The organism is Jannaschia rubra (assembly GCF_001403735.1).
GTDB lineage: Bacteria > Pseudomonadota > Alphaproteobacteria > Rhodobacterales > Rhodobacteraceae > Jannaschia > Jannaschia rubra.
This window is the reverse complement of sequence record NZ_CXPG01000009.1, coordinates 166806-220641: the sequence shown is the minus strand read 5'-3', so window position 1 is coordinate 220641 and position 53836 is coordinate 166806. Positions and strand designations below refer to the sequence as shown.

General features: G+C 68.1%; 61 protein-coding genes (2 of these 61 only partly in view). 28 read left to right on the top strand and 33 right to left on the bottom strand.

The window, feature by feature from the left end:
* The 3 genes in view from JAN5088_RS01355 to JAN5088_RS01345 are tightly spaced (at most 8 nt apart) and all read left to right on the top strand, a layout consistent with a single transcriptional unit that may run on beyond the window.
* Positions 1-65 carry the 3' portion of an S-methyl-5'-thioadenosine phosphorylase gene (locus JAN5088_RS01355; RefSeq protein WP_055680992.1) on the top strand. Its footprint begins 793 nt before the window's first position, so 65 of the gene's 858 nt are visible here — the last part of the coding sequence; its start codon lies off the left edge, out of view; its stop codon occupies positions 63-65.
* Between the two features lie 8 nt (positions 66-73).
* Entirely contained in the window at positions 74-730 is a 657-nt protein-coding gene (locus JAN5088_RS01350) for a DUF2927 domain-containing protein (protein WP_143114542.1), read from the top strand.
* A 3-nt stretch (positions 731-733) separates the two neighbouring features.
* Positions 734-1270 (top strand): adenine phosphoribosyltransferase, encoded by a 537-nt coding sequence (locus JAN5088_RS01345; RefSeq protein WP_055680990.1) that lies wholly within the window; start codon positions 734-736, stop codon positions 1268-1270.
* A 150-nt stretch (positions 1271-1420) separates the two neighbouring features.
* On the opposite strand, the gene JAN5088_RS01340 is transcribed toward JAN5088_RS01345, so the two are convergent.
* The 10 genes from JAN5088_RS01340 to coxB form a co-directional block, all read right to left on the bottom strand.
* Positions 1421-2827, bottom strand: coding sequence for an FAD-binding oxidoreductase (locus tag JAN5088_RS01340; RefSeq protein ID WP_055680989.1), 1407 nt, complete (start codon positions 2825-2827; stop codon positions 1421-1423).
* Between the two features lie 41 nt (positions 2828-2868).
* A complete protein-coding gene (locus JAN5088_RS01335) occupies positions 2869-3450 on the bottom strand; it encodes a GNAT family N-acetyltransferase (protein WP_055681144.1) in 582 nt (193 codons plus the stop codon).
* Positions 3450-4709 (bottom strand): M16 family metallopeptidase, encoded by a 1260-nt coding sequence (locus tag JAN5088_RS01330; protein WP_055680988.1) that lies wholly within the window; start codon positions 4707-4709, stop codon positions 3450-3452. The genes JAN5088_RS01335 and JAN5088_RS01330 overlap by 1 nt, the downstream gene beginning before the upstream one ends.
* Positions 4706-6088, bottom strand: a complete 1383-nt coding sequence (thrC, locus tag JAN5088_RS01325; protein ID WP_055680987.1) for a threonine synthase — start codon at positions 6086-6088, stop codon at positions 4706-4708. Before thrC ends, JAN5088_RS01330 begins: the two co-directional genes overlap by 4 nt.
* 12 nt (positions 6089-6100) lie before the next feature.
* Positions 6101-6772, bottom strand: coding sequence for an SURF1 family protein (locus JAN5088_RS01320; protein WP_055680986.1), 672 nt, complete (start codon positions 6770-6772; stop codon positions 6101-6103).
* A gap of 82 nt (positions 6773-6854) precedes the next feature.
* Positions 6855-7655 (bottom strand): cytochrome c oxidase subunit 3, encoded by an 801-nt coding sequence (locus JAN5088_RS01315; RefSeq protein WP_055680985.1) that lies wholly within the window; start codon positions 7653-7655, stop codon positions 6855-6857.
* An 11-nt stretch (positions 7656-7666) separates the two neighbouring features.
* Positions 7667-8254, bottom strand: a complete 588-nt coding sequence (locus JAN5088_RS01310) for a cytochrome c oxidase assembly protein (RefSeq protein WP_055680984.1) — start codon at positions 8252-8254, stop codon at positions 7667-7669.
* On the bottom strand, positions 8251-8448 hold the full coding sequence (locus tag JAN5088_RS01305) for a cytochrome c oxidase system small membrane protein (protein WP_306455434.1): 198 nt from the start codon (positions 8446-8448) through the stop codon (positions 8251-8253). Before JAN5088_RS01305 ends, JAN5088_RS01310 begins: the two co-directional genes overlap by 4 nt.
* Positions 8448-9389 (bottom strand): heme o synthase, encoded by a 942-nt coding sequence (gene cyoE / locus JAN5088_RS01300; protein ID WP_055680982.1) that lies wholly within the window; start codon positions 9387-9389, stop codon positions 8448-8450. The genes JAN5088_RS01305 and cyoE overlap by 1 nt, the downstream gene beginning before the upstream one ends.
* Positions 9390-9393: 4 nt before the next feature.
* Complete coding sequence (gene coxB, locus JAN5088_RS01295; RefSeq protein ID WP_055680981.1) at positions 9394-10260, bottom strand: cytochrome c oxidase subunit II; 867 nt, start codon at positions 10258-10260, stop codon at positions 9394-9396.
* A gap of 106 nt (positions 10261-10366) precedes the next feature.
* On the opposite strand from coxB, the gene JAN5088_RS01290 reads away from it, so the two are divergent.
* From JAN5088_RS01290 to JAN5088_RS01265, 7 genes are all read left to right on the top strand, one after another.
* Positions 10367-10999 carry a hypothetical protein gene (locus tag JAN5088_RS01290; protein WP_233489686.1) on the top strand — a complete coding sequence of 211 codons (633 nt, stop codon included), beginning with the start codon at positions 10367-10369 and terminating at the stop codon, positions 10997-10999.
* Entirely contained in the window at positions 10999-11190 is a 192-nt protein-coding gene (locus JAN5088_RS19135) for a hypothetical protein (protein WP_233489685.1), read from the top strand. Before JAN5088_RS01290 ends, JAN5088_RS19135 begins: the two co-directional genes overlap by 1 nt.
* Before the next feature lie 44 nt (positions 11191-11234).
* Positions 11235-12680, top strand: a complete 1446-nt coding sequence (gene tldD / locus JAN5088_RS01285) for a metalloprotease TldD (RefSeq protein ID WP_233489684.1) — start codon at positions 11235-11237, stop codon at positions 12678-12680.
* Between the two features lie 54 nt (positions 12681-12734).
* Positions 12735-13913: a DNA-processing protein DprA gene (gene dprA / locus JAN5088_RS01280; RefSeq protein ID WP_082429748.1), complete on the top strand. Its 1179-nt coding sequence runs from the start codon at positions 12735-12737 to the stop codon at positions 13911-13913.
* Positions 13914-14099: 186 nt separating this feature from the next.
* Positions 14100-16775, top strand: coding sequence for a type I DNA topoisomerase (topA, locus tag JAN5088_RS01275; protein WP_055680980.1), 2676 nt, complete (start codon positions 14100-14102; stop codon positions 16773-16775).
* 78 nt (positions 16776-16853) lie between these two features.
* The gene (locus JAN5088_RS01270) at positions 16854-17438 is read left to right on the top strand and encodes a nitroreductase family protein (RefSeq protein WP_055680979.1); all 585 of its coding nucleotides are present in this window, start codon (positions 16854-16856) and stop codon (positions 17436-17438) included.
* Entirely contained in the window at positions 17435-18121 is a 687-nt protein-coding gene (locus tag JAN5088_RS01265) for an EI24 domain-containing protein (RefSeq protein WP_055680978.1), read from the top strand. The genes JAN5088_RS01270 and JAN5088_RS01265 overlap by 4 nt, the downstream gene beginning before the upstream one ends.
* On the opposite strand, the gene JAN5088_RS01260 is transcribed toward JAN5088_RS01265, so the two are convergent.
* Positions 18118-18396, bottom strand: a complete 279-nt coding sequence (locus JAN5088_RS01260) for a DUF1467 family protein (protein WP_055680977.1) — start codon at positions 18394-18396, stop codon at positions 18118-18120. The genes JAN5088_RS01265 and JAN5088_RS01260 overlap by 4 nt on opposite strands.
* Complete coding sequence (gene mce / locus JAN5088_RS01255) at positions 18396-18800, bottom strand: methylmalonyl-CoA epimerase (protein ID WP_055680976.1); 405 nt, start codon at positions 18798-18800, stop codon at positions 18396-18398. The genes JAN5088_RS01260 and mce overlap by 1 nt, the downstream gene beginning before the upstream one ends.
* A 136-nt stretch (positions 18801-18936) precedes the next feature.
* On the opposite strand from mce, the gene JAN5088_RS01250 reads away from it, so the two are divergent.
* Entirely contained in the window at positions 18937-19665 is a 729-nt protein-coding gene (locus tag JAN5088_RS01250; RefSeq protein WP_055680975.1) for a response regulator, read from the top strand.
* Here the strand turns inward: JAN5088_RS01250 and JAN5088_RS01245 are convergent.
* A complete protein-coding gene (locus tag JAN5088_RS01245; RefSeq protein WP_055680974.1) occupies positions 19662-20315 on the bottom strand; it encodes a GNAT family N-acetyltransferase in 654 nt (217 codons plus the stop codon). The genes JAN5088_RS01250 and JAN5088_RS01245 overlap by 4 nt on opposite strands.
* Positions 20312-21070 carry an SDR family NAD(P)-dependent oxidoreductase gene (locus JAN5088_RS01240; protein WP_055680973.1) on the bottom strand — a complete coding sequence of 253 codons (759 nt, stop codon included), beginning with the start codon at positions 21068-21070 and terminating at the stop codon, positions 20312-20314. The genes JAN5088_RS01245 and JAN5088_RS01240 overlap by 4 nt, the downstream gene beginning before the upstream one ends.
* A 207-nt stretch (positions 21071-21277) precedes the next feature.
* Between JAN5088_RS01240 and JAN5088_RS01235 the strand changes: the two genes are divergently transcribed.
* From JAN5088_RS01235 to JAN5088_RS01220, 4 genes are read left to right on the top strand one after another with little or no spacing between them, the layout of a single operon-like run.
* Positions 21278-21784 (top strand): type III secretion system chaperone family protein, encoded by a 507-nt coding sequence (locus tag JAN5088_RS01235; protein ID WP_055680972.1) that lies wholly within the window; start codon positions 21278-21280, stop codon positions 21782-21784.
* A gap of 53 nt (positions 21785-21837) precedes the next feature.
* Positions 21838-22632: a pyrroline-5-carboxylate reductase gene (proC, locus tag JAN5088_RS01230; RefSeq protein WP_055680971.1), complete on the top strand. Its 795-nt coding sequence runs from the start codon at positions 21838-21840 to the stop codon at positions 22630-22632.
* On the top strand, positions 22629-22967 hold the full coding sequence (locus JAN5088_RS01225; RefSeq protein ID WP_055680970.1) for a tRNA-binding protein: 339 nt from the start codon (positions 22629-22631) through the stop codon (positions 22965-22967). Before proC ends, JAN5088_RS01225 begins: the two co-directional genes overlap by 4 nt.
* Positions 22967-23911, top strand: a complete 945-nt coding sequence (locus JAN5088_RS01220; protein ID WP_055680969.1) for a 2-hydroxyacid dehydrogenase — start codon at positions 22967-22969, stop codon at positions 23909-23911. The genes JAN5088_RS01225 and JAN5088_RS01220 overlap by 1 nt, the downstream gene beginning before the upstream one ends.
* Positions 23912-23924: 13 nt before the next feature.
* Here JAN5088_RS01220 and JAN5088_RS01215 read toward each other — a convergent pair whose 3' ends face one another.
* From JAN5088_RS01215 to JAN5088_RS01195, 5 genes are all read right to left on the bottom strand, one after another.
* Positions 23925-25370, bottom strand: coding sequence for an NAD-dependent succinate-semialdehyde dehydrogenase (locus JAN5088_RS01215; RefSeq protein ID WP_055680968.1), 1446 nt, complete (start codon positions 25368-25370; stop codon positions 23925-23927).
* A gap of 3 nt (positions 25371-25373) precedes the next feature.
* Positions 25374-26327, bottom strand: a complete 954-nt coding sequence (locus JAN5088_RS01210) for an aldose epimerase family protein (protein WP_055680967.1) — start codon at positions 26325-26327, stop codon at positions 25374-25376.
* A 64-nt stretch (positions 26328-26391) separates the two neighbouring features.
* Positions 26392-27447, bottom strand: coding sequence for a TRAP transporter substrate-binding protein (locus JAN5088_RS01205; protein ID WP_055680966.1), 1056 nt, complete (start codon positions 27445-27447; stop codon positions 26392-26394).
* Positions 27448-27472: 25 nt separating this feature from the next.
* A complete protein-coding gene (locus JAN5088_RS01200; protein WP_055680965.1) occupies positions 27473-28765 on the bottom strand; it encodes a TRAP transporter large permease in 1293 nt (430 codons plus the stop codon).
* A gap of 1 nt (position 28766) precedes the next feature.
* Positions 28767-29345, bottom strand: a complete 579-nt coding sequence (locus JAN5088_RS01195) for a TRAP transporter small permease (RefSeq protein WP_055680964.1) — start codon at positions 29343-29345, stop codon at positions 28767-28769.
* Positions 29346-29675: 330 nt separating this feature from the next.
* Here JAN5088_RS01195 and JAN5088_RS18805 point away from each other — a divergent pair, with 330 nt between their 5' ends.
* The 3 genes from JAN5088_RS18805 (at position 29676) to JAN5088_RS01185 (ending at position 31408) form a co-directional block, all read left to right on the top strand.
* Positions 29676-29825 carry a hypothetical protein gene (locus JAN5088_RS18805; RefSeq protein ID WP_158448456.1) on the top strand — a complete coding sequence of 50 codons (150 nt, stop codon included), beginning with the start codon at positions 29676-29678 and terminating at the stop codon, positions 29823-29825.
* 102 nt (positions 29826-29927) lie between these two features.
* On the top strand, positions 29928-30548 hold the full coding sequence (locus JAN5088_RS01190) for a 2-dehydro-3-deoxy-6-phosphogalactonate aldolase (RefSeq protein WP_055680963.1): 621 nt from the start codon (positions 29928-29930) through the stop codon (positions 30546-30548).
* Positions 30545-31408, top strand: coding sequence for an SMP-30/gluconolactonase/LRE family protein (locus tag JAN5088_RS01185; protein WP_055680962.1), 864 nt, complete (start codon positions 30545-30547; stop codon positions 31406-31408). Before JAN5088_RS01190 ends, JAN5088_RS01185 begins: the two co-directional genes overlap by 4 nt.
* Here JAN5088_RS01185 and JAN5088_RS01180 read toward each other — a convergent pair.
* The 9 genes from JAN5088_RS01180 to JAN5088_RS01140 all read right to left on the bottom strand — a co-directional run bounded on the left by JAN5088_RS01180 (position 31398) and on the right by JAN5088_RS01140 (position 40141).
* On the bottom strand, positions 31398-32384 hold the full coding sequence (locus tag JAN5088_RS01180) for a type I glyceraldehyde-3-phosphate dehydrogenase (RefSeq protein ID WP_055680961.1): 987 nt from the start codon (positions 32382-32384) through the stop codon (positions 31398-31400). The two genes, JAN5088_RS01185 and JAN5088_RS01180, sit on opposite strands and share 11 nt — an antisense overlap.
* Positions 32381-33721: an aminotransferase class III-fold pyridoxal phosphate-dependent enzyme gene (locus JAN5088_RS01175; RefSeq protein WP_055680960.1), complete on the bottom strand. Its 1341-nt coding sequence runs from the start codon at positions 33719-33721 to the stop codon at positions 32381-32383. The genes JAN5088_RS01180 and JAN5088_RS01175 overlap by 4 nt, the downstream gene beginning before the upstream one ends.
* Before the next feature lie 52 nt (positions 33722-33773).
* Positions 33774-34124: an H-type lectin domain-containing protein gene (locus JAN5088_RS01170; RefSeq protein WP_055681141.1), complete on the bottom strand. Its 351-nt coding sequence runs from the start codon at positions 34122-34124 to the stop codon at positions 33774-33776.
* 129 nt (positions 34125-34253) lie between these two features.
* Positions 34254-34658, bottom strand: a complete 405-nt coding sequence (locus JAN5088_RS01165; RefSeq protein WP_055680959.1) for a F0F1 ATP synthase subunit epsilon — start codon at positions 34656-34658, stop codon at positions 34254-34256.
* A gap of 3 nt (positions 34659-34661) precedes the next feature.
* Positions 34662-36086 carry a F0F1 ATP synthase subunit beta gene (gene atpD, locus JAN5088_RS01160; protein ID WP_055680958.1) on the bottom strand — a complete coding sequence of 475 codons (1425 nt, stop codon included), beginning with the start codon at positions 36084-36086 and terminating at the stop codon, positions 34662-34664.
* Positions 36087-36190: 104 nt separating this feature from the next.
* Positions 36191-37057, bottom strand: coding sequence for a F0F1 ATP synthase subunit gamma (locus JAN5088_RS01155; protein ID WP_055680957.1), 867 nt, complete (start codon positions 37055-37057; stop codon positions 36191-36193).
* A gap of 12 nt (positions 37058-37069) precedes the next feature.
* On the bottom strand, positions 37070-38605 hold the full coding sequence (atpA, locus tag JAN5088_RS01150; RefSeq protein ID WP_055680956.1) for a F0F1 ATP synthase subunit alpha: 1536 nt from the start codon (positions 38603-38605) through the stop codon (positions 37070-37072).
* The gene (locus JAN5088_RS01145) at positions 38605-39165 is read right to left on the bottom strand and encodes a F0F1 ATP synthase subunit delta (RefSeq protein ID WP_055681140.1); all 561 of its coding nucleotides are present in this window, start codon (positions 39163-39165) and stop codon (positions 38605-38607) included. Before JAN5088_RS01145 ends, atpA begins: the two co-directional genes overlap by 1 nt.
* A gap of 211 nt (positions 39166-39376) precedes the next feature.
* Entirely contained in the window at positions 39377-40141 is a 765-nt protein-coding gene (locus JAN5088_RS01140; protein WP_055680955.1) for a class I SAM-dependent methyltransferase, read from the bottom strand.
* Positions 40142-40197: 56 nt separating this feature from the next.
* Between JAN5088_RS01140 and gloB the strand changes: the two genes are divergently transcribed.
* The 3 genes from gloB (at position 40198) to JAN5088_RS01125 (ending at position 44418) form a co-directional block, all read left to right on the top strand.
* Positions 40198-40959 (top strand): hydroxyacylglutathione hydrolase, encoded by a 762-nt coding sequence (gloB, locus tag JAN5088_RS01135; protein ID WP_055680954.1) that lies wholly within the window; start codon positions 40198-40200, stop codon positions 40957-40959.
* 148 nt (positions 40960-41107) lie between these two features.
* Positions 41108-43447, top strand: coding sequence for an ATP-dependent Clp protease ATP-binding subunit ClpA (clpA, locus tag JAN5088_RS01130; RefSeq protein WP_055680953.1), 2340 nt, complete (start codon positions 41108-41110; stop codon positions 43445-43447).
* 56 nt (positions 43448-43503) lie between these two features.
* Positions 43504-44418, top strand: coding sequence for a M23 family metallopeptidase (locus JAN5088_RS01125; RefSeq protein WP_055680952.1), 915 nt, complete (start codon positions 43504-43506; stop codon positions 44416-44418).
* Here JAN5088_RS01125 and JAN5088_RS01120 read toward each other — a convergent pair.
* Complete coding sequence (locus tag JAN5088_RS01120; protein ID WP_370736401.1) at positions 44415-44792, bottom strand: rhodanese-like domain-containing protein; 378 nt, start codon at positions 44790-44792, stop codon at positions 44415-44417. The two genes, JAN5088_RS01125 and JAN5088_RS01120, sit on opposite strands and share 4 nt — an antisense overlap.
* Before the next feature lie 70 nt (positions 44793-44862).
* Between JAN5088_RS01120 and JAN5088_RS01115 the strand changes: the two genes are divergently transcribed.
* The 4 genes from JAN5088_RS01115 (at position 44863) to JAN5088_RS01100 (ending at position 48509) form a co-directional block, all read left to right on the top strand.
* On the top strand, positions 44863-45600 hold the full coding sequence (locus tag JAN5088_RS01115; protein WP_055680951.1) for an SDR family NAD(P)-dependent oxidoreductase: 738 nt from the start codon (positions 44863-44865) through the stop codon (positions 45598-45600).
* Between the two features lie 3 nt (positions 45601-45603).
* Positions 45604-45951 carry a RidA family protein gene (locus JAN5088_RS01110; RefSeq protein ID WP_055680950.1) on the top strand — a complete coding sequence of 116 codons (348 nt, stop codon included), beginning with the start codon at positions 45604-45606 and terminating at the stop codon, positions 45949-45951.
* A gap of 93 nt (positions 45952-46044) precedes the next feature.
* The gene (locus JAN5088_RS01105; RefSeq protein WP_055680949.1) at positions 46045-46896 is read left to right on the top strand and encodes an SDR family oxidoreductase; all 852 of its coding nucleotides are present in this window, start codon (positions 46045-46047) and stop codon (positions 46894-46896) included.
* An 80-nt stretch (positions 46897-46976) separates the two neighbouring features.
* On the top strand, positions 46977-48509 hold the full coding sequence (locus tag JAN5088_RS01100) for an alpha-amylase family glycosyl hydrolase (RefSeq protein WP_055680948.1): 1533 nt from the start codon (positions 46977-46979) through the stop codon (positions 48507-48509).
* A 12-nt stretch (positions 48510-48521) separates the two neighbouring features.
* Here JAN5088_RS01100 and JAN5088_RS01095 read toward each other — a convergent pair whose 3' ends face one another.
* The 4 genes from JAN5088_RS01095 to JAN5088_RS01080 form a co-directional block, all read right to left on the bottom strand.
* Positions 48522-49571 (bottom strand): SDR family oxidoreductase, encoded by a 1050-nt coding sequence (locus JAN5088_RS01095; RefSeq protein ID WP_074962373.1) that lies wholly within the window; start codon positions 49569-49571, stop codon positions 48522-48524.
* 144 nt (positions 49572-49715) lie between these two features.
* Positions 49716-50771 carry a DUF3618 domain-containing protein gene (locus JAN5088_RS01090; protein WP_055680947.1) on the bottom strand — a complete coding sequence of 352 codons (1056 nt, stop codon included), beginning with the start codon at positions 50769-50771 and terminating at the stop codon, positions 49716-49718.
* Complete coding sequence (locus JAN5088_RS01085; protein WP_055680946.1) at positions 50771-51166, bottom strand: phage holin family protein; 396 nt, start codon at positions 51164-51166, stop codon at positions 50771-50773. Before JAN5088_RS01085 ends, JAN5088_RS01090 begins: the two co-directional genes overlap by 1 nt.
* Complete coding sequence (locus JAN5088_RS01080; protein WP_055680945.1) at positions 51163-51822, bottom strand: hypothetical protein; 660 nt, start codon at positions 51820-51822, stop codon at positions 51163-51165. The genes JAN5088_RS01085 and JAN5088_RS01080 overlap by 4 nt, the downstream gene beginning before the upstream one ends.
* A 14-nt stretch (positions 51823-51836) precedes the next feature.
* On the opposite strand from JAN5088_RS01080, the gene JAN5088_RS18800 reads away from it, so the two are divergent.
* The 3 genes in view from JAN5088_RS18800 to JAN5088_RS01070 are tightly spaced (at most 59 nt apart) and all read left to right on the top strand, a layout consistent with a single transcriptional unit that may run on beyond the window.
* Positions 51837-51998 carry a hypothetical protein gene (locus JAN5088_RS18800; RefSeq protein ID WP_158448455.1) on the top strand — a complete coding sequence of 54 codons (162 nt, stop codon included), beginning with the start codon at positions 51837-51839 and terminating at the stop codon, positions 51996-51998.
* A 59-nt stretch (positions 51999-52057) separates the two neighbouring features.
* Positions 52058-53287, top strand: a complete 1230-nt coding sequence (locus JAN5088_RS01075; protein WP_055680944.1) for a putative DNA modification/repair radical SAM protein — start codon at positions 52058-52060, stop codon at positions 53285-53287.
* Position 53288: 1 nt separating this feature from the next.
* On the top strand, positions 53289-53836 hold the 5' portion of the coding sequence (locus JAN5088_RS01070; protein ID WP_055680943.1) for a UdgX family uracil-DNA binding protein. 901 nt of this gene lie beyond the right edge of the window; only the first 548 of its 1449 coding nucleotides appear in the window; it begins with the start codon at positions 53289-53291; its stop codon lies beyond the right edge, outside the window.

The following is a 53836-nucleotide window of genomic DNA, read 5'->3' as shown; positions in this document are numbered from 1 at the left end:
CGCCCGAAGCGCGCGCCCCCGGCATGGTCGACCGCCTGCGACCCATCGCGGGGCGTGTCCTTTGAAGGCGGCGGTGCTGGCCCTTCTGGCCTTTCCCGCCGCCGCGCAGGAGTTCGTGGAGGCGCCGGATCGCCTGTCCGACCACGATTTCTATCGCGCGGTGGCCTGTGCCGCCCCGCCGGGCGGAGACTGCCGCAAGCCCTATCTGCGGTGGTCGGAGGAACGGCGGGGCGGGCTGACCGTTTCGCTCGCCTCGGTGGCGGAGGGGCTGCGGGGGTACCGGCGGGCGATCTACGAGGACGCGCTGGATTCTGCGTTGTCGCAGGTCAACGCGCTGGAGGCGGGGGTGCGGCTGTCGCGCACCGACGGGCCCGCCGACATCGAGGTGCATGTCGTGTCCACCCGGCCGGGCCATGTCATGCGCGACACCGGCGTGCCCGATCTGGACGGCGCGGTGTTGCCGCTGGGGCGGGTCGCGCTCCGCGCGCGCGACGGCGAGATAGGGGAGGCGCTGGTGGCGATATCGTCCTTCGCGCGGCGGCGCGAGATCGCGTCGATCCTGCTGGAGGAGGTCGTGCAGGGGCTGGGCCTGATGACCGACATCCGAGGCCCCGCCTATCGCCGGTCGCTGTTTTCGGAGGACGGCAATTCCGTCGTCCGGATCGAGGGTCAGGACGCCATGGCCCTGCGCCGCCATTATTCGCCCGGTGACACTGGCGAGGGGAGTTGATCCATGCAGGCGAGGACCGTCCGCGACTATATCCGCACCATCCCCGATTTCCCCCACGAGGGCATCCTGTTTCGCGACGTGACCACCCTGTTCGCGGATGCGCGGGGGATGAGGCTCTGTGTCGATCAGCTTCTGGCGCCCTTCGCGGGCGACCGGATCGACGCCGTCGCGGGGCTGGAGGCGCGGGGCTTCATCCTGGGGGGTGCGGTGGCGCATCAGCTGGGATGCGGCTTCGTGCCCATCCGCAAGAAGGGAAAGCTGCCGGGGCGCACCTTCGCGCAGGACTACGACCTGGAATACGGCAAGGCCACGGTCGAGGTGCATGCGGATGCGCTGGAGCCTGGCGCGCGTGTCCTGCTGGTCGACGACCTGCTCGCGACCGGGGGGACGGCGCGGGCGGGGATCGCCCTGCTGGAGCGTCTGGGCACGGAGGTCGTCGGCTGCGCCTTCGTGGTGGACCTGCCGGATCTGGGCGGACGGGCGGCGCTGGAGGCGATGGGGATGCCGGTCCATGCGCTCTGTTCGTTCGAGGGGGGATGACGGACGCGAAAAATCGCAACTGTCCGCGTTTTGTAAACCTCTTGTTAACCTTTTGCGGCCAACGTGGGTTCATGGGCGTTTGGCAGAAACCACCCATTTCCCCGCGCCCTGTCTTCCCCCGGACAGGGCGCACCCTTTTCCACCCCTCCGCTATCCGCGCAGCACGGCGCCCGGGTTCATGATGCCCGCGGGGTCGAGTGCCGCCTTGATCGCCCGCATCGCCGCCAGCTTGGCCGGGTCGCCGTAGCGTTCGAGGTCGCCCACCTTGAGCCGCCCGATGCCGTGTTCGGCGCTGACCGACCCGCCGAAGGCGTGGACGAGATCGTGCACCGCCGTCTTGATGGCGTCGCGCTGGTGCTCGTGATCGTCCCGGCTGCGGCCCGGCGCGGGGAAGACGTTGTAGTGCAGGTTGCCGTCGCCCACATGGCCGAAGCAGTTGATGCGAAAGTCGCCGATGGCGGCGATGACCGCCGGTGCCTTGGCGATGAAGCGGGGGATGGCGGCGATGGGCACGCTGATGTCGTGGCTGCTGACCGATCCGATCTTGCGGTTCGCCGCCGGGATCGATTCGCGCAGGTGCCAGAAGTCCTGCCGCTGGGCGTCCGACTGTGCCACGGTCCCGTCGCACACGAGGTCGCGGTCGAGCGCCGCGGCGAACAGATCCTCCAGCGCCTGCGCCGGGTCGCCGGAGGCGCCGAGCCCCAGGTCGATGAGCACCGACCATACGGGCCGCCCCAGCGGCAGTCGCACGTCGGGCATCGTCTCGGCCAGGAAGTCGAGCCCGGTCCGGCCGATCAGCTCGAAGGCCGAGACCCCTTCCCCGATGCGGTCGCGCGCGAGGTTCAGAAGGTCGATGGCGGCCGCGGGGTCGCGCACCGCCATGATCGCCGCCCCCGTCCGCACCGGGCGGGGCAGCAGCTTGAGCGTCGCGGCGGTGATGATGCCCAGTGTCCCCTCCGCCCCGATCAGCAGGTGCCGCAGGTCGTAGCCCGTGTTGTTCTTTCGCAGCGGCGAGAGACCGTGCAGCACCGATCCGTCGGGCAGCACGGCCTCGACCCCGAGGCACAGTTCGCGCGCGTTGCCGTAGCGCAGGACGTTCACGCCGCCCGCGTTGGTGGACAGGACGCCGCCGATGCGCGCGGAGCCCTGGGCGGCGATGGTCAGGGGAAACAGGCGGCCCGCCGCGGTGGCGGCCTCCTGCACCGTCTGGAGGATCGCGCCGGCCTCGACCGTCATCGCGTTCTCGGTCGGATCGACGTCGCGGATGCGCGCCATCCGCTCCAGCGACAGGATGACCGGCCGGGGCAGGTCGGCGCTGACCTGTCCGCCCACGAGGCCGGTCCCCCCGCCATAGGGGATGACGGGCACGCGCGCGCCGGCCGCCGCGCGGACGATGGTGGCGACCTCATCGGTGGTGGCGGGGGCGAGCAGCAATCCGTCCGCGCCGGCCCAACGGCCGCGCGGCTCCTCCAGGTAGCGGGCGTCGAGGTCGCGAAAGGTGGCGTCGGGCAGGTTCGCGCGCAGGGCGTCGGCGAAGGCACCGGAGGCAGGTTGCATCGAAAACTCCGTCGGACAGGAAGGCGGCCGTGGGGTCGGACCTAGCCCTCGACCCGGCCCCGTCGATCCGACCGGAGCATCGCATAGAGGACGTGGTTGCGCCAACGCCCGGCGATCTGAAGGTAGGATTGCGCCACGCCCTCATACTTGAAGCCCGAACGTTCGAGCAGACCGCGCGAGGCCACGTTCTCCTCGAGGCAGGCGGCTTCCAGGCGGCTGAGGTCGAGACGGGCGAAGGCGTGGTGGCCCAGGGCCACGATGGCTTCGCGCATGTAGCCCTGGCGGGCGTGGGCCTGCCCGATCCAGTAGCCCAGCGTCGCCGACTGCGCGGGGCCGCGGCGGATGTTGTCCATGGTGATCGCGCCCAGAACCTCGCCGTCGGTCTTGCGCGTGAGGAACAGGGCGAGCGCGGTGCCCTGCCCGTGGCTGCGGTTGGCCCAGTAGACGCGGTTGGTGAAGGACTTGCGCGACAGATGGTCGGGCGCCCATTCCGGCTCCCAAGGCTGGAGGAAGCGCGCGGAGCCTTCGCGCAGGTTCACCCAGGGACGATAGTCGGCGTGTTGCGGCAGGCGCAGGATCAGACGCTCCGTCTCGATCCGGGGCTTGCGGAGCGCGCCGAAGATCACGCGGCGAGCCTTGCCTTGAGCGCCGCGGCCTCGGGCGCATCCGACACCGGGCCGTAGAGCGCGAGCGCGGGCGTCGCCGTCCGCAGGCGCGCCGCGTGGTCGCGCACGCGCGCGGCATTCACCGCGTCGATATGGGCGATGGCCTCCGACAGGGGCGGCACACGGTCCCAGATGGCGACGACGCGGGCCAGGCGTTCGGCCCGGCTGGAGGGGCTTTCGAGGCCCATCAGCATCCCCGACTTCATCTGTGCGCGGGCACGGGCGACCTCGGCCTCGGTCATGTCGTCGGCGGCGCGCTTGATCTCGTCCATGGTCAGGTTGGCAAGACCGGCCACATCATCACCACCGGTGCCCGCATAGATCGTCAGCATGCCGGTGTCGGAACAGGCGCCCACGCTGGCGAAGATGGTGTAGCAGAGGCCGCGCTTTTCGCGCGCTTCCTGGAACAGGCGGGACGACATGCCGCCGCCGAGGACGCCCGCGAAGACCTGCGCGGTATAGATCTCGTCGTCGCGGTAGCCGGGCTGATCGAAGCCCAGGGCGAAATGCGCCTGCTCCAGATCGCGGATCTGGCGGAATTCGCCGCCGCGAAACAGGCCGGGGGCGGCATCGGCCTGCGGACGGGCGGGCAGATGGCCGAACAGGTCCTCGGCCATCCGCACGATGGCATCGTGATCCACGGCACCTGCGGCGGCGAGGATCATCTGGCCGGGGCCGTAGTTCTGGCGCGTGAAGTGGCGCAGGTCGTCGGCGGTGAAGGCCGACACCCGTTCGGTCGGCCCGAGGATGGTGCGGCCGATGGGCTGTTCGGGATAGGCCGCTTCCTGCAGCCAGTCGAAGATGATGTCGTCGGGCGTATCGAGCGCCTGGCCGATTTCCTGCAGGATGACGCCGCGCTCGATCTCGATCTCGCGCGGGTCGAAGACGGGGTTGAGCACGATGTCCGCGATGAGGTCGGTCGCCAGCGGCACGTCGCCCGCCAGCACGCGGGCGTAATAGGCCGTCACCTCGCGCGAGGTATAGGCGTTGATGTAGCCGCCGACGTCCTCGATCTGTTCGGCGATCTGGAGGGCGGACCGGCGGCTGGTGCCCTTGAACGCCATGTGTTCGAGGAAATGCGCGATGCCGTTCTGTTCCATGGCCTCGTGCCGTCCGCCGGCGCCGACCCAGACGCCGACGGCGGCCGATTGCAGGCCGGGCATGTGCTCGGTGACGATGCGGAAGCCGTTGGGCAGGCGGTGGAGTCGGGTGGTCATGCGCGGCGCTCTTCGATGATCGTCTCGATGGCGTGGAGATCGTTCTCCACGCGGGTGATGCGTTCGTCCCGATCGAACAGGTCGGCCATCCGGGGCGGCAGGGACGGGCGGATGCCGGTCGCCGCCTCGACCGCGTCGGGAAACTTGGCCGGATGCGCCGTGGCCAGCGTGACCATGGGCGCGTCGTCCAGATGTTGCCGGGCGACGTGGACGCCCACGGCGGTGTGGGGGCACAGAAGCTCTCCGGTCCGGCGGAGCGTGTCGGCGATGGTGCGCGAGGTCTCCTCCTCCGACGCGCGGCCGGACGCATAGATGTGCTGCAGCGTCTCGAGGGCGCCCTGGGACACGGTGAAGCCGCCGGATCCCTGCTCCTCCATCAGCTGCGCGATGGCGCGCCCGTCGCCGCCGTAGGCCAGGTGCAGCGCGCGCTCGAAGTTGCTGCTGACCTGGATGTCCATGGAGGGCGAGATCGACGGCTCGACCGTGCCGATGCGGTAGTCGCCCGTCGTCAGGCAGCGGTGCAGGATGTCGTTCTGGTTGGTCGCCACGACAAGCTGGCGGATCGGCAGACCCATGCGCTTGGCGATATGGCCCGCGAAGACGTCGCCGAAGTTGCCGGTGGGGACGGTGAAGCCGACCTCACGGTGCGGGGCTCCCAGCGTCGTGGCGGCGGTGAAGTAATAGACCACCTGCGCCAGCACGCGGGCGAAGTTGATCGAATTGACCCCGGCCAGCCCGACCCGGTCGCGGAACGCGAAGTCGTTGAACATGTCCTTCACGCGGGCCTGCGCGTCGTCGAAATGGCCGTCGATGGCGAGGGCGTGGACGTTCGATTCGTCCGGCGTGGTCATCTGGCGGCGCTGCACCTCGCTCACGCGGCCATGGGGGTAGAGGACGAAGACGTCCACGGCGTCGAGCCCCCGGAACGCCTCGATCGCCGCCGATCCGGTGTCGCCCGAGGTGGCGCCGACGATGGCGACCCGTTCGCCCCGGCGCGCCAGCGTGTGCTGGAACATCTGGCCGATGAGCTGCATGGCGAAGTCCTTGAAGGCCAGCGTCGGCCCGTGGAACAGCTCCAGCAGGTGATGGTTCGGCCCAAGCTGCACCAGCGGCGCGCGGGCGTCATGGCCGAAGCCCGCATAGGCGCGGGACACCAGATCGCCCAGCGTCGTCTCGTCGAAGGCATCGGCGACGAAGGGCGCCATGACGCGGACGGCCACCTCCTCGTAGGGCAGACCGGCCAGGGCCGCGATCTCGTCGCGCGTCATCCGCGGCAGCGTCTCGGGCACGTAGAGGCCGCCATCACGGGCCAGCCCGGTCAGCATCGTATCCTCGAACCCCAGGGCGGGGGCCTGACCACGGGTGGAGATGTAGCGCATGGAGTTTCGCCTTCAGAGGGTGCGGCGCCTGATACGCCACAGCAGGAACACTGTCATCCCCAGCCAGACCGCCGCCAGCCCGAACCACTGGATCGCGTAACCCAGGTGGCTGTTGCGGATGCCCTCTGTTCCGACCGGCGCGGGGGTCGGGGCGAGGGCCGGTTCGACTGTGCGGGCGACCACCAGAAGCGGCTCGGTCTGCAGAACGGCCGCCATGGCGGGCACGTCGCGGGCGAACCAGGTGTCGCCATCGGGCGGTGGCGTCCCGTCGTCGCGGTCGTCGGGCCAGTTGAGGTTGCCGGTCAGCGTCACGGGCTGGCCCGGCAGCGGAAGCGCCGCCGCCCGGGCGGCATCGAGCGGCACGACGCCGAGATCGACCAGTACCCGGCGCCCGCCATCGGTCAGCACCGGCACCACGATGCGATAGCCGCTGCCCGCCCCGCGCCAGGCGCCCAACACCCGCAGCGGATCGCCCGCCACCTGTCCCGTCAGCGCCACGGGGACGAAGTTGTCCTTCGCGGGGTCCGGGTCCGCCGGCAGGGGCACCGGCTCCGCGTCGATCCGCGCCTCGATCCGGGCAATGACGCCCGTCTTCCAGTCCAGCCGCTGAAGCTGCCAAAAGCCGAGGGAGATCAGCACCGCGGCACCGGCCAGCCCGAAGAGGAGGGGAAGGATCAGGCGCATCGAAACCTCGGAAACGAAAGGCAGCGCGGATCGCCTCGCGCCGCCCCGGCCGTTCGGCAGCGGATCGCCCCGCCGGGCAGGCTCAGCTGCCCCAGATGTAGATCGACGCGAAGAGGAACAGCCAGACCACGTCGACGAAGTGCCAGTACCAGGACGCCGCCTCGAAGCCGACGTGTTCGGTCGGCGTGAAATGGCCCATCTGGAGACGGATCAGGCAGACGGCGAGGAAGATCGTCCCGATGACGACGTGGGCGCCATGGAAGCCCGTCGCCATGAAGAAGTTGGCGCCATAGACGTTGCCCGCGAAGCCGAAGGCCGCGTGGCTGTATTCGTAGATCTGGAACACGGTGAACAGGACGCCGAGGCCGATGGCGAGGATCAGGCCCCACTTCATGTCCTCGCGGTTGTTCTCATGCACCAGCGCGTGGTGCGCCCAGGTCGCCGCGGCCCCCGAACACAGCAGGATCAGCGTGTTGATCAGCGGCAGGTGCCAGGGGTCGAAGGTCTCGATCCCCACGGGCGGCCAGACGCCGTCGACGAGGGGGCTGTCGGGGCCCATCGGATAGATCGCGTTCTTGAAGAACGACCAGAACCAGGCCGCGAAGAACATCACCTCGGACATGATGAACAGGATGAAGCCGTAGCGCAGGCCGATGCGGACGACGGGGGTGTGATCGCCGGCCGAGGATTCGCGCACGACGTCCGACCACCAGGCGAACATGACGCCCAGAACGCCGACGACACCGGCGGCGAACAGCCACGGACCCATGCCCTTCATCCAGAAGACGGCGCCCAGCAGCATGAAGAAGCCCGAGACCGCACCGATGAACGGCCAGATCGAGGGCGGCAGGATGTGATAGTCGTGATTCTTGGCCTGGGCCATCTTCGTCCCTCTCAGTTGGTCGTCACGGCGGCGTCGTTGTAGAGCGCCGCGTGGTCTTGGGGCAAGTCCGACACGTAGAAGGTGTAGGACAGGGTGATCTCGGGGATGCCGCTGGCCTCCGGGTCGTCCACGATCGCGGGATCGACGTAGAAGGTCACGGGCATGGACACGGTCTCGCCGGGGGCGAGGACCTGCTCCTCGAAGCAGAAGCAGGCGATCTTGGTGAAATGGGGCCCCGCGGCATAGGGCGCGACGTTGTAGGCGGCGGTTCCGGCCACGGGGCGGTCGGTGGGGTTCGTCGCCTCGTAGAAGGCGAGGTTCGTCTCGCCGATGCGGACGCGCATGGTCTTCTGGACGGGCTTGAACGTCCAGGGCATGTCCTTTTCCTTGGACGCGTCGAAGCGAACGAGGACGGTGCGGTCCAGCACCTCGGTCGCATCGGCCTCGGCCCGGGTCGTGGTGCCGCCGTATCCCGTCACCGCGCAGAAGATGTCATAGAGCGGCACCGCCGCCCAGCCGAGCGACCCCATGGCCAGCACGGTGCCGACGGTGCCCGCGACGACGCGCCCGTTGGGCGACAGATTGCGCCAGACCTTCATTCCGATACCTCCGGCACGGCGTCCTGCGGGACGATCGCGGGGCGGGAGACATGGTCGAAGGCCTCGGCGAAGCCGCCGGTCTGGATCTTGACGACCGTCAGCCCGAAGATGAGCACGATGAAGGCCAGAAGGACGGCCAGCAGACCGAAGTTGCGGCCCTTGCGCCGGGTGTGGAGTTCATGATCACGGTGCATCACCAACCTCCGTAGGGGTGCAATGCGGCCTCGACCACGAAGACCGCGAAATGGACGAACAGATAGACGAGCGACCACTTGAACAGCGCCTTTTCGGCGGCGTGGCCGTCGGCATCCGCCTCCGCGTCGGTACGGCGCCACATGTCCCACGCCCCCTTGAGGAACACGCCGTTCAGGACGACCGCCACCGCCAGCGTCAACGGGCCCCCGATGCCCGACAGCGCCGTGGCGAGCGACACGACGGCCAGGCCCACCGCATAGAGGAACGCCTGACGGCGCGTCGCGTCGCGGCCGTGCGTCACGGTCAGCATCGGGATGCGCGCCACATGGTAGTCCATCCTGACGAACAGGGCCAGCGCCCAGAAATGCGGCGGCGTCCACATGAAGATCAGCGCCACCAGAAGCCAGGCGTCCAGCGGTGTCGACCCGGTCGCGGCGGCCCATCCGATCATCGGGGGAAAGGCACCCGCCAGCCCGCCGATCACCGTGTTCCAGGACGTCGTCCGCTTGAGCCACATAGAATAGATGACGGTGTAGAAGAAGATCGTGAAGGCGAGCCAGAAGGCCGCGACCCAATTTGCCGTCAGCCCCAACATCACAACCGACAGGACCGACAGGAACAGACCCAGCGCCAGCGCGTCCGAAGGCTCCACCCGCCCGGAGGGAATGGGACGGCTGCGGGTGCGCTTCATCACCCGGTCGATGTCGGCATCGAACCACATGTTGAGCGCGCCCGAGGCCCCCGCCCCAAGCGCGATCCAGAGAATCGAGGTCGCCCCGAGGAACGGGTGGACCCCGCCGGGCGCGATCACGAGGCCGACCAGCGCCGTGAACACCGACAGCGACATCAGCCGCGGCTTCAGCAGCTGCCAATAGTCGCGCAGACCCGCCTCGTCCGAGGCGGGTCCGGTGTCGGGGATATGGAGCGACAGGTCGGTCAATGGATCACCAGGTCTCGATCTCGCCGGCCTTCACGGCAGCCAGCCACTGCGCGTATTTCTCCTCGGACACGACCTTGACCGTGATCGGCATGTAGGCGTGCGCGATGCCGCAGAGCTCCGAACACTGGCCGAAGTACACGCCTTCCGCGTCGGCGCGGAACCACAGCTGCGCAAGGCGACCGGGAATGCCGTCCTGCTTCACGCCAAAGGCCGGGATGGTCCAGGAATGGATCACGTCGCCGCCCGTCACCTGCATCACGACGGTCTTGCCCACGGGCACGACGACGGCAGTGTCGGTCGCCAGCCGGAACTGATCCTCGGTGTAACCGGCTGTCTGAAGCTGCTCCAGCACCTCCGGCGTCATCATGTTGCCCGCGTCGGCACCGATCATGTAGCTGGAGAACTCGACACCCTCCTCCTCGGGATATTCGTAGCCCCAGTACCACTGGTAGCCCGTCACCTTCACCACGACCTCCCCCTCGGGGATGCGCTGCTGGTCGAACAGCACCGGCAGCGAGAACGCCCCGATCCCCACCAGGATCAGGATCGGCACCACCGTCCAGGCCACTTCCAGCGGCGAGTTGTGGGTGAATTCGGCCGCCTTGGGGTTCGACCGCTTGTTGTAGCGGAGGATCACCCAGATCAGCAGGGCCGTGACAAGCAGCGTGATGGCCGAGATGATCACCAGCACGAAGTTGTCGAGCCAGTGAAGCTCCACCGCGAGCGACGTGGCGGCCGGCTGCATCGCGATCCCGCCGGGCTGCGGCTGGCCGATGATCGGAAGTTCGCCCAGGATCGACTGGGCCTGCGCCGGCAGGGCGGTCAGCGTTGCGGCGGCAAGACCCAGGGCCTTGAGCGTGGGCATCTTCATGATGTCTGTCCTGTCTGTCGTGGCAGGGAGGGCGAGCGGCCCCGTGCGGAATGTCCTCCGCGCGTAAGATCATATTCGGCGCCGACTCTGCAAGGCCCCGGAGGTCATGTGTCGCACCTGTTTCCCGGCCTGGTTCCAGCAATCGCGGGCCGGTGACGCGGGCGGGCGCGGCCCTCACCACTGGGTCATGCGTCCGGGCCTTCATGCCATCGTCGTCATCGTCCTGACCCTGCTCACGCAACTCGGCGGGCTGGCGTGGCTCGTGTCGCTGGCGTTCCGATGGCGCCTGCCCGAGTTCCTCGGCGCCTATGTCGCCCTGTCGCTCGGGGCGGCCCGGGTCGCGCCCGCCTTCGGCCGGGTGCATCCGGGCCGCGGCGCCGGTGACGGGCCACTCGTCTCCCTGCCCGCCTTCTGTGCCCTCAACCGCAGCTATGCGACGCACGACATGGCAGGCGTTCTGCGCGATCTTGCGCAGGGTCTCGACCGTGCCATCCCGGCACGCGGACCGTCCTCCTCGACGCGAATTTCCCGTTCATCGGTGGCTTTCCCCTGCTGCCGCACCTGTCGCATGACGATGGGCGAAAAGCCGACACCGCGCTGTTCTACCAAGGAGACGATGGCCATGTCGCGGGCGCGCTGCGGTCGCCTGTGGGATATTTTGCATTCGAGGATGGGTCGACCGACTGCCCCGACCGCTTTCCCACGCTGCGCTGGAACCTGCGGGCCCCGCAACCGCTGATGCGCGACCTGCGCCTGGACGTCCCGCGAACGCGCGCGGCGCTCGATCTGCTCGCGGCCGTCGCGCGTATCGGCAAGGTCTTCCGGGAGCCGCACCTGCGCGACCGCCTGGGCGTGTCCGACCCAAAGCTGCGGTTCCAGGGATGCCGGGCCGCGCGCCACGACGACCATATCCACCTGCAATTGCGATGAGGGGTCGGAACCGCGCCGCCCCTGCCCTATCTAGGAAGAAACCCATGAGGATCGCCATGCCCGCCACCGACCGGACCGACCCCTTTCGCCCCTTCGACACCTGTCTCGACCGGGAGGTCGCGCTGCGCGTTCTGCGCGACACCCTGTCCGGCGCCGACGACGGCGAGCTGTTCCTGGAGCGCCGCCGATCCGAGGTCGTGGTCTTCGACGACGGACGGGTCAAGACGGCCAGCTACGACGCCTCCGAAGGGTTCGGCCTGCGCGCGGTGCGGCGCGAGATGGCGGGCTATGCCCATTCGACCGAGATTTCCGAAGCCGCCTTGCGGCGCGCCTCGGAGACGGCGCGTCTGGCCGTGGGCGACGGTGGCGGCACGCTGGCCGATGCGCCCGCGGGAACCAACCGCAGGCTCTATGGCGACGACGACCCGATCGGCGGACAGACCTTCGCCGTCAAGCTCGACACCCTGCGCGAGATCGACGCCTTCGCCCGTGCTCTCGACCCGCGCGTGATGCAGGTCTCCGCCTCGCTGTCGGCCAGCCTGCAGGAAGTCGAGATCCTGCGCCCCGAGGGGGCGTCGGTCCGCGACGTGCGGCCCATGGTCCGGCTGAACGTATCGGTCATCGTCGAGGAGAACGGCCGCCGCGAATCCGGCAACGCGGGCGGCGGCGGGCGCGTCGGGCTTGAGGGCCTGATGACGCGCGACCACTGGGAAGGCGTCGCGCGCGAGGCGCTGCGGATCGCCGTGGTGAACCTGTCGGCGGTGCCTGCCCCGGCAGGCGTGATGGATGTGGCGCTGGGCCCCGGATGGCCCGGCATCCTGCTGCACGAGGCGGTGGGTCACGGGCTGGAGGGCGATTTCAACCGCAAGGGCCAGTCGGCCTTCGCGGGTCTGATGGGCCAGCGCGTCGCAGCGCCTGGTGTCACCGTTCTGGACGACGGCACAATCCCCGACCGGCGGGGGTCGATCAGCATCGACGACGAGGGCACGCCGTCGCAGCGCAACGTCCTGATCGAAGACGGCATCCTGGTGGGCAACCTGCAGGACCGTCAGAACGCCCGGCTGACCGGCGTCGCGCCCACCGGGAACGGGCGGCGCGAATCCTATGCCCATGCGCCCATGCCGCGGATGACGAACACCTACATGCTGGGCGGCGAGGTCGCCCCGGGCGATATCGTCGCGGACGTGCGCGACGGCATCCATGCCGTGGGCTTCGGCGGCGGCCAGGTCGACATCACCAACGGCAAGTTCGTCTTTTCCTGCACCGAGGCCTACCGCGTCCGCAACGGCGTGGTGGGCGAACCCGTGCGCGGCGCAACGCTGATCGGCGACGGGGCCACGGCGCTGACCAACATCCGCGCCATCGGCAACGACATGGCGCTGGATCCCGGCATGGGAAACTGCGGCAAGCAGGGGCAATGGGTGCCCGTGGGGGTGGGCCAGCCGACGCTGCTGATCGGCGGGCTTACCGTGGGCGGCTCGGCGACCTGACGGCCGGAGCGCGTTAACCCTTTCTCAACGGTCCGGCGTCCACGGTGCCGCCCCATGGACTACGCGATTCCCGAGGACTTCCAGTTTCCGCCCGACGAATTGTCGGAGGCGCCCCTGCCCCTGTTCGACGCGCCCCCGCCGCAGGAGGAGCTGTTCGCCCGGCTGCGCCTGTCGCGGTCGCGGCGCGTGGGGCCGGCCACCTTCCGGCGCCTGATCGCGGAACACGGCGACGCGCGGACCGCGCTTGCCGCCTTGCCGGACATCGCGCGCGCCGCCGGCGACAGCGGCTATGAGGTCGCGACCGAAGCCATGGTGCGGGCCGAGATCAGGGCGGCGCGCAAGCACGGTGCGCGCCTTCTGACGCTTGGGGCGCCGGGTTATCCGGCGCGCCTGAACGACGTGGCCGATGCGCCCGCGATCCTTTGGGCGCAAGGCGATCCGGCGCTTCTGGCGCGGCCGACCGTGGCGGTGGTGGGCACGCGAAATGCCTCGTCGCTGGCGCTGCGGATGGCGCGGGCGCTCGGCCGCGATCTGGCCAAGGCGGGTGTCACCGTCGTGTCCGGGCTGGCGCGGGGGGTCGACACCGTGGCGCATGAGGCGTCGCTGCCCGGCGGCACGGTCGCGGTGCACGCCGGCGGGCTCGACCGCGTCTATCCGGCCGAGAACGCGGATCTGGCCGCCCGCATCGCCGCCGAAGGCTGCAGCCTGTCGGAACGTCCCTTCGGCTACGGACCCCAGGCGCGCGACTTTCCCCGGCGCAACCGCATCGTCTCGGGCGTGGCACTGGCCGTCGTGGTGGTCGAGGCGGCGGCGAAGTCCGGCTCGATGATCACGGCGCGCGACGCGCTCGACCAGGGGCGCGAGGTGCTGGCCGTGCCGGGCCATCCCTTCGACGGCCGCGCGTCCGGCTGCAACCTGCTGCTGCGCGACGGCGCCACGCTGGTGCGCGGGGCCGAAGATATCCTGGAGGTCCTGGCGGGGCTGCGCGACGACGTCGTCCCGACCGCCCGTCCCGTCATAGCACCCGTCGTCCCCGCGCTGGAGCCGGCCACAGACATCGACGGGCGCATCCTCGACCTTCTGTCGCCCGTTCCGGTGGCCGAGGATCAGCTTCTGCGCGATCTGGCCGCCGCCGGGGCGGTCGCGTCCCGGCACCTCGCCACCCGCCTGTCGGAGATGGAACTCGCGGGTCTGATCGCGCGCCGCGCGGGGGGCGGGCTGGTCCGCCTCTGATCCGTCCTGTCGCTGCCGTGACCCGCGCGACAGGGGCCCGAAGCCACACGATGGGGGGCCGGACCGGGTCGTTTCCCCGGCATTGACAATCCCCCGGCGCCCCCCACATGGTCCCCCGCCCAAGGGGTCGGCCCCACCGCCGGGCCGCAAAACCCCAGTGATCGAAGCAGTTCCGAGGATTTCACCATGCCCGTCGTCGTCGTCGAATCCCCGGCCAAGGCCAAGACAATCAACGGCTATCTGGGCAAGGATTACACCGTTCTGGCAAGCTACGGGCACGTCCGCGACCTGGTGGGCAAGGACGGCAGCGTCGACACCGAGAACGGCTGGGACATGACCTGGGAAATCCCGGCCGACAGTCGCAAGCACCTCAAGGCCATCGCCGACGCCCTGGCAGACGATCCGAACCTGATCCTCGCCACCGACCCCGACCGCGAGGGCGAGGCGATTTCCTGGCACCTGCAGGAGGCGCTGACCAAGCGGAAGGCCCTCAAGAAGGACACGCCGGTCAGCCGCGTGGCCTTCAACGCCATCACCAAGAAGGCCGTGCAGGACGCGATCGCGAACCCGCGCGACATCGACACGCCGCTGGTCCACGCCTATCTGGCGCGGCGCGCGCTCGATTATCTGGTGGGGTTCAATCTCTCGCCGGTTCTCTGGCGCAAGCTGCCCGGCTCGAAGTCGGCGGGGCGGGTGCAGTCGGTCTGCCTGCGGCTCGTCGTCGACCGCGAGATGGAGATCGAGTCCTTCGACGCCCGCGAATACTGGTCCGTCCGGGCCATGCTGGAGACCCCGCGCGGCCAGACATTCGAGGCACGGCTCGTCGCGCTGGCCGGCAAGAAGATCGACCGTTTCGACCTTGCCGACGCCACGCAGGCGGAGCTCGCCGTCCAGGCAGTCGAAAGCCGCGACCTGACCGTCACCTCGGTCGAAGCCAAGCCCGCGACCCGCAACCCCAGCCCGCCCTTCATGACCTCGACCCTGCAGCAGGAGGCGAGCCGCAAGTTCGGCATGGGTGCCAAGGCCTGCATGTCCACGGCGCAGCGCCTGTATGAGGCGGGGCACATCACCTACATGCGGACCGACGGCATCGACATGTCGCCCGAGGCGGTGACGGCCGCCCGCGATGCGATCGCCGGCCGGTTCGGGCCGGAATACCTGCCGTCGCAGCCCAAGATCTACAAGAACAAGGCCAAGAACGCGCAGGAAGCGCACGAGTGTATCCGCCCCACCGAGATGACACGCGCGGCCGAGGATCTGCGCCTCGAAAGCGATCAGAAGAAGCTCTATGACCTGATCTGGAAACGCACGCTGGCCAGCCAGATGGAGGCCGCGCGGCTGGAGCGGACGACCGTCACCCTGCGCGACGCGGGCGAGCAGGTCGAACTGCGCGCCACGGGCCAGGTCGTCGTCTTCGACGGCTTCATGAAGGTCTATACCGAAGGGCGCGACGACGACGCGGCGACATCCGAGGACGACCGCCGCCTGCCCGCGATCCACGAAGGCGACGACGCCAGGAAGGTCGCCGCCTATGCCGACGAGACGAGCGAGAACGCACTGATCCGTGCGCCGTCCGATGCCGTGTTGGGCCAGCAGCATTTCACCCAGCCGCCCCCCCGCTACACCGAGGCGACGCTGGTCAAGAAGATGGAGGAGCTGGGGATCGGGCGGCCCTCGACCTACGCCAGCATCCTGTCGACGATCGTGGATCGCGGCTATGTCCGCAAGGAAGGCAACCGCCTGTTCCCTGAGGATCAGGGGCGGCTGGTGACGGCTTTCCTGTCCAATTACTTCCGCCGCTATGTCAGCTACGACTTCACCGCGGGGCTGGAGGAGGAGCTGGACGAGGTGTCTGCGGGCGACCGCGACTACCGCGACGTGCTCGACAGGTTCTGGCGCGACTTCTCGGCCGCCATCGGCGAGACATCGGAGCTTCGCATCACCGACGTCCTCGACAAGATCAACGAGGTGCTGGAGCCGCATCTGTTCCCCGACAAGGGAGACGGCAGCGACCCGCGGCTCTGCCCCAACTGCGGCGAGGGGCGTCTGTCCATGCGGACGGCCCGTTCCGGCGGCGCCTTCATCGGTTGCTCCAACTATCCCGAGTGCCGCTATACCCGGCCTTTCGCGCCCCCGGGGGGCGACGACGGCAAGGCGCCCATCGGCGACGTCATGCTGGGAGTCGAGCCGGAATCCGGGCTCGAGGTCCATCTGAAATCGGGCCGCTTCGGGCCTTACGTCCAACTGGGCGAGGCGACGGAGGAAACGCCGAAGCCCAAGCGGTCGAGCCTGCCCAAGGCCTGGGCGCCCGAAACGGTCGATCTGGACCGCGCCTTGCAGCTTCTGTCGCTGCCCCGTCACATCGGGACGCACCCGGACGACGGCGCCCCCATCGAGTCGAACCTCGGGCGCTATGGTCCTTACGTCCGGTGGAACAAGGTCTATGCCAACCTCCCCGACGAGGAGGAGATCTTCACCATCGGCATGAACAGGGCGGTCGAGGTGCTGGCCGAGAAGCTCGCGAAGCGGGGGCAGCGCGGTCAGGCGGCCGCCCCACTGCGGGAGTTGGGCGAACACCCCGAGAACGGTGGCCCGGTGAATGTCATGGAAGGGCGCTATGGGCCTTATGTGAAATGGGAAAAGGTGAACGCGACCCTGCCCAAGGACATCGCGCCCGAAGACCTGACCATGGCGCAGGCGGTCGACCTGATTGCCGCCAAGGCCGCCAAATCGCCCAAGCGCAAGACGGCGGCGAAGAAGCCCGCTGCCAAGAAAACGGCGCCCAAGAAGGCGGCCGCGAAGAAACCCGCGGCGAAGAAACCCGCAGCGAAGAAGGCGAAGGACGCCGCGGACGGGGCCTGATCCCGCCCCCGCGTCATCCGTCTTGAATGCGCCGCCATCCCACGCGACATGATGGCGAACTTGCCCGAGGATACTGCCATGACGCCGCTCGCCCCCCGACCCGACACGATGGAGTTCCTGCTGACGCGCCGGTCGCGCCCCGCCAAGACGCTGGCGGAGCCCGCGCCCGACCGCGCGGCGATGGAGCCCATCCTGACCGCCGCCCTGCGCGTGCCCGATCATGGCAAGCTGGAGCCTTGGCGGCTGATCGTGCTGGAACGCGCGGCGCTCGACCGGCTGGCCGGGCTGACCGCGCGCCTGGGGGCGGAACGCGGGATGCCGCCCGAGAAGCTCGCCAAGGAGCAGGCGATGTTCCGCGACGCGCCGCTGATCGTGGCCGTCGTCGCCTCGCCGGCCGACTCCGAAAAGGTGCCGGAGGTCGAGCAGACGCTGAGCGCTGGTGCCGTCTGCCTGTCGCTGGTCAATGCGGCGATGGCCTCGGGCTGGGGGGCGAACTGGCTGACCGGGTGGACCGCGCTCGACCGGACGTGGCTGGACGACGGGCTGGATCTGGGGCCGCGCGAATGGGTCGCGGGGTTCATCGTCATCGGGACCGAGACGACGGTGCCGAGCGACCGGCCGCGGCCGGACCTTTCAGCCCGCGCCGACTGGCGCGACGCGTGATCGGCGACGCGCTCGGCGCGATCGGCCAGCTGGGCGACCCGCGGTTCCGCCGGGTCCTGCTGGCGGGCGTGGGCCTGTCGGTCGCGCTGCTGGCGGCGTTCTCGGCGCTTGCGGTCTGGGGCGTCAACGCGCTGGTCGGGCCCTCCGTCACCCTGCCATGGCTGGGCGAGGTGACGTGGCTCGACGACGCGGCCGGATGGACAGTCCTGCCCGTCACGCTGATCGCGTCGGTGTTCCTGATGGTGCCCGTCGCCTCGGCCTTCACCGGGCTGTTTCTCGACCGGATCGCCCAGGCGGTCGAGGATCGGCACTATCCTGGCCTGCCCCCCGCCCGGTCGCAGGGATGGGGCGAGATGATCGCGGAAAGCGCGGGCTTCCTTGCTCTGGTCGTCGCGGTCAACCTGCTGGCGCTGGTGGCCTATCTGTTGCTCGCGCCCTTCGCGCTGTTCATATTCTGGGCGGTGAACGGCTTTCTGCTGGGTCGGGAATACGCGCAGATGGTGGCCTTGCGCCGGATGGACCGTGCAGGGGCGGCGGGTTATCGCGCCCGCTATCGCGCGCGGATCTGGGGTCTGGGCGTCCTGATGGCCGTGCCGCTGTCGGTGCCCATCCTGAACCTTCTGGTTCCGGTGGTGGGCGCCGCCGCCTTCACCCACCAGTTCCACCGCCTGACGGGGCGCTAGATGTCGAGTGTCGGGCCACCGGTCCAGCGCCGCAGGTCCTCGATCGTCACGATCCCCGACAGGATGAACCAGACGAGCGCGCCCCAGATGACGAGCGAGATCACGGTCGCCCAGAAGACGCGCCGCCAGAGACGGAACTCCGCAGGTGAGGACAAGGGCGTCCCCGGCACCCGTTCCCCCCGGTCGCCCTGCGTGTCCTGACCGACCTGAAGGCCGATCAGGAAGACCATTGCCCAGACCATTGCGAACACGACGAAGGCCGAGAAGACGCTCATCAGACCTGCTCCAGCTCGACCAGCGTGCCGGTGAAATCCTTGGGATGCAGGAACAGGACGGGTTTTCCGTGCGCGCCGATCTTCGGCGTCCCGTCGCCCAGGACGCGCGCCCCGGCTGCCGTCAGACGGTCGCGCGCCGCCATGATGTCGTCGACCTCGTAGCAGATGTGGTGGATGCCGCCCGACGGGTTCTTGGCGAGGAACCCGGCGATGGGGCTGTCGTCGCCCAATGGATGCAGAAGCTCGATCTTGGTGTTCGGCAAGTCGATGAAGACGACCGTGACGCCGTGGTCGGGCTCATCCTGCGGCGGGTTCACGTGGGCGCCGAGCGTGTCGCGGTATTGCGCGGCCGCGGCGCCAAGGTCGGGGACTGCGATGGCCACGTGGTTCAACTTGCCGATCATGCGGGGGCCCTCCGGGGGTGGTTTCCTTGGCCGGTTATGGGCATCCGGCGACCTTCGGGCAAGGCGAGGCCTGCCGTTCACCTTTCGTTAGGGATGATCGCGTCAAAGTGGCGCGGTCAGCCGAGGAGATTCGACCATGCCCGCGCCCCACACGACCGACACCGACCAGCCGCGTCCCGATCTCGGGGCGAGACCCGCGCCGACGGCACAGCGGCCGCTTCTGGGCCAGACGGTCCTTCTGGTGGAGGACAGCCGCTTCGCGTCGGAGGCGGTGCGATTGCTGGCTCTGCGGTCGGGCGCGCGCATCCGGCGGGCGGATTGCATGGCCTCGGCCGAACGGCACCTGCTGACCTACCGCCCGGGCGTGGCCATCGTGGATCTGGGCCTGCCCGACGGTTCGGGGCTTGACCTGATCGCCCGGCTGGCGCGCGCGACGCAGCGGCCCAACGTCCTGCTGGCCACCTCGGGCCAGGCCCCCGATGCGGTCGAAGCCGAGGCGATGGCGGCCGGTGCCGACGGGTTCCTGCCGAAGCCCGTCGAAAGCCTCGCCGTCTTCCAGCAGGCCATCCTGCGCCATCTGCCTCACGATCTGCGGCCCCGCGGCCTGCGGGTTATCGGCTCCGAAAGCGTCGAGCCGGACCGTCTCGCCCTGTCCGAAGACCTGATCCATGCCGACCGCCTGCTGTCGGACGAGCGGGTCTCGCCCCGGTTCGTCGCGGAGTTCCTGACCGGGCTCGCCCGAACCGGGCATGACGCCGTCCTTCTGGCCGAAACCCAGGGGCTGGCCGCGCGCACGATGGACGAGTTGCGTCCCGTCCTGCGCCGCCTCATCGCGGAGCGGCTGGACGACCGCCGCGTCGTCTAGGTCTTCGGGCCGGAGAGCGGCGTCTTCTGGCGACCCTCCACATCGAAATTGCCGGGGCGGAGCCAACGTCGGTGCATCTTTCGCAAACGCGGCCATTCCGTATCGATGATTGAGAACCACGCGGTGTCCCGGTTGCGGCCCCGGACCATCATGTGTTGGCGGAAGACGCCTTCGGCGGTGAAGCCCAGCCGCGATGCGGCACGCCGGCTCGGAGCATTCTCCGCGTTGCACTTCCATTCCACCCGCCGGAACCCGCTCGCGAAGGCGTGGTCGAGCAGCAGGTGGATCGCTTCGGTCGACGCAGGCGTGCGTTGCAGCCCGGGCGAAAAGGCGATGTGCCCGATCTCGATCACGCCGTTGGCGCGGTCCACCCGCATCAGCGCCAGAACGCCGGTCCATCCGGCCACGCTCCGCACGGCGTAGAACGCCGGGTCTTCCAGGGCGACGGCGCCCGCGACCCAGTCGCCGTAGGCCTCCGCCGTCTGGAACGGCCCATAGGCCAGATAGCGCCAGTGGTCGGCCACCGTCGGATTGGCTGCGTGCAGCGCCGCCGCATGGCGTGGTGACAGGCGTTCCAGCCGGGCCCACCGTCCCTCCAGCGCCTCGGGCGGGGTCCAGGACAAGGGCCGCCACGTCGCGGCTTCGGTCACCGCAGCCCCATGCGGATCGCGCCGTCGAGGCGGATCACCTCGCCATTCAGCATCGGATTGGCGGCGATATGCGCGACCAGCGCGGCGAATTCGTCCGGTTGGCCCAGCCGCGCGGGATAGGGCACCTGCGCGCCGAGGCTGTCCTGCACCTCCTGCGGCAACCCCTCCAGCATGGGCGTGAGGAACAGACCGGGCGCCACCGCGACCACGCGGATCCCCAGCGACGCGAGGTCGCGCGCCATGGGCAGGGTCATGGCCGCCACGCCGCCCTTCGATGCGGCATAGGCGATCTGGCCTACCTGTCCCTCATAGGCGGCGACGCTGGCGGTGTTCACGATCACGCCCCGCTCGCCGTCCGGCCCGCGCCCCTCCTGCGCCGCCATGATCGCGGCGGCGGCGGTGGCGCAGTTGAAGGTGCCCGTCAGGTTGATCGCGACGACGCGGGCGAACAGATCCGGGTCGTGCGCCCCGTTTCGGCCGACGGTTCGCGCCGCAGGCGCCACGCCGGCGCAGTTCACCATGAGGTCGAGACGCCCGTTTTCGGCCACCTCGGCCAGCGCCTCCGCGCAGGCGGCCGCATCGGTCACGTCGAGTTTGAGGAACCGGCCGCCGAGGTTCCGGGCCAGCGCAGCCCCCTTGTCGTCCAGGTCGAGGATCGTGACCGACCCGCCCGCATGTGCCACCTGCCGCGCCACCGCCGCCCCCAAGCCCCCGGCCCCGCCGGTGACGGCGGCCACGCATCCGTTCAGGTCCATTCCATCCCCTCCTGCTTTCGCCGAAGGCTAGCGGACCGCGCTGGCGACACAACCCCGCCCGCGCGGGACATAAGTTGTGGAGAAGACGGTGACGGCCCTTTACAGGCCCGCGGGCACCCTGCACCATATCTTGTGTCGGGAACACGAGGGGCGTCATACGCCTTGGCCTGTTCCCAACGTCTATGGGCTCAAGCGGAAGGGCTATATATGCTCCACCAGCGCCAGCAATTCTCGGAGACGGGCGACCTGCATCCGATCGACCTGGTCGAGACGGTGGCCGAAACCCAGGAGTGGGACTTCGACCGCGTGGGCGAGGATCAGATCGCCATGGTGGTCGAGGGGCAGTGGCGCAGCTATTCCGTCACGCTCGCCTGGTCGCACAGCGACGAGACGCTGCGCCTGATATGCTGCTTCGAGATGGAGCCGCCGGAGCAGAGCCTGCCGCGTCTCTACGAGGTGCTGAACCTGGTGAATGACCAGTGCTGGGCCGGATCGTTCAGCTATTGGACGGACCAGAAGATGATGGTCTATCGCTATGGCCTCGTGCTCGCCGGCGGCGCCTGCGCGCAGGTGGAACAAATCAACCAGATGGTCGCGGAGGCCATCGTCGCGGGCGAACGCTACTATCCCGCGCTGCAACTGGTCTGCTGGGGCGGACGTCATCCCGTCGACGCCATGCAGATCGCCATGGCCGAAGCCTACGGTCACGCCTGAGCTTTTCCTTCTGGCCGCCGCACCCTAGGCTCCGCCAGGCGGAGGGTTCGATCATGGATTTCACGGATATCAATACGCGCGGCGTCGTGCTGCTGGGCTGCGGCAAGATGGGCGGCGCGATGCTGGAGGGCTGGCTGGACCGGGGGCTGTCGCCCGGTGCCGTCACGGTCATCGACCCGCATCCCTCGGACTGGCTGCGGGGCACCGGGGTCGCGCTGAACGCCGGCCTGCCCGACGCGCCCGCCATCACGCTGATCGCGGTCAAGCCGCAGATGATGGGCGACGCGCTGCCCAGCCTGCGGGGCCTGTCGGACACGCTGTTCGTCACCGTTGCGGCCGGCACGCCGATCGCCGCCTATGAAGCCGCCTTCGGCACGGGTGCCCGCGTCGTGCGCGCCATGCCCAACACGCCCGCCGCCATTGGCCGCGGCATCACCGCCATCGTCGGCAACGGCGCGGCCACGCAGGCCGACCTGGACCTGGCCGAGCAGTTCCTTTCTGCCGTGGGCGAGGTCGTCCGGCTGGATAGCGAGGAACAGATGGACGCCGTCACCGGCCTGTCGGGCTCGGGCCCGGCCTATGTGTTCCACATGATCGAGGCGATGGCCGCCGCGGGCGAGGCGCAGGGCCTGGCGCCGGACCTGGCCCTGCGCCTCGCCCGCGCCACCGTCGCCGGAGCGGGCGCGCTGGCCATGAAAGGCGAGGCGCCGGGGCAGTTGCGCGAGAACGTCACCTCGCCCGGCGGCACGACGCAGGCGGGGCTCGCCGTCCTCATGGAGGAACTGCCGGATCTCATGATCCGCACCGTCCGGGCGGCTGCCGACCGGTCGAGGGAGCTTCGCGCATGACCCGGATCGATTTCGATACCTTCCTCAAGGTCGACATCCGCGTCGGCCGCGTCACCCGCGCCGAACCCTTCCCCGAGGCGCGCAAGCCGGCGATCAAGATCTGGATCGACTTCGGCGGCGAGATCGGCGAGCGCAAGAGCAGCGCGCAACTGACGGCGCATTATTCGCCGGAATCCTTGCCCGGCAGGCAAATCCTGGCCGTCGTGAACTTCCCGCCTCGCCAGATCGGCAGCTTCATGTCCGAGGTTCTCGTCCTTGGCCTGCCCGATGCCGATGGCGAAGTCGTGCTGCTGGCGCCCGACCGCGATGTGCCGCTCGGCGGGAGGATGCACTGATGGACCGGCTTCTCGTTTCCCGCGCCCTGCCCGACAGCGTCATGGAGGCGCTGCGCGCGCGGTTCGATGTGACCTGCCGCGACACGACGCAACCGATGACGCTGGACGAATGCCGTGCGGCCCTGGCAGATCACGACGTGATCCTGCCTACATTGGGCGATGCTTTCCAGGCCGATGCCTTCGAGGGAACGATCCGCGCGAAGGGCCTCGCCAACTTCGGCGTGGGCTATAACCACATCGACGTGGAGGCGGCGCGGGATGCCGGATTGGTCGTGACCAACACCCCCGGCGCAGTCACGGATGCCACGGCCGACATCGCGCTGACGCTGATGCTGATGTGCGCGCGGCGGGCGGGCGAGGGCGAACGGTTGGTGCGGGCCGGTGATTGGCAGGGCTGGCACCCGGTGCAGATGCTGGGGATGCATGTGTCGGGCAAGGTGCTGGGCGTGATCGGCATGGGCCGCATCGGGTACGCCATCGCCCGGCGGTGCCACGCGGGCTTCGGGATGAACGTCGTGTTCCACAACCGATCCGCCAAGACGGTCGAGGGTGCGCGGCAACTGGGGTCCGTCGCCGAAGTCTGCGCCGCCGCCGACGTGGTGGTCACGGCCGTCCCCGCCTCGCCCGAGACGCATCACATCATCGACGCCGCGGCGCTGGCGGCGATGCGGCCGCACGCTATCCTCGTCAACATCGCGCGGGGCGACGTGGTGGACGAGGCGGCCCTGATCGAGGCGCTGCAATCGGGCGGCATCGCAGGTGCGGGGCTCGACGTCTACGAGCACGAGCCGCATGTGCCCAAGGCGCTTCGCGCGATGGAGAACGTCGTGCTGCTGCCGCATCTGGGCACCGCCGCGCTGGAGGTGCGCGAGGGGATGGGGCGGATGGCGATGGAGAACGCCGTCGCCATCGCCGAAGGTCGCAGGCCGCCGAACCCGGTCTGACGCGGGCAGCCGGTCAGACGCCATCGATGCAGACGTATTTCACCTCGAGATAATCGTCGAGGCCCTGGGATCCGCCCTCCTTGCCGAGGCCCGATTCCTTGACCCCGCCGAAGGGCGCCTCGACCGTGGTGATGAGGCCCGAGTTGATGCCGATCATCCCGTATTGCAGCCCCGCATTCAGGCGGAAAGCACGGCCGAGATCGCGGGTATAGGCATAGCAGGCGAGGCCGTAGACGGTGTCGTTGGCCATGGCGATCGCCTCCTCCTCGGTGTCGAAGCGGAAGACGGGGGCGAGGGGGCCGAAGATTTCCTCGGTGGCGAACTTCATCACGGCGGTCGCGCCGGTGACGACCGTCGGCTGGAAGAAGGTGCCGCCCTTTTCATGCGGGGCGCCGCCGGTTTCGACCTTGGCACCCTTGTCCTTGGCATCGGCCACGAACTCCTCGACCTTCTCGAGCGCGTCGCGGTCGATCAGCGGGCCCTGCTCCACGCCCTCCTCGCGGCCGTCGCCGACCTTGAGCGCCTTCGTCTTCTCGACCAGCTTCTGCACGAATTCGTCATGGATGCCCGACTGCACCAGGATGCGGTTCGCGCAGACGCAGGTCTGGCCGGAGTTGCGGAACTTCGACGCCATCGCGCCCTCCACCGCGCGGTCCACGTCGGCGTCGTCGAAGACGATGAAGGGCGCGTTGCCGCCCAGCTCCATCGACACCTTCTTGACCGTGTCGGCGCTGCCCCGGATCAGCTCCTTGCCCACTTCGGTCGAGCCGGTGAAGGTGATCTTGCGCACCGCCGCGCTCTCCATCATCGCCGCCGCGATTTCACGGGCCGAGCCGGTGACGATGTTGACCACGCCCGCCGGATAGCCGACCTCCTGCGCCAGTGCGCCCCAGGCGAGGCCTGAATAGGGCGTGGCCGTCGCGGGCTTCGCCACCACGGTGCACCCCACCGCCAGCGCGGGCGCGATCTTGCGGGCGAGCATCGACGACGGAAAGTTCCAGGGCGTGATCATGCCGACGACGCCCACGGCATGCTTCGTCACCAGGATGCGCCGGCCGTTCACGCCGGCGGGCACGATCTCGCCCTTGGCGCGGCGGACTTCCTCGGCGAACCAGCGGACGTATTGCGCGCCGATGGCGATTTCGCCCTTCGCTTCGGCCATGGGCTTGCCCATCTCGACGACCAGAAGCTCGGCCAGGTCCGCCTGGTTGTCCATCAGCGCATCGTGCAGCTTCCCCAAAAGGGCGCAGCGGTCGCTCAGCGCCATGTCCCTGAAGCCCGGAAAGGCGTCCGAGGCGGCGGCGATGGCGCGCTCCGTCTCGGGCCGACCGGCCTTGGGGACGGTGCCCAGAACCTCACCCGTGGCGGGGTTGGTCACGTCGATCGTGGCCCCGCCGTCGGCGCCGGTCCATTCGCCGCCGACAAGGTTCGCTTCCTTCATCCAGTCCTGAAACGCCATCGTCTATCCTTTCGAGAATCTGAAGGTCGTCGTCTGTTCATAGGTCTCGCCCGGTCGCAGGATGCAGGGCGGAAAGGCCGGCCGATTGACGGCATCGGGCCAGACCTGCGCCTCCAGCGCGACACCGGCGTGAGGGCCGTAGCGGCGGCCGTCTATGCCCGGGACCGACAGGTTCAGCCTGGCCCCGTCATAGACCTGCAATCCCGGCTCGGTCGTGGCCATGGTCATCATCATGCCCCGCGCCCGCAGCACCGCCACGTCGCGCAGGCGCGTGCGGACCTCCGACAGGCAAAGGTTGTGGTCGAGCAGCCCCTGCCCCGGCAAGTTCCGGCCGGCGCGGAAATCGAACTCCGTCCCGTCGACCGGGGCGACGCCGGTGGGGATCTGGTCGTCATCCACCGGCACATAGCGGTCGGCGCGCACTGTCAGGACGTGGCCGGACACGTCATCGGACCCGTCGAGATTCCAGTAGGTATGATGCGCCAGGTTGAAGGGTGTGGGCGCATCTGTCGTCGCGCGATAGTCGATCCGCAGCATCGTGCCGGGCGCGCAGGTGAAAAGCGCCTCGATCCGCACGTTGCCTGGAAACCCCATCTCGCCATCGGCCAGCGTGATGCCGAAGCGGATGGCGTCTGCTTCGTGGTCCAGAACCTCCCACACGCGCTTGCCCGTTCCCGCCGATCCGCCGTGCAGGGTATGGCGGCCGCGGAAATTGGGGTCGGTGCGGTATTCCTTCCCGTCCAGCATGAAGCGCGCGCCGCCGATGCGGTTCGCCACGCACCCCACTGTGGCGCCCATGTAGCTCGACTTGCCCGCCGCGTAATCGGCCAGCCGGTCCAGCCCCAGCACCAGCGGCGGCGCATGGCCGTCGAGGCGCAGATCGACCAGCGCCGCGCCCCATTCGGTGAAGGTCGCGGTCAGGCCGTGGCCCGCGATGACGTGTCGGTTCAGGTCCATGACGCCAGACCTAATCCGGTGCGGCGGGTGCTACCACCCTCCACGACCGGGGCCTGATCGCCGGTCATTCCAGCTCCGCGGCGCGGCGTGCGGCGACGCTTTCCTCCGCCTGCGCGATGGCGGCGCGGAAGTTGGCCAGCATCTCCTCCCCGCCGTCGACGTTCGCGGCGAACCAGTCGTGGACCGGCGCCGCTGCGTCCTGGAACGCCTGCTTCTGTTCGGGGGTAGGCACATAGAGATCGCCGCCCCCCGACACGAAATCGGCATAGGCGTCGATGGACTTGCGCTTGGGGCTGGCGAAGGTCGCCTGCTGAAGCGCGTGGAATCCGTCGACGATCACGCGTTTCAGGTCGTCGTCCAGCGACAGGAACATCTCGTTGTTCATCACCCAGATCGCGGCCATGTAGGCGTGACCGTCGAGCGTCAGGTATTGCAGGCCGGCCTCGGGGAACTTCATGCCCATGATGTCGGTGATGCCGTTCTTCGTCCCCTCGACCACCCCCGTCTGAAGCGAGGTGAAAAGCTCGGGCCAGGGGATCGGAGTGGGCGACGCGCCGAGCGTGCGGACAAGCTCCTGCGGCAGGTCGGCCACGACCGTGCGGACCTTCAAGCCCTTGAGGTCGTCCGGCCCCTCGATCCGCCGCTGGGTGTTGGCGAAGTTGCGCCACCCGCCGGTGTTGCCGATGGTCATGATGCGGATCGTGTCGCCCGAGTCCTGCAGCGCGCGGACACGCATCTGCGCGGTCAGGTCGGTGTTGGTCAGCACCTCCTCCGCGATGCGGTCGTCGGCCATCAGATAGGGCAGATCGAAAATCTGGATGTAGGGAAACAGCCCCGCCGCCCCGCCCGATGTCGCCACGAAGACGTCGATGGACCCGTCCGCCACGCCTTGCAGGCATTCCGCGCCGTTGCCGCACAGTTGCGTGCCGATGAACAGCTCGACCGCGATCTCGCCGTTCGACGCAGCCTCGACGTAATCCTTGAAGACGACGAGACCGTCGTAATCCTCATCGGTCTCGTTGGAATTGGCGGTCGCGCGGAGGGTGACGCTCTGCCCCGTGGCGGGCATTGCCAGCATGGCGGCGAGCGCGGCGGCGGTCAGTACGGACGTGATCTTCATGGCGTTTTCTCCCTGTTCGACGGGATCATAGGAACCCGAACAGCCGCGGCAAGGCCAGCGAAATGGCAGGGACATAGGTGATGAGGAGGATGGCCAGCACCTCGACCGCAAGGAACGGCAGGATCGCGCGGGCGATGGTCTCGACCCGCTCGCCGCTAACCGACGAGGCGACGAACAGCACGAGGCCCATGGGCGGCGTGGCCAGCCCCACCGTCAGGTTCACCGACATGATGATGGCGAAGTGCACCGGGTCCACGCCGAGCGAGGTGAAGATCGGCCCGAGGATCGGCCCGAGGATGATGATCGCTGGCCCGGCGTCGAGGAACATGCCCACACCGAACAGGAGCAGGTTGATGAGAAGCAGGAGGACCAGCGGATTGTCCGACAGCGACAGGATCAGCGACGCCAATGCCTCCGGCGCATGGCTGAGCGCCACGACCGTCTTGAAGGCCAGCGCCGCACCCACCAGAAGCAGGATCACCGACGACATGATGGCCGCGCGCGACAGCACCTCAGGCAGGTCGCGCCATGTCATCGTGCGAAGGACGAACAGCGCGATGAAGGCTGCATAGGCCACGGCCACGGCGCTGGCTTCGGTGGGCGTGAAGACGCCGCCGAGGATGCCGCCCAGGATGATGACCGGAGTGAGCAACGGAAAGAACGCCTTGAGCGACGCCTGACCCTTCTCGCCCCACCCGGCCCGGCGGCGCAGGGGGGGAAAGGCGCCGGGCGCGCGCCGCGCCATGATGTTCGTCACCGCCATCAGGCCCAGCCCCACGAGGATGCCCGGCAGGATCCCCGCGAGGAACAGAGCGGCGACCGACTGTTCCATCACATAGGCGTAGATGATCATGATGCCCGAGGGCGGGATGATCGGTCCGATGACGCTCGACGCCGCGGTGACGGCGGCGGCGAAGCGGCGGGAATAGCCCTCGCGCTCCATCGCCGGAATGAGCATGGCCCCCAGGGCCGAGGTATCCGCCACCGCCGACCCCGAGAGGCCCGCGAAGAGCATCGACGACAGGATGTTGACCTGCGCCAGACCGGCGCGGAAATGTCCGACGAGGGCCTGGCTGAACTCGACGAGGCGCTGGGTGATGCCGCCCCGGTTCATCATCTCTCCGGCGAGCAGGAAGAAGGGGATCGCCATCAGCGGAAAGCTGTCCATCCCGTTGTAGACGTTGCGATAGAGAAGCGTCAGGTCGCGTTCCTGTCCGTTCAGCACCAGCATGACGCCGGGCGCGGCCAGGAGCGCGAAGAACACCGGCAGCCCGACCATCAGAAGGACGAGAAACAGCGGCAGGAACCAGACCAGCATCCTATTCTGCCCCCACGGGGTCGGCTTGCGGGACCGCGGGCAGGCGGTCGCCTGCGCCGAGCATCACCGCGACCTGCCGCAGCATCAACTCGACCGTGACGGAGGCGAGCAGGACGAACCCCGCCAGCAGCGACGCCATCATCCAGCCGAGCGGCAGCTTGGCCCATCCGTCGCCCGTCGGATAATAGAGGGACGACGACTTGAACCTGCCTGCCAACCCCGTGACCTCGGACCAGCCGATTTGCACGGCCGTCACCAGCACCAGAAACGACAGAGCGAGGAGCGCGAGGGTCAGGACCACCGCGACCCCGCGCGGCAGGATCAGCCGGATCATGTCGATCGCCACGAACCCGCCCCGCCGCCAGGCCGTGGGCGCCACCACCATGAGCCACAGCATCAGGAACCGCGCCGCCTCCTCTGGCCAGGGCAACGGGTTCGACAGGACATAGCGCCAGAAGACCTGGATCAGGATGAAGACCACCATCAGGAACATGCAGGCCACGCCGACCCATCGACCCACCCTCAGCGCGCCCGCATTGACGGCGCCCAGGGCGCGGACGACGGTCAGAAATCCGTTCATGCGTGCGTCTTCCTCCAGCCTTGCCTCCGTTCCTGTGGACGGCGCGGGGCGGGTCCGTCAACCGGCAGGGGCGGCCTGCCGACGCGACGGTGCCAAGATCGGGAGGGCGGGAGCCTCCGGCGGGAGTATTTGGAACAGGAAGATGCCGGGTGGAGCGCCTCCGACAGATCCTGGAACGGCGCTGCATGGGCCATGGTCGTCGGCGGAGAAGTCGTGGTAACAGGCTGACATGACACGCTGGATCGCCGCCGACCGGGCCAGAGACGCCCTGCGCCTGACCCTCATGGACGGACAGGAGGCGCTCGAGCCCCGGTCCGAGAGGGTGTGGACATGCTGTCGTCGGACATGTTCGGGCCTGCGCGGCTCGACCTCGCGGGCGACGGGACAGAAGGGACGACGCGCATCCTGGCCTGCGGCGCGGTCGGGACCCGGCAGGGGCGGATGGAGGTTTCCTTCCGCAGGTTCCCTGCCCTCGGGTGACGGGCGAGCCGATGCGCGCGTCGACGGGAGACCGGCGTCTCGACCAGCGGATCGTGCCGGCAAGACGACACCGGCCAGGCCGACACTTGCGAAGGACATGCCATGACAAGACCCCTGATCGCCATTCTTCGGGGCATCACCCCGGCCGAGTCCATCGCCGCCTGCGCCGCCCTGATCGAGGCGGGCATCACGATGATCGAGGTGCCGCTGAACTCGCCCGAGCCGCTCAGCTCGATTTCGGCGATGGCGGATGCCTATGGCGACCGGGCGCTGATCGGCGCGGGCACCGTCCTTGCGGCGTCCGAGGTTCATTCGGTGGCCGAGGCCGGGGGACGACTGATCGTCTCGCCCAACTTCGACGCCGAGGTCATCGCCGCCACGCGGACGCTGGGCCTGCAAAGCTGGCCCGGCGTCCTGACCCCCACCGAAGCCTTCGCCGCGTTGCGCGCCGGGGCCACGGGGCTCAAGCTCTTTCCGGGGTCGCTCGCCGGGCCATCGGGCCTGCGGGCGATGCGCGCGGTCCTGCCCGTGGGCACTCAGGTCTATGCCGTGGGGGGCGCGGCGCCGGAAACCTTCGCCGAATGGCTGGAGGCCGGCGCCGACGGCTTCGGGCTGGGAACCGCCTGTTATGTGCCGGGCCTGCCGGCGTCGGAGATTGCGTCCTGTGCCACCCGTATCGTCGAAGCCTATGACCGTGCCGCAGGCCGGGGGATCATGGCATGACGCAGGCGCGGGTTTTCGACGATCGGGTCTGCGCACTGGGTGAGGGTCCGCTCTGGCACCCGGAGCGGGAGCAGCTGTTCTGGTTCGACATCACGGGGCAGAAGCTCCTGTCGCGTGACGGTGACACGCAGCTGGACTGGGACTGGGACGAGAAGGTGAGCGCGGCAGGCTGGATCGACCGGGACAGCCTGATGGTCGCGGGGCAGACGGCGCTCTGGCATTTCGACATCCGCGACGGCCGGCGCGAGCGGATCGTCGATCTGGAGGCGGATCAGCCGGGCAATCGGTCGAACGACGGGCGGGCCGATCCGCTGGGCGGTTTCTGGATCGGCACCATGGGCCTTTCGGGCGAGCCGGGAGCGGGGGCCCTCTATCGCTACTTCCGCGGCGAGGTGCGGCAATTGTTCCGCGACATCACCACACCCAACTCGATCTGCTTCGCGCCCGCCGGCGACCTGGCCTATTTCTCGGACACCGCCAAGGGCGTCGTCTGGAAGCAGGCCATCGACCGCGCGGGCTGGCCCTCGGGGCGGCCGGAGGTCTTCGCGGACTTCTCGGGCGTGGGTCTCAAGCCGGACGGGGCGGTCTGCGACGCGGAGGGCAACCTCTGGATCGCGCAGTGGGGCGGGTGGCGGGTGGCCTGCCATGGCCCGGACGGCCGATTCTTGCGGTCGCTTGCATGCGGCGCCGCCCATACCACCTGCCCGGCCTTCGGAGGATCGGACCTGCGGCGGCTGTTCGTCACCTCGGCCACCGAGGGTCTGGACGACGGGGCCATCGACCATCACGCGGGCGGTGGCCGGACCTGGGTCGCGGACATGCCCGTCCGAGGACAGGCCGAGTATCGCGTCATTCTCTAGGCGCACCCATCTTCAGGCCCAGTTCGATCATCCTGTTGGCGAAGCCCCATTCGTTGTCATACCAGCCGAACACCCGGACCAGACCGCCCTCCCCGACCCGCGTTTCGGCGGAGGCCTGGATGAAGCTCTCGGACCGGCCGCGCAGGTCGGAACTGACGAGGGGTGCATCTTCGACCCCGATCACTCCGCCGACATCGCGCAATGCGGCGTTGACCCCTTCCACGGTCGCGGGACGGGACGGCAGGAACGACAGGTCCACGGCCGAGACGCTTGCCACCGGCACCCGAACCGACTGGCATGGCACGCGTCCGGCCAGATGCGGCAGCACCTGATCCACCAGCTTGCCCGCCGAAGTGGTTGTCGGCACCATCGACAGCGCGGCGGCCCGCGACCGCGCCAGCGGTCCGCCCAGGGCCATGTCGACCGTGGGCTGGCTGCCGGTATAACAGTGGATCGTCGTCATCGACCCGGCCACGACGCCGAAGGCCGCATCGAGCACGGCAAGAAGCGGCGCCACCGCGTTGGTGGTGCAACTGGCGTTCGACACGATGCGGTGCGCGGGATCGAGGATATGATCGTTGGCCCCCAGCACCACGGTGGCATCGGCGACGGCCGATGGCCCCGACATCAGGACGCGCCCCGCCCCGGCCAGAAGACCACGCTCCACCTCCGGCCGGGTGTCGGCGCGACCGGTGCATTCCATGACCAGATCGATCCCGCCGAGATCGAGCGTCCGCAGGTCGGGCGTGCGATGAAAGGGGATCGTCCGGCCGTCGACGATCAGCGCATCCTCCGCCGTCCCGACCGTGCCGGGCCAGGGTCCGAAGACGCTGTCGTAGCGGAAGAGATATGCGCAGGTCTCGAGCGGAGCGATGTCGTTGATGCCCACTACCTCGATCCCCGCGCCTGCGCCTTTGAAATGCGCGCGCAGGATCGACCGGCCGATGCGTCCGAAGCCGTTGATGAAGACCTTCACGACACCGACAGCCCCTCGTCGAGTGCGGCGATGATGCGGTCGCAGTCGGCGTCCTCCAGGATCAGCGGGGGCGACATGACGAGGTTCGTGCCCGACCAACGGACCATCACGCCCGCCTTGTAGGTCGCCTCGAAGATGCGGCCGGCGAGGTCAGGCGCCGCCGTCCGTGCATCGCGGTCGGACACGATTTCGAGAGCGCACATCAGCCCCTCGCCGCGGACGTCGCCGATGGCCTCGTGCCGCTGCGCCAGGTCGTGCAACCCGGCCTTGAGGCGTGCGCCCCGGCGGGCGGCGCGATCCCAAAGTGCGAGCCGCTCCGTCTCCTCCAGACAGGCGAGCGCGGCGGCGCATCCGACGGGATGGCCGGAATAGGTGTAGCCGGTGCCGATCATCGCGCCGCCCTCCCCCTCGAACGTCCCGGCCAAGCGGTCGGCGACCATCACCGCGCCCATGGGGAAGTAGCCGGAGGTCATGGCCTTCGCGAGGGTCATCAGGTCGGGCTTCACGCCCCAGTGCCGGCTGCCCGATACATCCCCCGTGCGGCCGAAGCCGGTGATGACCTCGTCCGCGATGAGCAGGACGCCGTGGCGGTCGCAGATCTCGCGCGCGCCCGCCATGAAGCCCGGCGGCGGCACGATGACGCCCCCGGCACCCAGCACCGGCTCCATGATGAAGGCGGCGACGGTGCCGGGAACCTGCATCTCGATCTCGGCGTCGAGCGCGGCGAGGCAGAGGGCCGACAGCCGGTCGTGATCCGTCTCGTCGAAGGGATTGCGATAGAGATACGGGGCCGGCACGTGGAAGCAGCCGGGCAGCAGCGGCTCGTAAGGCGCGCGGAACTGCGGGTTGCCGTTGACCGAGGCGCCGCCCCAATGGGTGCCGTGATAGCCCTTGCGGAGGGCGATGAACTTCGTCCGCCCCGCCTCGCCACGCAGCCGGTGATACTGCCGCGCCAGCTTCAGCGCGGTATCAACGCTGTCGGACCCGCCCGAGGTGAAGAAGACGCGGCTCAGACCGTCGGGGGCGAACATTTCGGCCATGCGGACCGAAAGCTCGATGGCGGCGTCGTTGGTGGTGCCCTTGAAGGCCGAGTAGTACGGCAGGCGGCCGAGCTGGTCGGCGATGGCCGCCTTGATCGGCTCGCAGGAATAGCCGAGGTTGACGTTCCAGAGGCCGCCCACGGCATCGATGGTCGTATGGCCGTCCATATCGGTGATCGTCACGCCGGCACCTCCGGTGATGACGCGGGGCGGCTGGGCCTGCATCTCGCCCGGATGGGCCATCGGGTGCCACAGGTGGCGGGCGTTCATCTCGGTCAGGAAATTGTGGTCGCGCATGGGACACCTCCGACCTCCATAGGACGCCAGCAGGCCGCGGTGTCAAATCCCCTCAGTCGATATCCCATTCGTCGTCGGCGCGCACCTCGCCCATGGCGGTCCAGTCGGCGCGGGCGCGGGCGACGCGAGTGTCGCCCCAGGTGCGGAATACGAGGTCGAATGCGGTGGTGGTGACCTCACCGTGCGTCAGGTCGACGCGCTGGTTCGTCGCCTCGTCGATGTCGAACATCGCAAGGCAGGCGATGATGACGGGCGGCGTCTTGAACGGCTCGTCGAAGGGCACCCGGATGCGGACCTCGCGCGGCCCCGTTCCCGTCCACATGGGGCCACCGTCCTCGAAGTCCGAGAACATGATGTGGCTGCCCTGCTGGACGCCGATCAGATGGTTCCGCAGCTTGCGCATGACCCTCCCATGCCGCCGCGAGTCGGTCTGCGGCGCCTTTTCGGCGACGACCATACGGGCGCCCAAAAAAAAGTCCCGGGGTTGCCCGGGACTTTAACTATTGGCCGGTCATCCGGCAGGACGACGACGTCAGAGGTTGGACTGTTTCGGGTTCAGACCGATATGCCCACCGATGGCCACCATGTCGGCAACCAGCTTGGCCGCCGAATCGACGGCATCCTCGGGCGCCTCCTTATGGGCTGCGTGGGCTTCCTCGACCCAGTCGTCGAAGACGGCCTGGGTCACGTCCTTCACATGCAGTGCCCGTTCGGCCAGCACGGTGACGCCCGCGCCGATCTCGGCGAAACCGCCCGTGACGGCATAGCTTTCCTCGCCCGACCCCGTTTCGACGGTCAGGATGCCGGGGCGCAGCGAGGTGATGGTCGGCGTATGGTCGGCCATCGCGGTCAGGTCCCCGTCCGCGCCGGGGATGCGGACGGCCCGGACGTCCATCGACGCCAGCCGCCGCTCGGGTGAGACGAGTTCGAACTGCATGGCTTACGCGGCCTCCGCTGCCATCTTCTGGGCCTTGGCCTTCACCTCTTCGATGCCGCCGACCATATAGAAGGCGCCCTCGGGCAGATGATCGTATTCGCCGGCGACCACGGCCTTGAAGGAGGCGATGGTCTCCTCCAGCGGAACCTGCTTCCCATCCGCGCCGGTAAAGACCTTGGCCACGTCGAAGGGCTGCGACAGGAAGCGCTGGATCTTGCGGGCGCGGGCCACGGTCAGCTTGTCCTCCTCCGACAGCTCGTCCATCCCGAGAATCGCGATGATGTCCTGAAGCGACTTGTAGCGTTGCAGGATGCCCTGCACGTCGCGCGCGACCTGGTAGTGCTCCTCACCCAGGACGGCGGGGTCCATGAGGCGCGAGGTCGAGTCGAGCGGGTCGACCGCCGGATAGATGCCCAGCTCCGAGATGGCGCGCGACAGGGTCGTCGTCGCGTCGAGGTGCGCGAAGGACGTGGCGGGCGCGGGGTCGGTCAGGTCGTCCGCCGGCACGTAGATGGCCTGCACGGAGGTGATCGAGCCCTTGTTGGTCGAGGTGATCCGCTCCTGCATCTGGCCCATGTCGGTGGCCAGCGTGGGCTGGTAGCCCACGGCGGAGGGGATGCGGCCCAGCAGCGCCGACACCTCGGAGCCCGCCTGCGTGAAGCGGAAGATGTTGTCGACGAAGAACAGGACGTCCGTGCCCGACTGGTCGCGGAACTGCTCCGCCAGGGTCAGGCCGGTCAGCGCGACGCGCATGCGGGCGCCCGGCGGCTCGTTCATCTGGCCGTAGACCAGCGCCACCTTCGATTCCTGCAGGTTGTCGGGGACGATGACGCCCGATTCGATCATCTCGTGATAGAGGTCGTTGCCCTCGCGCGTGCGCTCGCCCACGCCGGCGAAGACCGAGAAGCCCGAGTGGACCTTGGCGATGTTGTTGATCAGCTCCATGATCAGGACCGTCTTGCCGACGCCTGCGCCGCCGAACAGGCCGATCTTGCCGCCCTTGGAATAGGGGGCGAGCAGGTCGATGACCTTGATCCCGGTGATCAGGATTTCCGAGCTGGTCGCCTGCGACGCGAAGTCGGGCGCATCCTGATGGATCGAGCGATATTCATCCGCCTCGACGGGCGCGCCCTCGTCCACAGGCTCGCCGATCACGTTCAGGATGCGGCCCAGCGTGGCGTTGCCTACGGGAATGGTGATCGGGCCGCCGGTGTCGGTGACCTTCTGCCCCCGGACGAGACCCTCGGTCGCATCCATGGCGATGGTGCGGACCGTGTTCTCGCCCAGGTGCTGCGCCACTTCGAGGACGAGGCGCGTGCCGTGGTTGTCCGTCTCCAACGCGTTGAGGATTTCGGGCAGGGCGTCATCGAACTGCACGTCGACGACGGCGCCGATGACCTGGGTTACTTTGCCGACTGCGTTGGCCATGTCGTGTCTCCGGTTCTAGGGCGTGCTGCCCGACTTGTTGTGGCGGGGCGGACCGGGAAGGCTGCGCCCCGGATCGCCCCTGAAATGGTCCCGCCCTGCGGGTGCTAGAGCGCCTCGGCGCCCGAAATGATCTCGATCAGCTCGTTGGTGATGACCTGCTGCCGCGTGCGGTTAAACTGGATCGTCAGCTTGTCGATCATCTCGCCGGCGTTGCGGGTGGCGTTGTCCATCGCCGACATCCGTGCGCCCTGCTCGGATGCGCCGTTCTCCAGCAGCGCCGCGAAGATCTGCGTGGCGACCGCGCGCGGCAGCAGGTCGAGCAGAATTGCCTCCTCCGACGGCTCGTAGTCATAGAGCGTCGAAGGCTCGGCGTCGTCGAAGGTGACGGGAATGATCTGCTGGGCCGTTGGCTTCTGGCTGATGACCGACTCGAACTTGGAGTAGAAGATGGTGGCCACATCGAACTGGCCGTCCTCGAACCGCCGCAGCAGGTCGGCTGCGATCTCGGAGGCATTGCCGTAGCCGATGCGCTTCACTTCGCTCAGATCGACATGATCCACGATCAGATCGCCGTAGTCGCGCCGAAGCGCCTCGCGGCCCTTCTTGCCCACGGTCAGGATCTTCACCGTCTTGCCCTCGCCCGACAGGCGCAGGGCGTGGGCTTTCGCCAGCTTGGCAATGTTGGCGTTGAAGCCGCCGCAGAGGCCCCGCTCCGCCGTCATGACGATCAGCAGGTGCACCTTGTCCGACCCGGTGCCCGCCAGCAGACGCGGCGCGGTGTCGCTCCCCCCGGCCGAAGCGGCGAGCTGCGACATCACGGCGTTGAACCGCTCGGTATAGGGGCGCGACGCCTCGGCCGCGTCCTGGGCCCGCCGCAGTTTCGCCGCGGCCACCATCTGCATGGCCTTGGTGATCTTGCGCGTGGATTTCACGCTCGCGATCCGGGTTTTCAGGTCCTTGAGGTTGGGCATGTCTGCGCCCCCTTAAGCGAAGGTCTTGGCGTAGTCGTCGATCACCGCCTTGATCCGCTCCTCGGCTTCGCCCTTCACCTTGGGATCCTCCCGCGTGATGAAATCGAGCACGCTCTTCTCGGACCGTAGATGCTTGAGCAGGCCGTCTTCCCAGCGGCCGACGTCCTTGACCGGGATCTTGTCGAGATAGCCCTTGGTGCCCGCATAGATGACACAGACGATCTCGGCGTTGGTCAGCGGCGAATACTGCGGCTGCTTCATCAGTTCGGTGAGCCGCGCGCCACGGGCCAGCAACTGCTGGGTCGAGGCGTCGAGGTCCGATCCAAACTGCGCGAAGGCGGCCATCTCGCGGTACTGCGCCAGCGACAGCTTGACGGGACCCGCGACCGATTTCATCGAATCCGTCTGCGCGGAGGAGCCGACGCGCGACACCGACAAACCCGTATTCACGGCGGGACGGATGCCCTGGTAGAACAGTTCCGTCTCGAGGAAGATCTGGCCGTCGGTGATCGAGATCACGTTGGTCGGGATGAAGGCCGACACGTCGCCGCCCTGCGTCTCGATGATCGGCAGCGCGGTGAGCGAGCCGTTGCCGGCCGCGTCGCCCAGCTTGCACGACCGCTCCAGCAGGCGGGAGTGAAGATAGAAGACGTCGCCCGGATAGGCTTCGCGGCCGGGCGGGCGGCGCAGCAGGAGCGACATCTGGCGGTAGGCCACGGCTTGCTTGGAGAGGTCGTCGTAGACGATCAGCGCGTGGCGGCCGTTGTCGCGGAAATACTCGGCCATGGCGGTCGCGGCATAGGGCGCGAGGAACTGCATGGGCGCGGGGTCCGACGCGGTCGCAGCGACCACGATGGAATAGTCGATTGCCCCCGTCTCCTCCAGCCGCTTCACGAGCTGGGCCACGGTGGACCGCTTCTGACCGATGGCGACGTAGATGCAATAAAGCTTCTTCGATTCGTCGTCGCCCGCGGCGTCGTTGTAGGACTGCTGGTTCAGGATCGCGTCGAGCGCCAAGGCCGTCTTGCCCGTCTGGCGGTCGCCGATGATGAGCTCGCGCTGGCCGCGGCCGATCGGAATCATGGCGTCCACGGCCTTCATGCCGGTGGCCATCGGCTCATGCACCGACTTGCGGGGAATGATGCCCGGCGCCTTGACGTCGGCCACGCGCCGCTCGGAGAACTGGATGGGGCCCTTGCCGTCGAGCGGGTTGCCGAGGCCGTCCATCACGCGGCCCAGCAGGCCGTCGCCCGCGGGCACGTCCACGATGGAGTTCGTGCGCTTGACCGTGTCACCTTCCTTGATGTCCCGGTCCGAGCCGAAGATCACCACGCCGACATTGTCGGCTTCGAGGTTCAGCGCCATGCCCTGGATACCGCCCGGAAACTCGACCATCTCGCCAGCCTGGACGTTGTCGAGACCGTAGACGCGGGCGATCCCGTCGCCCACCGACAGCACGCGACCCACCTCGGCGACCTCGGCCTCCTGGCCGAAGTTCTTGATCTGATCTTTGAGGATCGCGGAGATTTCCGCTGCCTGGATCGCCATTACCGGACCTCTTTCATCGTATTCTGGAGTGCGTTGAGCTTCGCGCGGATCGACGTGTCGATCATCCGCGAGCCGATCTTGACCACGAGACCGCCGATCAGGCGGTCGTCCACGGTGACATCTAGGTTCACGTCCTTGCCCGTCGAGGCGCGCAGCGCGTTCGACAGCTTGTCGGACTGGGTCTTCGTCAGGGCCTTGGGCGTGCGGACCTCGGCCGTCAGCTCGCCGCGTTCATCGGCCAGCATCGACCGCAGCGCGGCGACCATCTGCGGCACGACGAACAGCCGGCGCTTGGACGCCATGAGGCGCAGCGTGTTCGCCAGCACCGCGTCGAGTCCCATCTTGTCGGCCAGCGCGCCGATGGCGCGGCCCTGGTCCTCGCGCGGGATGAGCGGCGAGGTCAGGACATCGCGCAAATCCGACGACTCCCTGATTGCTGCATCGAGCGCCGAGACGTCGGAGGCGAGCGACGAAAGGTCGCCGCCATCGCGGCACAGGTCGAAGACGGCCTGCGCGTAACGCCGGGCAATCCCCATCGAGATCGAAGCTGGTTCGGACACGTCCACCCTTTCGACAATCCTTGCGGGCCCGCCGCACCCCCGGGCCGGCCCATGTCAAACCCTTCCCCGCAGGGCCGGATCACGATTTCGCGCCCGCTCTAGCAGAGGGGTCCGAACCCTGCAACTGCGCCTTGGCGCCGTGCGGGCCCGTTCCGAAAGGTTCCGTGGCCCTTTCCGCGACGACAGCTGTTCGGCAGGGCGAATCGCAGGATCACATGTCCCCCCCTTCGATCCGGCCTGCCGCCAGAGGCTCCGGCACGCCCTCAAGAACGCGCAGCGGCCGGCGCACCCGTTCCGCGAGGCCGGTGCGCGGCCGGGCGGGCACCTGCTTGGACACCTCCAGCAGGATCACCCCGCCGCCGCCCGACCGCGACAGACGTTGGCCCAGACGTTCCATGAAGCCGCCGACCCGCAGCCAGAACTTCCCCCCGCTCGGCGGAGCGAACAGCGCGGCGGCGTGGCGTTCGGGCACCAGTCCCGCTCGTTTTACCTGCGCTTCAAGCTGGCCGCGCGAATAGGGCCGGCCGAAACCGAAGGGCGTCCGGTCGCGCCGCGCCCAGAGGCCGGTGCGGTTGGGCACGATGAACACCGCCCGCCCGCCGGGCCCGAGCACCCGGCAACATTCCTCGAGCAGGGCCTGCGGATTGTCCGACGCCTCCAGCGCGTGCAAAAGGACAAGCTTATCGACGGCCCCCGTCTCGAGGGGCCAGAGCGTCTCCTCCGACAGAAGGGACACGTTCGCCATGCCCGCCGGCCAGTGCATCACCCCCTGCGGCGCCGGCATCAGCCCGATCACCCGCCGCGCATCCGCAAGATAGGGGCGCAGGAGGGGCACGGCGAAGCCGAATCCCACGACCGTCTGACCCTTGGCTTCGGGCCACATGGCGACCAGCCGGTCCCGCACCGCCTTCTGCGCCGCACGGCCCAGCCGGGTGCGATAGTAGAACTGGCGAAGGTCCAGCACGTCGATATGCATAAGGCATTGCCCCTGGAACGGATCGCGCCATGCTAACCCGGAAAACGGAGAAAGCCATGACCGTCGCCCGGACCCTTTTCACCGTCCCCTGCCTCAAGGACAACTATGCCTTCCTGTTCCGCTCGGGCGACCGCGTCGCCGTGGTCGATGTGCCCGAGGCCGGTCCCGTTCTGGCGGCCTTGAAGGACAAGGGGTGGCAGCTGACCGACATCCTGCTGACCCATCATCACGACGATCATATCCAGGGCGTGGCCGAAGTGGTGCAGGCCACCGGCGCCGACGTCTGGGGTGCGGCGGCGGACGTCCACCGCCTGCCTCCGCTGGACCATGCCGTCAGCCCCGGCGATGTCGTGGTGATCGGCGAGGAAGAGGCCCAGGTGATAGACGTGTCGGGCCACACAATGGGCCACGTGGCCTATCTGTTCGACGGCGTGGCCTTCACCGGCGACAGCCTGATGGCGGCCGGTTGCGGACGTCTGTTCGAGGGAACGGCGGAGCGGATGCTCGCCTCGCTGCGGCAATTCGCGGACCTGTCGGACGACACGCTCATCGCCTCGGGGCATGAGTACACGCTTAACAATCTGGCCTTCGCGCGCAGTCTTGAACCGGACAACGGCGACATTATCTCTCGCATAGCCGAGACGGAGGCGGCCCGCGCGAAGGACCTGCCTTCCGTCCCCTCCGCCCTCGGGCTCGAACGCAACACCAACCCGTTCCTGCGCGCCCACGTCCCCGACCTCAAGGACGCGACAGGCACCACCGGACAATCCGACGATGCAACCTTCGCGGCCGCGCGCCGTGCAAAGGATGCCTTCTGACCCCGGAAAAGGCCGCATTCCGATCACGTTCCGGAAAGGAAAGCGATCGAAGAGACGAAAAAGGTTGAAGCCTGCGGGCCGACAACCAAAACTTAAAGAAACGCGGCCCATACTTCCGTGGAACCGCTGACAGGCTGGAGGAGAACACATGCCATCGTTCTCGAATACCCTCGAACAAGCCATTCACGCCGCGCTGGCGCAGGCCAATGCGCGTCGCCACGAACTCGCCACGCTGGAACACCTGCTGCTGGTGCTGATCGACGAACCCGATGCCGCCCGTGTCATGCAGGCCTGCGGCGTCGATCTCGACGATCTTCGCAAGACGGTCGAGGAATTCATCGAGGACGACCTGTCCACGCTCGTCACGGATGTCGACGGGTCCGAAGCCGTGCCGACCGCCGCCTTCCAGCGGGTCATCCAGCGCGCCGCGATCCACGTGCAAAGCTCCGGCCGGACGGAGGTGACGGGGGCCAACGTGCTGGTCGCCATCTTCGCCGAGCGTGAGTCGAACGCCGCCTATTTCCTGCAGGAGCAGGACATGACGCGTTACGACGCGGTCAACTTCATCGCCCATGGCGTCGCCAAGGATCCCGAGTTCGGTGAGCCGCGGTCGGTGCAGGGCTCCGACGACGACGGCAACGACGGTTTCGGCTCCGCCGCGTCCGAGGGGCCGAACCCTTCGGAGAACCGCGAAAGCGCGCTGGCGAAGTATTGCGTCGACCTCAACAAGAAGTCGTCGAAGGGCGAGATCGACCCCCTGATCGGCCGCGCCCATGAAGTCGAGCGCGCGATCCAGGTGCTGTGCCGCCGGCGCAAGAACAACCCGCTGCTGGTGGGCGACCCCGGCGTGGGCAAGACGGCCATCGCCGAAGGGCTCGCCCGCAAGATCGTCATGGGCGAGGTGCCCGAGGTGCTGTCCGGTGCGACGATCTATTCGCTCGACATGGGCGCGCTTCTGGCGGGAACCCGGTATCGCGGAGACTTCGAGGAACGGCTGAAGGCCGTGGTGACCGAACTTGAGGATCACCCCGATGCGGTGCTGTTCATCGACGAGATCCACACCGTGATCGGTGCGGGCGCCACGTCCGGCGGGGCGATGGACGCGTCGAACCTGCTCAAGCCCGCGCTGGCGGGCGGCAAGCTGCGTACGATGGGCTCCACCACCTACAAGGAGTTTCGTCAGCACTTCGAGAAGGACCGCGCGCTTGCGCGGCGCTTCCAGAAGATCGACGTGAACGAGCCTTCGGTCGAGGATACGGTCAAGATCCTCAAGGGCGTGAAATCCTATTTCGAGGATCATCATTCGATCAAGTACACGGCCGAGGCGATCCGCACGGCGGTGGAGCTTTCGGCGCGCTACATCAACGACCGCAAGCTGCCCGACAAGGCCATCGACGTCATCGACGAGGCCGGGGCCGCTCAGGCGCTGGTAACGGAATCGAAGCGCCGGAAGACCATCGGCGTGAAGGAGATCGAGGCGGTGGTGGCCAAGATCGCCCGCATCCCGCCCAAGAACGTCACCAAGGACGATGCGGAGGTCCTGCGCGATCTGGAAGGCTCGCTGAAGCGCGTGGTCTTCGGACAGGACGAGGCTATCGTGGCACTGTCCTCGGCGATCAAGCTGGCGCGCGCCGGTCTGCGGGAGCCTGAGAAGCCCATCGGCAACTACCTGTTCGCGGGCCCCACCGGCGTCGGCAAGACCGAGGTTGCAAAGCAGTTGGCCGACACCCTCGGGGTGGAGATGCTGCGCTTCGACATGTCGGAATACATGGAGAAGCACGCGGTTTCGCGCCTTATCGGGGCGCCTCCGGGCTACGTCGGCTTCGATCAGGGCGGCATGCTAACCGACGGCGTGGATCAGCATCCGCATTGCGTGCTGCTCCTCGACGAGATCGAGAAGGCGCATCCGGACGTGTTCAACATCCTGCTTCAGGTGATGGACCACGGCAAGCTGACCGACCACAACGGCCGGGCGGTGGACTTCCGCAACGTCATCCTCATCATGACGTCGAACGCCGGGGCGTCGGACATGGCCCGTGCCGCAATCGGCTTCGGCCGCGACAAGCGCGAGGGCGAGGATACCGCGGCCATCGAGCGGACGTTCACGCCGGAGTTCCGCAACCGCCTGGACGCGATCATCAGCTTCGGCGCCTTGCCGAAGGAGACGATCCTGCAGGTGGTCGAGAAGTTCGTCCTGCAACTGGAAGCGCAGCTTCTGGACCGGGGCGTCACGATCGAGCTGACGAAGGCGGCGGCCGAATGGATCGCCGACAAGGGCTACGACGACAAGATGGGCGCGCGGCCCCTGGCCCGCGTGATCCAGGAATACGTCAAGAAGCCGCTGGCGGAGGAGCTGCTGTTCGGCAAGCTCGCCAAGGGCGGGCTGGTCAAGGTCGGCGTCAAGAACGGCGCCCTCGATCTGAGGATCGAGGAGCCGGGCGCCCCCAAGATCGGCAACAAGAAACCTCCGCTCCTGACGGCGGAATGAACAGGCCTTCGGGTCCTGGGCCCTCGCGGAAACGCGGGGGCCCTTTTCGTTGGCTCATGTCCAGCGCCCTCGCATTGCCGGCCTCCGCCGCCGCTGCGGAAGACTTGCGCCTGTCCCTGCCTCTGGATTGCCGGTTGGGTGAGACCTGCTTCATCCAGCATCTGGTCGACGCCGACCCCGGCCCCGGCGCCCGCGACCACACGGGCGGCGATTTGACCTACGACGGTCACGGCGGTACCGATTTCCGCGTGCCGGACCTGGAGACGATGGAGGCGGGCGTGCCTGTCCTCGCCCCGGCCCCCGGCGTGGTCCGCAACATCCGCGACGGCATGGCGGATCGGAGCGTGAGCGACGTATCCGAGGTCGCCGACCGCGAGTGCGGCAACGGCGTCGCCATCGACCACGGCGACGGATGGGAGACGCAGCTCTGCCATCTGGCGCGCGGGTCCATCGCCGTCGCACCGGGGGAGACGGTCGCGCGGGGTCAGGTGCTGGGTCGGATCGGCCTGTCCGGCGCGACGCAGTTTCCCCACGTCCACCTGGCGGTGCGGCGGAACGGCGTGACCGTCGATCCGTTCCCGGCCGGTCTCTGGCAGGACATGCCCGACTACCGGCCCGGCGGGTTTCTCTCGGCGGGTTTCGCCGATGCCGTTCCAGATTTCGACGACGTCAAGGCGGGCACCGCCGACGCGGCCCGCCTGCCGGTCACGGCCCCGGCGCTGGTGATCTGGGCGTCGCTGTTCGGCGGCCGGCCCGGCGACGTTCTGCAGATGACCATCATCGGCCCGGACGGCGGGACCGTCTTCACCTCCGAAGCCACGCTCGACCGGGCACAGGCGGAACTGTTCCGGGCTGCCGGGCGTCGTCTGTCCGCGCCGGAATGGCGGGGCGGCACCTATTCCGGCACCGTCGTCCTGATCCGCAAGGGAACGGAAATCGACCGGATCGCCACGTCGGTCTGGCTGGACTAACCCTTCGCCTCGGGCTTTTCCACTGCCCCGCCCGCCGCGACCCAAGCCTCGAACCCACCGTCCAGATGGGCAATGCCGAACCCCATGTCCTGCAACGTCGCGGCGGCCAGTGCCGAACGCCATCCCATCGCGCAATGCAAGACGAACGGACCCGGCCCGGCAAAGACCTCGCGGTGATAGGGGCTTTCGGGATCCCACCAGAACTCCAGCATCCCGCGTGGGGCATGGACTGAGCCGGGAATGAACCCTTTGGCCCGTTCGCGCACGTCGCGGATGTCGACCACGACGGCATCGGGCGTGGCGCGCAGGCGCGCGACGTCCCATTCCTCGATCCGGGCACGCGCCTCGGCGACCATGTCGGCTGCGGTTTTCATGTCGCTCACGTTGACGCGCCCGAGCGTCGGGGGCAAGCCTTCTGCGGATCACTTCGAGGAAGGACGAGACATGGACCGCATCGCATTGATTACCGGCGGGGCGCAGGGCATCGGATATGCTTGCGCCGAAGCCCTGGCCGAGGACGGCTGCCGCATCGTGCTGGCCGACATCAAGGACAGCGTGCGGGATGCTGCCGCGAGGCTGGATGGCACGGGCTATGTCTGCGACATGGGCGATCCGGCGCAGGTCGCGGACCTCTTCGATAGGGTCGAGACCGAGGTGGGACCGGTGCAGACCCTCGTAAATAACGCGGGCGTGGCAATTGCGGGCGACTTCCTGTCGATGCCGCTGGCAGACTTCCAGCGCGTCCTCGACATCAATCTGACTGGCGTTTTCCTCGCCACGCAGCGCGCCGCCCGCACCATGGTCGAGAAGGGCATCGAGGGCGCCATCGTCAACATGTCGTCGATCAACGCGCAGGTGGCGATCCCGTCGATCGCGGGATACTGCGCGTCGAAGGGCGGCGTGATGCAGCTCACCAAGGTCGCGGCGCTGGCACTCGCCCCGCACAACATCCGCGTGAACGCCGTGGGTCCCGGCAGCATCGACACCGAGATGATGGCGGCCGTGAACGCGGACCCGGCGGCCTTCGACCGCGCCATGTCGCGCACGCCCCTGAAACGTGCCGGCACCGCGCGGGAGATCGGCGACGTCGTGGCCTTCCTTGCGAGCGGCAAGGCCAGCTACATCACCGGCGAGACCATCTACGTCGATGGCGGACGCCTCGGCCTCAACTATACGGTATAGATCATGGCCATCGAACGCATGCACACGACCCAACGGATGAGCCAGATCGTCCGCCACGGCGACACGATCTATCTGGCCGGGCAGGTGGGCGAAGGGGCCACGGTTGCGGAACAGACAGCCGATTGCCTGGCCTCCGTCGACCGTCTTCTGGCGGAGGCGGGCAGCGGGCGGGAACACATCCTGCAAGCCATCATCTGGCTGGCCGACATTGCCGATTTTGCGCAGATGAACGCCGTCTGGGATGACTGGGTGCCAGAGGGTCACGCCCCGGCCCGCGCGACGGGCGAGGCGAAGCTGGCCGCGCGGAGGTTCCGGGTCGAGATCATCGTGACGGCCGCCGTCTCCGGCTGATCCGACGCGCGCCGCGACCCATTGGCCCGGCCGGGAACTCCCCGCGCCGGGCTTTCGTTCGACTTGGCGAAACCCAAACCAAACGGAGCGTCCATGACCGACCCGAAAATCCCCCCGCAGTCACAGGACAGCATGCCCGCGGACGAGTTCCGCATGGATCCCGCGCCCGACTACGCACCGCGCCATCCGGGCGTGGGCAAGCTGCGCGACAAGGTGGCCATCGTCTGCGGCGGCGACAGCGGGATCGGCCGGGCCATATCTGTCCTGTTCGCACGGGAGGGCGCCAGGGTAGCCATCGCCTATCTGGAGGAGAGCCGCGACGCCGAGGAGACCAAAAGGCTGGTCGAGGAGGAAGGCGCCGAGTGCCTTCTGATCGAGGGCGACCTGGGACAGAAGGATCGTTGCGAAACGGCGGTCGCCAAGGTCATCGATACCTGGGGCAAGCTCGACATCCTGATCAACAACGGTGCCCAGCAATGGCTGGACGAGGACTTCGCAGACCTGTCCGAGGAGCGGATAGATCGGATGCTGGCGTCCAATGTAAAGGCTTACATGTTCATGACGCAGGCCGCGTTGCCGCATCTGAAGGAAGGCGCGGCCATCGTGAACACCAGTTCGATCAATGCCTTCGCAGGCAATGCATCGCTCGTGACCTATTCGACGACCAGGGGCGCCTCGCTCGCCTTCAGCAGGTCGATGGCCAAGAACCTGATGGACCGGGGCATCCGCGTAAACGCCGTGGCACCCGGCCCGATCTGGACACCCTTCATCCCCGGGACCATGCCTGCCGAACAGGTCGAGGATTTCGGCTCCGGCGCCCCCATGGGCCGGGCGGGCCAGCCGTGGGAGGTGGCGACGGCCTTCCTGTTCCTCGCCAGCAGCGACGGCAACTACTTCACCGGCCAGACGCTGCACCCGAATGGCGGAATGGTGGTCGGCGCCTGACGCTGCGCTAGGATTCGACGGAATGCGGGGCGCTCCGACGCGGGGCGCCCCTTTTCCGCGATCTTTTCGGAGACCACCGCTTGTCGAAGTCACCCTGGCCCGCCGCCCCCGTCATCTATCAGATCTATCCGCGATCCTTCCGCGACACGACGGGCAACGGCATCGGCGACCTGAACGGCATCTTCGAAAAGCTGGGGTATGTGGCGGATCTGGGCGTGGACGCGATCTGGCTTTCCCCCTTCTTTCCGTCGCCCATGGCGGATGGGGGCTATGACGTGGCGGACCATCTGGACGTTCATCCCCTGTTCGGGACGTTCGCCGACTTCGATCGGGTGGTCGAACGGGCCCATGACCTGAACCTGCGGATCATCATCGATCAAGTGTTCAACCACACCTCCACGACGGCCCCATGGTTCCGGCGATCCGTCGCGCGCGATCCCGACTATGATGATTACTACGTCTGGGCCGATCCCAAGCCCGATGGAACGCCGCCGAACAACTGGTTGTCGCAGTTCGGACCGCCCGCCTGGACCTGGAACCACCAGCGGCGGCAGTACTATTTCCACAACTTCACCGCGGCACAGCCCAGCTTGAACCTGCGATGCGAGCGGGTTCAGTGGGAGCTTTGCACCATCATGCGGTTCTGGCGCGACCGGGGTGTGGACGGGTTCCGGATCGACGCGGTGACGTCCTTCCTGTTCGACACCTCGATGGCCGACAACCCCGCAGCATCCGAGACGGTGCAAGGTCGTGTCAGCGGGGCAGATTTCGTGCCCTACACCTATCAGGACCACGTCCATGACATCCTGCCGGGCGACGGCCTTGCCTATGCCGAGAACCTTCGCGAATGGGCGGGCGACGAGATGTTCCTGATCGGCGAGATCACCTCGGGCAACGAATCCGTCGAACTGGCCTGCGGGTTGACGCAACCGGGCCGGATGGATGCCGCCTATACGACCGATTTTCCCGAGAACGATGCATCTGCCGCCGCTTACGCCGACATTCTGACAAGGGCGTCCGACCCGGGGAGGCTGGGGTGGTGGCTGTCGTCGCACGACCAGCCCCGGCATGCGGCCAAGGCCGGCAACGGAACGGTCCACGACGTCAAGTTCCTGGCGCTTGTGCTGGCGACCGCGCCGGGGCCGGTGATCCTGTATCAGGGCGAGGAACTGGGCCTGATCCAGCCGCGGTTGTCCAAGTCCGCCGTCACCGATCCCTATGACCTGCTCTACTGGCCCGATGGTCCGGGACGGGAGGGCGCGCGCGTGCCCATCCCCTGGGCCGAACGTCCGGGCCGGGCCTTCACCACGGGGCAGCCGTGGCTGCCGATGGACTGGCCCGTCGACATTTCGGTCAGCGTGCAGCACATCGCGGCGGACAGCCCGCTGCGGTTTTATCGGGCCGCCTTCGCCTTTCGGAGGGAGCGCCTGGGCCGTTTGGAATTGCAGGACTGGTCTCGCGACGGTGATATCATAAAGCTGGAATATATGGACGCGCAGGTGATCCTGAACTTCGGCCATACCCCCGTGCCCATTGATGGGCAGCCCGACTTCGCGTCGGGGCCCACCAACGATGTCCTGCCGGGGCGAACCGCCGCAGTCTGGCTGCGCTGACCTGGCCGGATCTCAGCGCGGGAGGCGTCGGATGCGGTCGCGATCCTGCACCGCGGGCCGATCGGACTCCTCCCGGGGCCGGGTAGCCCGCCCAAGCAGGATGCCGGCGACGAGGATCAGGGCCGCCCCGCCCAGCGCGGCGCCCTTTCGGGCGAAGTCGCCATCGACGATGATCGCCCGGTTCGAAGCCTGTTCGCCATAGGATCCTGCGGCCCGTGCTGGATAATCCGGGTCCGGACGATCCAGGTTGCCCGGCCCTCCCTCGGGCGGAGCATCGCCCTTCTGCGACGACACGCCGACCTTCGTCAGTTGCCGCTCGACCGTCGGCGGCAGCAGGAAGTTCCCGACCATCAGCTTCAGGACCGAGCGGCCCACCAGGATCTCGCGCGCGTCCGTGTCTATCGCCCGCATCACCCCGTCGGCGCCGACCTGCGGCGAGAAGATGGGCGGCGCGGGCTGGGGCTTGCGATCCATGCGGTTGAGCGCCCAGTCGAACTGCGGCGTGTTCATCCCCGGCAGCTGCACCATGCTCAGCGTGATCGGCCGGCCGGCCTGCGCCAGCTCGATCCGCAGGGCCTGGGTAAAGCCTTCGGTGGCGTGCTTGGCGCCACAATAGGCCGCCTGGTTGGGAACCGAGGCATAGGCAAGGCCCGACCCCACGTTGACGATGTTCCCCCACTCCATGACGCTCAAGGCCGCCCGGCAACCGTTGACGGCACCCAGATAGGTCGTCTCGGTGATCCTGCGGAATTCCTCCTCCTCGACCTTCTCGAACGGAGAGAAACTGGTGAGCATCGCGCTGTTCACCCAGACCTCTGGCGTGCCGAACTCCGCCGCGATGTCCTGTGCCGCCGCAGTCAGCGCGGCGCCGTCGGACACATCGACCGATCGGGTCCAGATGCGGTCCCCGAACTGCCGCTCCATATCGTCCAGACGGGACTGGCCGCGCGCCATGACCGCAACGCGGTACCCACGGGTCAGCAAGGCTTCGACCACCGCGCGGCCGACGCCTGCGGTTCCTCCGGCGACGACGGCGATGCGGGAATTGGGGTCAATCGTCATGGGCGATGTCCTTCAATGAGCTTTCCGGTGTCGAACCCCTGCCGCAGGCGCCGGTTCCGCGCACGTCATCGTTCGGGGGTGCGACGAATCGAAACGGGCGCGACCCTTTCGGATCGCGCCCGGACATGTTGTACGGTGACGCGGTCAGCCCACGCTGCCGCCCAGATCACGACGCTCGGCCTCGGACTTGGCCGCATCGGCGATCCGCTCGCCTGCGGACTTGGCGGTCTTCTCCGCATCGGCCACGGCACCCTTGGCTTCGGATGCGCCGGATTTCACCTGCTCCAGCGTCTCGGTCGCGACGGCCTTGGCCTCCTCGGCCGCGGCTTCGGCCACGGCACGGAGCTTGGCCTTCTCCGAGTGATAGATCCGCTCCGCCTCGGCCAGCGCCTTGTCGCGGTAGCTGCCGAGATAACGGTCTTCCTGCCGGGTCCGCGGCAGGGCCAGCCCGATAGCGGCACCGACACCGAAGGCCAGAAGCCCGGCGATGATGGGCTGATTGCCATAGGCTTCGCGTCCCGTGGCGGCATAGTCCCGGGCGACGGCCTCCAGACGCTGTTCTGCATTCCAGGCCGCTTCGCGGGCGGCGGCCAGACGGTCACGTGCGGACTCACTCATGTTCTCGGTTCCTTCCTTGAATTTCTCGCGGAGGGACTTCTTCTCCTCCGCATCGTGCTCCTCGACGGTGCGGTACGGGCGGCCACCGGCACCCCTGGGCGGCCGGGGAGGCATCTGGGCCGAGATGCGGTCCAGCCTGGCCTTGAAGCCGCCCTTGGGCTCGGGTGCGTGCCGGAACCCCGGCGTCGTCTCGTATTCGCGATGATCGTAGGCGATCTGCGGTTGGTGTCGTGGCTTGGGCAACGCCTTCGGCGGCTCCGGCTGCCGCGGCGCCACGCTGGTATCGTGCGTAGCGGCCCAGCGGTCATAGGTGCCGGCCTTGCTGCTGCGCGAGACCGTGGGGCCCGCGATCAGCCAGGCGAGGCCCGCGCCCGTCACCGCGAGCGCTACCGGGTTGCCCTTGGCCTGCCGGACGGCATTGTCCGCAAGATCGCCGCCGTGTTCGCGCAGCAGGCCCGAAACCCGCTCGACGATGGCCTCAGGCGACACCTGACGCTGCAATTCGTCGAGCGACCGGGCCAGCTCGCCACGTTCGGCTTCGATCTCACGTTCGATGTCGTCTGCGGTTCTGCGATCTGACATCAGACGTTCTCCTTCACTGTACGGGCGTCACGCTTCACGTTCTTGACGGTCCGGGTGGGCGCCAGGCTCGACAGCTTGAGATCGTTTAGACCTTTGGCCACCATGGCGAAGGCGACGATCGCAAGCAGGCCGCCGACGATCAGCGCCGCCCATCCGGCATCGAGACCCAGTTCGGCGATCGCCGCGACAAGGGCCGCCGCGAGGACGTTGAGCGCCACGAGCGCGATGACCAGGGCACCAACCAGAAGACCGACGGCGACGGCCGCACGGTTGATGTTCTCGGACATCTCCGCCCGGGCCAGATCGACCTCCTTGCGGACCAACCCGGCGACGTGACCCAGGATATCCGCAATCAATCCGGTCGGACCCTTGGGTGGGGGAACTCGATCGTTCATCGCGTCACCCCGCCCCGGCCGTAATCGCGACCGAAGTCATCCTGGCCGTATTCGTTGCGCGCGTAATCGTTGCGCCCGTAGTCGTTCCGGGCGTAGTCGTTCCGGGCGTAATCGCTCCGGTTCTCCTCGGAAGACTTCATGAGGCGTGCCGCAGCGAACCCCACGAGCGCCGCGCCGCCCAGGAACATCGCGGGATTGCGACGGGCAAAGCTCGACACGTCGTCGGCGAGGGAACTGAAGTCCTGCTCGCGGATCATCTCGGCAGCCTGGCTCAGGTTGGAGGCGAGATAATCGGCCGCCTGCGCCTGATAGCTGTCGTCGCCGAACTCGCGGCCTGCGCTGCGGATGTTGTCCGCGGTTTCATCGATGCGGGACGTGGCCTGCTCCTTGAGGCCCTCGGCCCGACCTTCGGCCATGTCCCTCGCTTCACCGGCCAGACGGCTCGCTTCCGCCTTTGCCTTGTCCTTCAGGCCGGCAGCCCCGGATTGCGCCTCGTCGGCAGCTTCTTTCGCGGTCGCGACGGCCTCGTCGACGGGCGACTGTCCGCCGCGCTCATCCTTCAGCGCGGCGCTTCCGATGGGCTCAGGCTTGCCGGTAGGCGTAGTCTTGTTTGAAGTGGGGGAGGTGGCGGACGATGTGGTCTTCTTCGCTGACATTGTGAAGGCTCCTGATGAAGTTATGGATTTCGGCGTCCTCAGGCGATGAGCTGGAGAACGGCCAGCACGACGACGACGACACCGATGATATAGAAAATACTGTGCAACGCGGTCTCCTCGATGTGGCTTCCGACCTGCGATCCGCTGGTCTGCTGTGGGCGGTCAACGCATCGTGATGGATTCCCGTTCCCACGCCGACCTTGTTGTTTACGAATTTGGAACATATAGAGAACTCATGGCAAGAATGACGATTCGCGATAAGCTCGCTCTGCTTTCGGATGCAGCCAAATACGACGCGAGTTGCGCGTCCTCTGGCACGTCGAAACGCACGTCGCGCGACGGGTCGGGGCTCGGTTCCACCACGGGGTCGGGGATCTGTCATGCCTATGCGCCGGATGGTCGGTGCATCAGCCTGCTAAAGATCCTGATGACAAACTACTGCGTCTTCGACTGCGCCTATTGCGTGAACAGGGTGTCGTCGAACGTGCCCCGCGCGCGGTTCACTGTGGAGGAGGTCGTCTGGCTGACCACCGAGTTCTATCGCCGCAACTATATCGAGGGACTGTTCCTGTCGTCGGGCATCATTCGGTCGTCCGATTACACGATGGAGGAGATGGTCCGCATTGCCGAGACGCTGCGCGCACAGGGCTTTCGCGGCTACATCCATCTCAAGACCATTCCTGACGCCTCTCCCGAACTGATCGAACGGGCAGGGCTTGCGGCGGATCGCCTGTCGATCAACGTCGAGCTTCCGACGGATGCGAGCGTCCGCGCATTCGCGCCCGAAAAGAACCCCGGCCAGATCCGGAGCGCAATGGCACGCGTGCGCACGACGGGCGAGGATTATGCCGAAACGTCGTGGAAAGGTCGTCGCCGGGGCAAGTTCGCCCCCGCCGGTCAGTCGACCCAGATGATCGTAGGGGCCGACGCCGCGGACGACGCCACCATTTTGGGCAACGCGCATCGACTTTACGGCGCCTACAACCTGAAAAGGGTCTATTACTCGGCCTTCTCGCCCATTCCCGATGCGAGCGCGGTTCTGCCACTGGTCGATCCGCCCCTGATGCGGGAACATCGGCTCTATCAGGCGGACTGGCTGTTGCGGTTCTACGATTTCTCGCTGGACGAGATCGTGACGCGGGATGCGGGCGGAATGCTCGATCTCGACGTCGATCCGAAGCTGGCCTGGGCCCTCACCAATCGAGATCGGTTTCCCGTCGATGTGAATGCCGCCCCGCGCGACATGCTGCTGCGGGTGCCGGGATTCGGCGCGAAGATCGCGGATCGCATCCTGGCGGCACGGCGGTCCGGCAGGCTGGGGCTGGACGACATCCGGCGCATGGGGGGCCGCGTCAAACAGGCGCTGCCCTTCATCGTGACGCGGGATCACAGCCCGAAGGGATCGCTCGACTCGGCCGACCTTCGGACCCGGTTCGTCAAGCCCAAGCAGATGGAGCTTTTCTGACGTGTTCGCCCCGCGCCTTCCGCGCATCGGCACCTATGCGGCATGGCGGGACGCCGCCCGCGGCCTGGCGCTGGCGGGGGTCGCGCCGTCGGCAGTCGACTGGGGGCTGACCGGGGAAACGCGGTCGATGTTCGACGCGCCCTTGCCGGCGGGCGAAGGGCAGCTCCTCGTGCCCAAGGCGTTCCTGGACCTCACGCACAGCCTGATCCCCGAACGATCCGGGCGGGGAATGGCGTTGGCCTATGCCCTGCTTCATCGGTTGCAGGGCGATCCGTCGCTGCTCGGCAACCGGGCGGATGCCGACGTTGCGCGGGCCCATGAGATCGCCAAGTCCATCCGGCGCGATATTCACAAGATGCACGCCTTCGTCCGGTTTCGGGAAATCGCCGTCGAGGGCGACCGCCGCGCCTTTTCCGCCTGGTTCGAGCCCGATCACCGGATCGAGGAGGAAACCGCCGGGTTCTTCGCCGATCGGTTCGGCGACATGGATTGGCAGATCGTCACGCCCGAAGTCGTCATCGCGCATGTCGCGGGACAGCTTTCGCTCGA

Excerpts from the sequence above, each read along its gene's own strand:
- JAN5088_RS01345 (WP_055680990.1), top strand. The coding sequence starts at position 734 with ATGCAGGCGAGGACCGTCCGCGACTATATCCGCACCATCCCCGATTTC.
- JAN5088_RS01340 (WP_055680989.1), bottom strand. The coding sequence starts at position 2,827 with ATGCAACCTGCCTCCGGTGCCTTCGCCGACGCCCTGCGCGCGAACCTG.
- JAN5088_RS01330 (WP_055680988.1), bottom strand. The coding sequence starts at position 4,709 with ATGACCACCCGACTCCACCGCCTGCCCAACGGCTTCCGCATCGTCACC.
- thrC (WP_055680987.1), bottom strand. The coding sequence starts at position 6,088 with ATGCGCTACATCTCCACCCGTGGTCAGGCCCCCGCCCTGGGGTTCGAG.
- JAN5088_RS01320 (WP_055680986.1), bottom strand. The coding sequence starts at position 6,772 with ATGCGCCTGATCCTTCCCCTCCTCTTCGGGCTGGCCGGTGCCGCGGTG.
- JAN5088_RS01315 (WP_055680985.1), bottom strand. The coding sequence starts at position 7,655 with ATGGCCCAGGCCAAGAATCACGACTATCACATCCTGCCGCCCTCGATC.
- JAN5088_RS01310 (WP_055680984.1), bottom strand. The coding sequence starts at position 8,254 with ATGAAGGTCTGGCGCAATCTGTCGCCCAACGGGCGCGTCGTCGCGGGC.
- JAN5088_RS01305 (WP_306455434.1), bottom strand. The coding sequence starts at position 8,448 with ATGCACCGTGATCATGAACTCCACACCCGGCGCAAGGGCCGCAACTTC.
- coxB (WP_055680981.1), bottom strand. The coding sequence starts at position 10,260 with ATGAAGATGCCCACGCTCAAGGCCCTGGGTCTTGCCGCCGCAACGCTG.
- JAN5088_RS01290 (WP_233489686.1), top strand. The coding sequence starts at position 10,367 with ATGTGTCGCACCTGTTTCCCGGCCTGGTTCCAGCAATCGCGGGCCGGT.
- JAN5088_RS19135 (WP_233489685.1), top strand. The coding sequence starts at position 10,999 with ATGCGCGACCTGCGCCTGGACGTCCCGCGAACGCGCGCGGCGCTCGAT.
- tldD (WP_233489684.1), top strand. The coding sequence starts at position 11,235 with ATGAGGATCGCCATGCCCGCCACCGACCGGACCGACCCCTTTCGCCCC.
- dprA (WP_082429748.1), top strand. The coding sequence starts at position 12,735 with ATGGACTACGCGATTCCCGAGGACTTCCAGTTTCCGCCCGACGAATTG.
- topA (WP_055680980.1), top strand. The coding sequence starts at position 14,100 with ATGCCCGTCGTCGTCGTCGAATCCCCGGCCAAGGCCAAGACAATCAAC.
- JAN5088_RS01270 (WP_055680979.1), top strand. The coding sequence starts at position 16,854 with ATGACGCCGCTCGCCCCCCGACCCGACACGATGGAGTTCCTGCTGACG.
- JAN5088_RS01260 (WP_055680977.1), bottom strand. The coding sequence starts at position 18,396 with ATGAGCGTCTTCTCGGCCTTCGTCGTGTTCGCAATGGTCTGGGCAATG.
- mce (WP_055680976.1), bottom strand. The coding sequence starts at position 18,800 with ATGATCGGCAAGTTGAACCACGTGGCCATCGCAGTCCCCGACCTTGGC.
- JAN5088_RS01250 (WP_055680975.1), top strand. The coding sequence starts at position 18,937 with ATGCCCGCGCCCCACACGACCGACACCGACCAGCCGCGTCCCGATCTC.
- JAN5088_RS01240 (WP_055680973.1), bottom strand. The coding sequence starts at position 21,070 with ATGGACCTGAACGGATGCGTGGCCGCCGTCACCGGCGGGGCCGGGGGC.
- JAN5088_RS01235 (WP_055680972.1), top strand. The coding sequence starts at position 21,278 with ATGCTCCACCAGCGCCAGCAATTCTCGGAGACGGGCGACCTGCATCCG.
- proC (WP_055680971.1), top strand. The coding sequence starts at position 21,838 with ATGGATTTCACGGATATCAATACGCGCGGCGTCGTGCTGCTGGGCTGC.
- JAN5088_RS01225 (WP_055680970.1), top strand. The coding sequence starts at position 22,629 with ATGACCCGGATCGATTTCGATACCTTCCTCAAGGTCGACATCCGCGTC.
- JAN5088_RS01220 (WP_055680969.1), top strand. The coding sequence starts at position 22,967 with ATGGACCGGCTTCTCGTTTCCCGCGCCCTGCCCGACAGCGTCATGGAG.
- JAN5088_RS01215 (WP_055680968.1), bottom strand. The coding sequence starts at position 25,370 with ATGGCGTTTCAGGACTGGATGAAGGAAGCGAACCTTGTCGGCGGCGAA.
- JAN5088_RS01210 (WP_055680967.1), bottom strand. The coding sequence starts at position 26,327 with ATGGACCTGAACCGACACGTCATCGCGGGCCACGGCCTGACCGCGACC.
- JAN5088_RS01205 (WP_055680966.1), bottom strand. The coding sequence starts at position 27,447 with ATGAAGATCACGTCCGTACTGACCGCCGCCGCGCTCGCCGCCATGCTG.
- JAN5088_RS01200 (WP_055680965.1), bottom strand. The coding sequence starts at position 28,765 with ATGCTGGTCTGGTTCCTGCCGCTGTTTCTCGTCCTTCTGATGGTCGGG.
- JAN5088_RS01195 (WP_055680964.1), bottom strand. The coding sequence starts at position 29,345 with ATGAACGGATTTCTGACCGTCGTCCGCGCCCTGGGCGCCGTCAATGCG.
- JAN5088_RS18805 (WP_158448456.1), top strand. The coding sequence starts at position 29,676 with ATGCTGTCGTCGGACATGTTCGGGCCTGCGCGGCTCGACCTCGCGGGC.
- JAN5088_RS01190 (WP_055680963.1), top strand. The coding sequence starts at position 29,928 with ATGACAAGACCCCTGATCGCCATTCTTCGGGGCATCACCCCGGCCGAG.
- JAN5088_RS01185 (WP_055680962.1), top strand. The coding sequence starts at position 30,545 with ATGACGCAGGCGCGGGTTTTCGACGATCGGGTCTGCGCACTGGGTGAG.
- JAN5088_RS01175 (WP_055680960.1), bottom strand. The coding sequence starts at position 33,721 with ATGCGCGACCACAATTTCCTGACCGAGATGAACGCCCGCCACCTGTGG.
- JAN5088_RS01170 (WP_055681141.1), bottom strand. The coding sequence starts at position 34,124 with ATGCGCAAGCTGCGGAACCATCTGATCGGCGTCCAGCAGGGCAGCCAC.
- JAN5088_RS01165 (WP_055680959.1), bottom strand. The coding sequence starts at position 34,658 with ATGCAGTTCGAACTCGTCTCACCCGAGCGGCGGCTGGCGTCGATGGAC.
- atpD (WP_055680958.1), bottom strand. The coding sequence starts at position 36,086 with ATGGCCAACGCAGTCGGCAAAGTAACCCAGGTCATCGGCGCCGTCGTC.
- JAN5088_RS01155 (WP_055680957.1), bottom strand. The coding sequence starts at position 37,057 with ATGCCCAACCTCAAGGACCTGAAAACCCGGATCGCGAGCGTGAAATCC.
- atpA (WP_055680956.1), bottom strand. The coding sequence starts at position 38,605 with ATGGCGATCCAGGCAGCGGAAATCTCCGCGATCCTCAAAGATCAGATC.
- JAN5088_RS01140 (WP_055680955.1), bottom strand. The coding sequence starts at position 40,141 with ATGCATATCGACGTGCTGGACCTTCGCCAGTTCTACTATCGCACCCGG.
- gloB (WP_055680954.1), top strand. The coding sequence starts at position 40,198 with ATGACCGTCGCCCGGACCCTTTTCACCGTCCCCTGCCTCAAGGACAAC.
- clpA (WP_055680953.1), top strand. The coding sequence starts at position 41,108 with ATGCCATCGTTCTCGAATACCCTCGAACAAGCCATTCACGCCGCGCTG.
- JAN5088_RS01125 (WP_055680952.1), top strand. The coding sequence starts at position 43,504 with ATGTCCAGCGCCCTCGCATTGCCGGCCTCCGCCGCCGCTGCGGAAGAC.
- JAN5088_RS01120 (WP_370736401.1), bottom strand. The coding sequence starts at position 44,792 with ATGAAAACCGCAGCCGACATGGTCGCCGAGGCGCGTGCCCGGATCGAG.
- JAN5088_RS01115 (WP_055680951.1), top strand. The coding sequence starts at position 44,863 with ATGGACCGCATCGCATTGATTACCGGCGGGGCGCAGGGCATCGGATAT.
- JAN5088_RS01110 (WP_055680950.1), top strand. The coding sequence starts at position 45,604 with ATGGCCATCGAACGCATGCACACGACCCAACGGATGAGCCAGATCGTC.
- JAN5088_RS01105 (WP_055680949.1), top strand. The coding sequence starts at position 46,045 with ATGACCGACCCGAAAATCCCCCCGCAGTCACAGGACAGCATGCCCGCG.
- JAN5088_RS01095 (WP_074962373.1), bottom strand. The coding sequence starts at position 49,571 with ATGACGATTGACCCCAATTCCCGCATCGCCGTCGTCGCCGGAGGAACC.
- JAN5088_RS01090 (WP_055680947.1), bottom strand. The coding sequence starts at position 50,771 with ATGTCAGATCGCAGAACCGCAGACGACATCGAACGTGAGATCGAAGCC.
- JAN5088_RS01085 (WP_055680946.1), bottom strand. The coding sequence starts at position 51,166 with ATGAACGATCGAGTTCCCCCACCCAAGGGTCCGACCGGATTGATTGCG.
- JAN5088_RS01080 (WP_055680945.1), bottom strand. The coding sequence starts at position 51,822 with ATGTCAGCGAAGAAGACCACATCGTCCGCCACCTCCCCCACTTCAAAC.
- JAN5088_RS18800 (WP_158448455.1), top strand. The coding sequence starts at position 51,837 with ATGAAGTTATGGATTTCGGCGTCCTCAGGCGATGAGCTGGAGAACGGC.
- JAN5088_RS01075 (WP_055680944.1), top strand. The coding sequence starts at position 52,058 with ATGGCAAGAATGACGATTCGCGATAAGCTCGCTCTGCTTTCGGATGCA.